Genomic DNA, 57,671 nt, shown 5'->3' with positions numbered 1-57,671 from the left:
AATTAAAATAAATGGCAGAAGATAGTTTGTTTTTCCGCCTTCAGTCGGCACTTCGTGTAGATCGCCTGTTTGGTTTGTTACTTGCATTAGATAGATAGTTTTTTTATTTTTATTTTCGAGGTGCTAAGGTTCTAAGGTGCTAAGATTCTAAGTTTTACTTTTTGACATCAAAGAGCCCTAAAGCACAATTTTTTTAAACCTTAGAATCTTAGCACCTTAGCATCTTAGTCCCTTTTCTTAACCAGTAATAAATGATCACATACCAAAACCACTTCACCTCTTTGGTTGATGATTTCGACGTGTTCTGTTACGGTTCCCATTTCTGGATTTTTTGCTTCACCTTTTTCAGAAATGGTAATCTCAGAATGGATCGTATCGCCAATGTGAACTGGTTTTACGAATCGCATTTTATCGTATCCTCTTGAAAAAGCTTCCGGGTTTATTTCAGAAGCAGTTAGTCCGATACCGATAGCAAAAACCATAGTTCCGTGCGCAATACGCTGCCCGAATGGCTGTGTTTTACACCATTCCTCATCCATGTGGTGCGGGAAAAAATCTCCCGTGTGTCCGGCATGAACTACAAAATCCGTTTCTGTAATTGTTCTGCCTAATGTAACTCTTTTATCGTTAAGGAGATAGTCTTCGAAAAATGTTGATTTGAAATACATAAATATTTAGTCGTAAAGTTGTAAAGTCCAAAGTCTAAAGTCAAAAATTGAAAGCTGTAAAGTTTAATAAACGAAACTTTAAGACTTTCGACTTTTGACTTTAAGACTTAAATTATAATTCCTCCGTTGTTATTGCTGATGTAACACGCTTCAACCACTTTCATGGTATCTAAAACATCCTGAACACTTGCCAGTAATTTAGAATCTGAACCTTCTTTAAAGCGCATTAGATTAGACATAGTTCCAATGAAAGCTTCTGGAAACCAAGAACCTTCTAAATCTATTTTTTTCCATTCGTATTGGCCTTTTTCATTCTCAATAGCGTATTCAAAAATGTCAGGAAGTCCATCAGGATAATTCATTAACAATCCCATTTTGGCTTTGATCGCTCCTTTTGTGCCTTCCCATTTAATATAACTTTCTTCGTGATTTGGACCAAAGTGATGATCGTGATTCGTATTGATGACCACATGCTTATCTTCGCCATAATCTAAAATGATAGTAGAACGGCTTGAGGATAATTTTTTAAGCGGATGTTTAGCTGTTTTCGCCATCACACTTTTCGGATTTCCCAGAAACGAGCGAATGCAATCGATATAGTGAACGCTGTGAAAAAGAATTTCTAATCTGGGATGTTCCTTAATCAGTGGAAACAATTCCCACGGCGTATTTACCGTAACTTTAAATTCAAAATCGTATAAATCGCCAAGTAATCCTTCATTAATTAAATATCTCGCAGCGCTGACAAAAGGTGAAAATCGAAGTTGGAAATTGATGGCAGCAACAAGGTTTTTTCTTTCGCAGACTTGTACAATTTCTCTGGCTTGAGCCAAATCATTTCCCATTGGTTTCTGAATCAAAACAGCAGCGCCGTCGGGTAATTGCTCTAAGATTTCGATATATTGATCGGGCAAAACCGTAATATCGTAAACGGCATTTGAAGGCGCATTTTTAACCGCATCGGCAACATTTTCAAAAACATGCTCAATCTTAAATTCTTTGGCTAAATCATGTGCTTTTGCAATCGTTCTGTTGGTAATACCAAAAACCGTAAAACCGGCCATTTTATAAGCGGGTAAGTGGGCATCTTTTACAATACCGCTTGCGCCAATGATGATAATGGGCTGTTTGGTTTCGGGCAGTAGAGGTTTATATGGAATATTCATTTTGTTAACTATTTTAAGGTCAATTCGTTATTTTTTCAATATTTTGCTGTGTTTCTTCTAAAAGTGTTTTCGACGAAATATCCGTTTCAATCGCTTTTAAAACCATTTTATCTATCAATTCTGTCACTTTCGGCCAAATGGGTGTTTGTGGTAAAGTCAAAGCATTTTCATGGAGGATTTCAAGTTTATGATAATACGGAATCGTTTTGTTGATTTCGGCATTATTCCAAGTTGATTTTCTGCATCCAATTCCGCCTTCAGTTGTCAATAATTTATCGCTTTCAGCTGTTACTGCAAATCGTAAAAAATCATAGGCAAGTGCTTTATTTTTACTTCCAATGCCAATTGTATAAAGCCAATACACATTTAATGAAGCCGTTTTGTGGTTTTCATCGTGCGGTAATTCGGTAATATCCACTTTGCCTTTTACTTTCGATTCTTCAATTACTTCACACATCGAGGCAAATCCAAACCAATTGATTGCCATTGCGGCTTGTCCTTCGGCGAAAGCCATTCCAGCTTCAACAGAACCAAAATTCTTCGAACCCGGATGAACCGCGTGTGTATTGTTAACGATTTTTCTATAATAATCTAAAGCTTCAATTGCTTGATTATGATTGATATTTATTTTGTTTTGAGGGTCTAAAAGAGATCCTCCGCGCGTCCATAACTGCAGACAGAAATCGAAAACCATATTATGACCGTCAGGATAATTGGCAAAAACACATCCAAATAAATTGCTTTCCGGCCGATTAAAAAATGCTGCAATTTGGGTGAATTGCTCCCAGGTTTTTGGAGGGAACAATTCGTAACCAAATTGTTTCTTAAAGTTTTCTTTTTCGGATAAATCTTCAAATAAATCTTTTCTGTAAATCAGACATTCCGGTCCGTCGTGAAATGGAAGTCCGTAAATGCCACCATTAATCTGCTGTAGATTTAATAGCGATTGATGCCAGCCTTCAGGATAATCCTGCGGCGGGTTTTGATTGATAAAAGAGCTTAAATCGAGAACCGCTTTTTCATTCGCAGCATCAAATATCCAATCGGTATTTAAGTGCGCAATATCCCATTTTCCGTTTTTTAAACCTTTATTGGTGATGGTTTCTTCATAAAGATCGTGCAGTTCCAGGGGTACCATTTCAACCTCAATCTGAATATTGTTTTTTAAACAAAATAGATCCCACAGCTTTTGCAGCGTACTTTCAAAAGGAGAAAATTTTCTAACAGCGATTCTAAATTTCTCCATATCTATGCTATAAATTCTTTTATAATTCGCTCGTTATCTTGTCCTAATTTTGGAGAACCTTTACCAGAGGTAAAATATTCGCCATCAATTTTTATTGGGCATCTTGTAGTTTTATACGAATAGCCGTCAAGCATTTCAACCTGCTGTGTAAATTCTAAAACTTTAAAACCCTCTTCTTTGAAAAGCTGTTCGTAGTTTAAAACTCCGGCGCACCAAATATCAGCCGGTTCTAAAATATCCAGCCAAAATTGTGTTTCCTGTGTTAATAAGTGTGAAGCCAGAATATTTTTTATTTCGTCTCGAAGTGTGAATTTATTTTCAGGAAATTGTAAAAGTGCATCACATTTCAGCAATGAAGCCAAAACCGGAATCGATCCCATTGCCAAAGCGAGATAACCGTTTTTAGTCTGGTAAATTCCGTACGGTGCGCCTAAGTATGCGTGAGCATTATTAGTTTTAGTTCGAACTGGCAATTCGCCGCCATCATTAAAGAAAGTTGTAATAGTTTCAAACTGAAAATCAAAAGCAGATTCCAGCATGCTCACCTGAACCGTTCCGCCAACATTTTGTGTTGCTTTTCGGTATAAAGCTGCTAAAATTCCTTGTGCTAAATGTGCGCCCGCAAGCATATCAACTATTGACAATCCCATTGGCACCGGACCGTCTCCCTGATTACCGCTCAGCCAGGTCAAAGCCGTTACAGATTGTAATAACAAGTCCTGTCCCGGTAAATCTTTAAGTTCAGGATGATTTCCAAAACCTGAAATCGAAGCATAAACCACAGTTGGGTTTATCGCTTTTACATCGTCATAACTTAAACCAATGCGTTCCATAACGCCTGGTCTGAAATTATGCATAACAACATCGGCTTTGGCTAATATTTTTTTTAATTTTTGAAGTTCTTCCGGCTGTTTAAAATCAATGGCAAATGATTCTTTATTTCTGTTTATGGTATGAAAAACAGACGATTCACCGTTCATGATTAAGTCAGAAGTATATAAGGTTCTACAAATATCGCCAGTTCCCGGTTTTTCAATTTTTATAACGCGTGCGCCTAAATCGGCCAAGCGAAGACTCGCTGACGGACCCGAAAGAAACTGACTAAAGTCTACTATTAAATAATCTTCTAAGGGTTTCATTCTACTCGTTTAAAAATTGTTCGTGTATTTCTAAATTATCTTCGCCCACTTTTGGAGCTGCTTTTGTACTGCTTAAAATTTGACCGTCAAGCTGAATCGGACTTCTGGTTGTAATTAAAGTTTTGCCGTCTGAATTTTTTACAGTTTGTTTTAATTGTAATTCATTTACAAAAGGCTGCTGGTCTAAAGTTTCGTAATTGAGAACTTTTCCAGCCCAAATACCTTGTTTTTGAAGTAATTCTAACCAGTAATCTGCTTTTTTTTCGGCTAATTTATCGGCTAAAAGGATTCTGATTTCGTCTCTTTTTTTAAACCAAAGATGTTTATCAGCATAATTTTTTAAGTCGACTCCAAGCGTATTTCCTATGAAAATTAAATCGCCCATTGCCAGCGAAATATAATCGTCTTGTGTTTTGTAAACTCCGTAAGGCGCACTCAAAAAGGCGTGTGCACTTCCTTTTATATCACCTCGTTCAGGCTGTTGTCCACCATCGTTTAAGAAAGAGGTAATCGCTTCAAACTGAACATCCAGAATCGATTCCAATAAACTTACTTCTACCAAAACGCCTTTTCCGGTTTTGGCCCTTTTCAGTAAAGCAGCTAAAATTCCCTGTACGAAATGATTCCCGCACATTAAATCGGCTACAGCCAGACCAAACGGAACGGGTCCCTGACTTTTTCTACCGCTCAGCCAGCTCAAACCCGAAAGTGACTGCAAAAGTAAATCCTGTCCCGGTTTTTTTGCCCAAGGGCCTTTATCACCGTAACCTGTTATGATTCCGTATATAATCTTCGGATTTATGGTAAGCGTTGCGTTATAATCTAACCCGATTTTTTCCATCACACCCGGTCTGAAATTATGTGTCATAATATCAGCCTTTTCGATTAGTTTTTTAATTAAGACCAGATCGTCAGGATTTTTTAAATCGGCTGCAAACGATTCTTTATTTCTGTTAATTGTATGGAACAAAAGACTACTGTCATCCACAAATAAATCTTTGATACTTAATTGTCTGCAGGCTTCACCTTTTACAGGACGCTCTATTTTAATAACTCTCGCACCTAAATCGGCTAACTTTAATCCGGCAGAAGGACCCGCCAAAAACTGGCAGAACTCTAATACAATTAGCCCTTCTAATGGTTTCATAAATTTTGCAATTTTAAAGATTTAGCATAAAGCCCATTCAATGCATCTAAAACCAGTTCTTCGTCGCCGCCATTTATTAGATAATCACGAACCACATCGCCTGCATGATCCTGAAAATACATATGTCCGGAATATCTGGGTCTTAAAAAAGCTCTTTCTAAAGCCGGTAAAGTATTTTTGAAATAATTGTTTGTTATAGCATTGATTCGGTCGTTTTTCCAGGCTTGTAAATGTCCCGGCTGCCCTCCGTTATCAGCAAAAATATTCTGCTGTACTTGAGACGATCCCGTGAATTCAGCATAACGAATCGCTTCCGGAATGTGTTTGCTGAAAGAAGAAACCGCTAATCCAGTGCCGCCCAGAGAGCTTATCATAGGCGAATTATTCAGTTTTACCAAATCATAAAAATGAAGTAGATTTTTGCTGTATCCTGCTCTTGAATAATTAGAATATCCGTAAGCAAAAGGGCAGTAGCCAATTTCACCTGAATTTACCATCGCTTCATACACCTGAATTGGATTTCTGTTAAAGTTGGCCGGATCAATTAATTGTGCCAATTCACGAAACATCTGTAGAGCTTTTTTTCCTGTTTCCACAGAAATAACTTTTTCTTCAGACTGAAACGGAGCTTCGCTTAAACTGCAGCAAAACATATAAAAGCTCATTAAAACATCAACCGGAATTCCGGCAAAGGCAACTAAACCTTTTTTGGCCAGAGCCAATAAATCGTCGTATGTCTGAGGTACTTCAAGTCCCTTTTTCTCTAAAATATCCAAACGTGCCGCAGCAACCGGAGTAGCAGCATCAATTGGCAAAGCCCATAATTTATTGCTGAAAACATAACTTCCGTATGATTTACCAACAGTATTTATTTCCTGATCTTTAATATAATCGGCAGACAGATAATCCGAAAGCGGGAGGATAGCATTAGTATGTGCTCCAAAACCTGTCCACGGATGGTCGATTACCAATAAATCAAATCGTTTTGCTAAATCTTCTATAGAAGCATCTGCAAATTCTTGTAAACTTCTTTTCTCCCAGGTAATTTCGATATCCGGATTTAACTCGGTAAAGCGTTGTGCCGTTGCAACCATTGGTAATAAACCTCTTGTATGATTCCACGTTATGCCTTTTAATACTGCCATTGGTATTGATTTATGTGTATGGAAAATAATAAATGTAAAAAATACAATTACAAAATTAGGAATAAGATTGAATTGAGCAAGAAAATGTAACTTTTTACATTGATTTTTTTATCAAAAGTTTTGAACAAGGCATATTTTTTTACAAAGCAAATAAAAAATGTTATAATTTATTAAAGAATGATCATTTTATTATATTCGTATAAAAATAAAATGCAAATTTATATTTAATCGATTACATTTGTAATTGTGTATTTTACATTTATAAAATTAGAAGTACTATTGGTTCAATTAATTAAGATTCTCAAATATTAAATTATAATAAAATGTTTTCATTACAAAGTAAAAAAGCAGTCATAACAGGAGGCGGCAGCGGGATTGGAAGAGCTATCGCAGTACTTTTTGCCAAACGAGGAGCAGAAGTTCATATTATTGATTTATCTATTGAAAGTGCACAGTATGCTGTTGACGAAATTAAAAATGCGGGAGGCAATGTGTTTTCGTATGCGTGTAATGTTTCCAGTCAGGCTGATGTAAAAGCGACTTTTGAAAAAATAGGAAACATTGATATTCTAATTAATAATGCAGGAATCGCTAATGTTGGAAAAGTAGACACTACTTCTGAAGCTGATTTTGACCGCGTGATGGACGTAAACGTAAAAGGAGTTTACAACTGTTTGTTTGCAGCGATTCCACAATTCCGACTTTCAAATGGTGGTGTAATTTTAAATATGGCATCAATTGCGGCATGGGTTGGTATCTCAGACAGATTTGCTTATTCTACAGCAAAAGGAGCTGTAATGGCTATGACTTTATCTGTAGCAAGAGATTATTTAAGTGAAAATATCAGATGTAATTCGATTTCTCCGGCAAGGGTTCACACGCCTTTTGTAGACGGATTCATCTCTAAAAATTATGCTGGAAAAGAAGAAGAAATGTTTGAAAAACTTTCGAAATCACAGCCAATCGGCCGTATGGGAAAACCGGACGAAATTGCCGCCCTGGCTTTATATTTATGCAGCGAAGAAGCCGGATTTATCACCGGATGCGATTACCCAATCGACGGGGGATTTATTAAGTTAAATAACTGAGAAAGGGGCTAAGGTTCTGAGAGGCTGAGATTCTAAGGTTTTTAGATTTTAGAAAAATATTTAGTAGTTCAATTCCGATGGCAATCAAGATCACAAACTCAAAAATTATAAATAAATTAGAAAAGTTACTAAAGTACTAAGGGACAAGAAAAAAACTTAGAACCTCAGAACCTTAGTAACTTAGAACCTTAAAAAAAAAGAAAAAAAAATGAAATTAATACGTTTTGGAGAAATCGGAAAAGAAAAACCAGGAGTTTTAATTAATGAAAAAAGATATGATGTTTCTTCTATCGTTTCAGACTTTAACGAAAGCTTTTTTGAAGAAAATGGCTTAGAAAAATTACAAAAAGCATTAGAAAGCAATCCGGTTTTACCAGAAGTTGATGCCAGTGTACGTCTAGGATCTCCGGTGGCGAGACCTTCAAAAATAATCTGCATTGGATTAAATTATGTGGATCACTGTAAAGAAACTGGCGCACCAATTCCAACGGAGCCAATCATCTTTTTTAAATCAACAACTTCTTTATGCGGTCCGGACGATGATGTAATTATTCCGAAAAACAGTGTAAAAACAGACTGGGAAGTGGAGTTAGCATTTGTTGTAGGTAAAAAAGCAAGTTATGTAGAAGAAGGAGAGGCTTTAGATTATGTTGCAGGTTATGCTTTATTGAATGATTACAGCGAAAGAGAATTTCAAATCGAGCGCGGCGGACAATGGGCAAAAGGAAAAGGCTGTGATACATTTGCGCCTCTTGGTCCATTTTTGGCAACGAAAGATGAAGTAAAAGATGTTGATAATTTATCGATGTGGCTGAGCGTAAACGGTAAAAAATACCAAGACAGCAACACGCTAAATTTAGTTTTCAAAATTCCTTATTTAGTACATTATTTAAGTCAGTTTATGACTTTGCTTCCTGGCGATATCATTAGTACAGGAACACCTCCGGGAGTTGGTCTGGGTATTAAACCAGATCCAATTTACTTAAAAGCGGGCGATGTTGTAGAACTTGGAATTGAGGGTTTAGGTACAAGCAAACAGACTGCAGTTGCATATCAAAAGTAATCTAAAACAAAACTGAAGATGAAATTTATTGTATGCGAAAAACCGCAGGAATTTAAATTAAAAGAAAAAGAAATTCCGGAACCAAAAGAAGGTGAAGTTCTTTTAAAAATTAAAAGAATCGGAATCTGCGGGACTGATATTCATGCTTTTGGCGGAACTCAGCCGTATTTTGAATATCCTAGAATTTTAGGGCACGAACTGGCTGCAGAATATGTAAAAGGAAATGCAGAAGGTTTTAAACCTGGTGATAAAGTAACTTTTATCCCGTATTTCAACTGCGGAACTTGTGTTGCGTGCCGAAACGGATTGACAAACTGCTGTGTAAATATTAAAGTTTTCGGAGTTCATATTGACGGCGGAATGGCTGAATATGTTTCGATTCCAGAACAGTATTTACTTCACGGTCAGGGATTAGATTATGATGAACTGGCTTTGGTTGAACCATTGGCTATTGCAGCGCACGGAGTAAGAAGAGCGGCTGTTAAATCAACTGATACGGTTTTGGTAATGGGAGCAGGGCCAATTGGAATTGGATTAATTCAGTTTGCTAAAATTGCAGGAGCTAAAGTTATCGTAATGGATATTAATGATTATCGATTAAACTTCTGTAAAACCGAACTAAATGCTGATGAAACGATCAATCCGTTAAACGATGATGTTGCTCAAAAATTAGCTGAATTGACAAATGGTGACATGGCAAATGTGGTTATTGATGCAACCGGAAACCAAAAAGTAATGAATAGTGCTTTTAACTATATTTCGCATGGCGGAAGATTTGTTTTGGTTGGGCTTCAAAAAGGGGAATTGAGTTTTAGTCACCCTGATTTCCACAAAAGAGAATCGACTTTAATGAGCAGCCGAAATGCCACTATCGAGGATTTTGAATATGTAATGAAATGTTTGAAAGAAGGCAAAATCGATCCTAAAAAATACATTACGCACAGAACAAGTTTCTCAGAAATGATTACTGATTTCGGACAATTAATTGATCCGAAAAATAATGTAATCAAAGCGTTAATAGAGATAGATTAAGAATGTATTAAATAAAAGTTTTACACCAAAGTTTGTCATTCCGAGGAACGAGGAATCTCCACGAGAACTCTACAAAGATTGGTGAATTTCTAGATGGAATTTCTTGCGAAGATCTTTTCTTCGTCAGGATGACAAAAATGAGAAAAACATAGCTATTGCTAAACCTTTAAATAACCACAAAAATGGATTTAAATTTAAAAAATAAGATTGTTGTCGTTTCCGGTTCGGCTGGAAAGGAAGGCAGTATCGGAGAAACAATCATTAACCGAATTGCAGATGAAGGTGCGATTCCGGTTTTAGTTGACAGAAATGCAAGAGGTTTCGCTTACGCGGAAAATCTTCAAAAGAAAGGAATAGATTCTTTATTTGTGCAGACTGATGTAACTGATCCTGTGGAAATCGAAAATGCTGTAAAAACAATCGTGGCAAAATACGGAAGAATCGATGCTGTTATCAACAATGTTGGTGTAAATGACGGTGCAGGTTTGGATGCTTCTTATGAAGAATTTATGGATTCTTTGAAACTAAATGTGGTAAGTTACTTTTTGTTAGTTAAATATGCGCTTCCGTATTTAAAAGAATCAAAAGGAAATATTTTAAATATTGGCTCAAAAGTAGCTTTAACAGGGCAGGGCGGTACTTCAGGTTACGCTGCTGCAAAAGGAGGGGTTCTTGGACTTACAAGAGAATGGGCAGTAGATTTAATTCAATTCGGAATTCGTTCGAACGCCATTATTATTGCTGAAAGTTATACTCCGGCATATGAAGACTGGATTAAAACATTAGCAGATGGAGAAACCGTTTTAAAGAAAATCAACAAAAGTATTCCGTTTGAAGGCAGAATGACTAAAACAGAAGAAATAGCAGATACGGCACTTTTTATTATTTCTGATCGTTCTTCGCACACGACAGGACAATTTGTTTTTGTGGATGGCGGTTACGTACACTTAGATCGTGCTTTAATTAACGATGTAAACTAATTTAGAATGAATAACCGTATAGATTCTCATCAGCATTTTTGGAAATTTGATCCCATTAGAGATAATTGGATTGATGAAACAATGTCTGTAATTCAAAGAGATTTCCTGCCGGAAGATTTATCACCTTTGCTTAAAGAAAATAAGTTTTCGGGTTGTGTAGCGGTTCAGGCAAGTCAGTCTGAAGAAGAAACCAATTTCCTTGTTGATTTAGCTTCTAAAAATGATTTTATAAAAGGAATCGTAGGCTGGGTTGATCTTCGGGATAAAAATATATCGGAACATTTACGTCATTTTTCTTCGAATAAAATAATTAAAGGATTCCGACATGTTGTGCAGGGAGAGGCTGATGATTTTATGTTTAGAGAAGATTTTCGCAACGGGATTTCGGCTTTAAAAGAGTTTGATTTTACGTATGATATTCTGATTTTTCATCGTCAATTACCGGCTGCGATAAGTTTGGTAAAAGATTTTCCAAACCAAAAGTTTGTGATCGATCATATTGCAAAACCTGATATTAAATCAGGAAGCATTGATTCTTGGAAAAAAGGGATCGAAGAAATTGCAAAATTCAGCAACGTATGGTGCAAAATCTCAGGAATGGTTACAGAAGCTGATTGGAAAAACTGGAAACCAGAAGATTTAAAACCGTACTTGGATGTTGTTTTCGAAAACTTTTCTACTGATAAACTGATGTACGGTTCAGATTGGCCGGTTTTAAATGTAGCTTCTGATTATCATGAAGTGGTAAAAACTTTAGAAGATTATATTTCAAAGTTTTCTATTGAAGAACAGAATAAGATTTGGTTTGAGAATGCGAATTCGTTTTATAAGCTAAACAGTTAGTTTTTTTTCTAAACCATATCAGTGATATAAGTTCATTTAATAAATACGAATAAAGAATCTCGCAAAGACGCCAAGTCGCTAAGAAAATAAAACTTTGCGACTTGGCGTCTTTGCGAGAACTATTTAAGAACCAGCTAAATTGAGCTTATATTACTTATAAGGTTCAATAAAAAATTAGAATTTAACCGCCTTCTTAGGAACATTTTTATCAATAATTGTCGTCTTAGAAAAATTTACCGAAGAACCACTCAAATCAATATTCTTGCTCGCTTCACCATTAATCGTAATTGCGCTAGAAGAACCAGAATTAAACTCTATATTTTTCAAAGAAAGGTTTTGCGCATTGTAAATTTCAAAAGCATTTTTAGCCTCAATATCCAATTTTGCATTGCTGATTTTAATTCCATTAGCATCAATTATAGAAAAACCTTTCTGAGCTTTGGCAATCAGATTTGTAATTTCAATATTCTCTAAATTCATTTCAGGAAGACCTTGTAAAAATACAGCCTGCTGCGCACCTTCAATCGTAATATTTTTGATCACGATATTTTTAAACTGAGGTGTTTCTTCGTTTACCGGAATCGCTTTTGTACTTACCGTATTTCCGCCTTCAGCTAAAGTTTCTGCGATTGATTTTCCTCCGTAATACAAATCAAAAGAAATCGCCTGAGACGGAATGTCAGTCATAAAAATATCAGAAATAAAAATATTTTCTACAACACCGCCGCGCCCACGCGTACTTTTAAAACGAAGACCAACATCAGTTCCCATGAAAGTACAGTTGGAAACATGCAGGTTTTTTACTCCTCCAGACATTTCACTTCCAACGGTAACACCGCCGTGACCATGATACACGATATTGTTTTTTACAATGATATTTTCGCAGGCAACACCTCTGTCACGTCCGTCTTTATCTTTTCCTGATTTGATACAGATCGCATCGTCACCAACATCAAAACTTGAATTTTCTATTACTACATTTTTGCAGGATTCTACATCAAGACCGTCACCGTTTTGAGAAAACCAAGGATTACGAACTGTTATATTTCGAACAATTAAATCCTCAATCATTAACGGATGAATATTCCAAGCAGGAGAATTTTGAAAAACAGGTCCGTCAAATAGTACTCTTTTGCTGTTTTGAATACTAACCAATACCGGACGTAGAAAATCATGAATAGCCTCAAAATCTTCTTTAGTTTTCAAATCATGACGCACATTTTGATCGGCACCTTTAGCACCTTTTAAATATTGTTCAGAAGGATACCAACTGTCTTTCTTTTCGTTAAGAACACCGCCAGAATCTACAAATTTCTTCCATTGTTCTTCTGTCAGTTTGCTTTTTTTAACTTGTCTCCAAGCTTCGCCTGAACCATCCCAAACACCATTTCCTGTAAAAGCTATATTTTCAAGGTTTTTACCATAAATAGGAGAAATGCAGCGCCAGGTATTTAAACCTTCAAAACTGGTTTCTATAATTGGATATAAAGTTTTATCTGTAGAGAATTTGATCAGTGCACCAGTTTGAGCGTGAAGCTCAATATTGCTTTTTAGAATGATTGGACCCGTAAGCCAAATCCCTGGCGGAATAATTAATTTTCCTCCGCCTTTTTTAGAAAGTGCATCAATAGCATCGGCGAAAGCCTTAGTATTTAGAACATAACCGCCATTTACAGCTCCAAAGTCTTTTAAATTCACGCTGTTCTGTGGAATAACAGGTTCTTTGACTTCAGCCATTTTAAATTCAATGTTTTTATAAGTATCAGCAGATTTCTGTGCAGAAACTGTATTGAAACTCAAAGCAAAAGAGGCAAGAGCTACACATAAAAGGGTATTTCGGTTAGTTTTCATTCTTATTGTATTATAGTTTACAGTCGGGAAACCGCTTCATTATCAAATTGAATTTTTTATTCATCAATTTTTTTCAATAAAATTACAGTTTTTTAATTTGAAACATTTAATGTAATCGATTACACAAATCTATTAAAAAAATAATAGGAAATGACAGTTTTGCCAGTTTATCACATCTTTTTTGTGAATTTAACTTTTTCTAATTATGAAATCAGAAGATAATGAAAAATTAAATTTTAAAGTATTCCGTGTTAAAGGCAATATTGCAGGAGGGTACAGGATGCTTGTCATTTTATATTCTTCTAAATTGTCCCAATTATTTTATAAAAGTGTTAAAAATACATTTATATGTAAATTTAATAGTACTTTAAATTAATGTCTTGTAATTTTATCTAAAGAAAAAAAATCAATACTATAAATAATGCGTTTAATTCCTTTCAACAAATTACTGGTTGTTTTTTTAATGGTATTCACACTTTCGGCAAGTGGAGCTGAAATTTGGGTTTCACCATCAGGAAAAGATTCGAACCTCGGAACAAAATCAAATCCGCTGGCAACAGTTAACATGGCAATGCGAAAAGCCAGAGAACTCCGTCGTTTAAAAGACCCATCGATAAAAGACGGAATTCGAATCATAGTAATGAATGGAACGTATTATTTAAACGAACCGTTGTTTGTTCGCCCTGAAGATTCAGGAACTGCCGACAGTCCAACAACAATCGAAGCCGATGTAAATGCAAGACCAATCATAAGTGGTGGAATCGAAATTAAAAACTGGACAAAATCGACAACCGTTATCAACGGACTTAAAAAAGGTGCTGTCTGGGTGGCTGATGCTCCTAAAAAAGCAGGAAGCCTGATTGATTACCGACAATTATGGGTAAATGGCAAAAAAGCCGTAAGAGCGAAAAATACTGCGGGAACTACGATGGAGCGTATTTTATCGTGGAATCATGAAGAACAAACTTGCTGGATTCCGTTCAAAGATAAATCGGTAAAGTTTGAGCCGGGAATGGAAATGTTTATTGTACAATGGTGGTCGAATGCTAATCTTCGAATCAAAAATATCGAAGTGCAGAAAGACAGCGCCAAACTTTCATTTGAAGAACCAGAAAGCCGTATTCAAAGCGAACATCCGTGGCCAGCGCCTTGGATTTCTAAAAACAACGGAAATTCGGCTTATTTCTTAAACAATGCTTTTTCGCTTTTAAATGAGCCTGGAGAATGGTATTTGGATAAGAAAAATGCTAAGATTTATTATGTTCCAAGAGCGGGAGAAGAAATTAATTCGGTTACCGTTACGGCTCCAGTTTTAGAAAATCTGGTTGAAGTAAAAGGAACAATCGATTCTCCGGTGCATCACTTTCAATTTAAAGGAATTTCGTTTCAGTACAGTAATTGGCTTCGTCCTTCACAGCAAGGTCATGTGCCGTTGCAGTCGGGTTTATATTTGTTAGATGCTTATAAACTGAAAGTTCCAGGTACGCCAAATCAGGCGAGTTTAGAAAATCAGGCTTGGGTGGGAAGACCTCGCGCCGCTGTTGAAGTAAATTACTCGAATAATATTCAGTTTGAATCGTGCCGTTTTGAGCATTTGGCTTCGACTGGTTTAGATTTAAATAAGGGAACGAATCACAATACCGTAAAAGGAAATTTATTTAAGGATATTGGCGGAAGTGCCATCAACGTTGGGATTTTCTCTGAAGAAGCTTTTGAAGCGCATTTACCTTTAATTATAAAAGATGAAAGAGAAATGTGTTCTGATGAAATGATTTCAGATAATTTAATTACCAATGTAACCAATGAAGATTGGGGAACTCTTGGAATCAGCGCTGGTTTTGTTAGAAATATTACCATTGAACACAACGAAATTTCGGATGTATCGTATTCCGGAATGGCAATGGGCTGGGGATGGACGCACACACCAAACGTGATGCAGAACAATAAAATTCTGGGAAATAAAATTCATCATTATGCGAAACATTTACATGATGTGGCAGGAATTTATACGCTTTCGGCACAGCCTGGCAGCAGAATTGAAGAAAACTATATCGACAAGGTTTATAATAGTCCATATGCGCACGATCCGTTTTTATGGCTGTATTTGTATACTGATGAAGGAAGTGAAGGTTTTACGATTAAAAACAACTGGATTGCCGAAAAGAAAATCCTAAAAAATCATAATGGTCCAAAAGGAAATATTTGGGAGCATAATGATCCGTATGTAAGTTCTAAAATTAAAGACAATGCTGGAATCAGAGCGCCTTACAAAGATTTAGAAAAGGAAGTCGTAATCGATGAAAAATGGGGGTTGCAGGAAATGCCAAAACCGTATGCAATTGAACTGATTGGTTCTAATTTCGATATCGAAAAAATCAAATCTACGCTGACTGGTTTTAGAATTGTAGGTCAGGAATTGTACCAATGGAAAAATCATTTGATAATTTATGGAAAAATGAATCAGCCGGAAAGAACAAAGCGAAAACTGACGGGCGCTTTCCCTTCTTTAGAAATTAAAATCTATGAAGATTTGGTGTATGATTTCCAAAATTTCGAAAGATGTAAAGATTCAAAACCAGCATCGGATTGGGAAAATATTGTGTTAACAGCGAATCTTCCTGCCGATGAAAAATTGCAAAAAGAATACGTAGAGTATCACAAAACGCAATTTGAAAAATGGCCAGAAGTTGCAAAAGGTTTCTGTAACGCCGATTTTCAGCAATTACAGGTTTTCAAAAAAGGCAGACAATTAATATTAGTGATCAGTATTCCGAATGGAGAAAATCTGGATAAACTAAATCCGAAAACAACTGAGAATAATCCAAAAGTAGATCAATGGAACGTCCTAATGAAAAAATACCAATCGGGAATTGAAGGTGCAAAACCAGACGAAACCTGGATTTTATTGAATAAAGTGAGTGTAGAAGAGAAGAAATAGAAGAAAGAGCGAAGAAGCAAGAAGCAAGAAGCAAGAAGAAAGAATGTATAGGAGAATTCAAGAAGAAAGAAAATCTGTTAGATCTGGTTAATCTGCGTGAAAAAACAAAACTAACCTCAAAGCAGGTTTCAGAAATAATCTAAAATCAACAATCTAAAATAACCACAACCCATGTTAAAAATAGCCATTCTGGGACTTGGAGAAGGACGAAGTACAATGTCAGCTGCTATAGAAAGTTCAAAACTAGAACTTGTGAAAATATGCGACCGAAACGAAGAACTGTGTAAACAGAGAGCAAAAGAATTCGATTTTCATTCTTATACAACCAATTACGAAGAAATCTTAAACGATGCTTCCATTGATATCATTGCAATTTATACGCCGGATCATTTGCACGCACAGCACGTAAAACAAGCTTTATTGCATGGAAAACATGTGGTTTGTACAAAACCTTTTATAGATGATCTTTCGGATGCTAAAGAATTATTAGAATTAAGCGCTAAAACAGGTAAGAAAGTTTTCATCGGACAAAGTTCTCGTTTTTTCGAACCAGCTAAAAGACAAAGAGCCGATTATGAAGCAGGTTTAATAGGAGATTTAATTACAATTGAAGCCCAATATCACGCAGATCACAGATGGTTTTTGAAGAAAGAATGGTCGCTTTTGCAATCATTTAAATGGTTGTATGGAGGTTTGAGTCATCCTGTGGATTTCATTAGATGGTATTTGCCAAATATTCAGGAAGTAATGGGTTACGGAATGATTAGCAGTAACGGACAATCAGCTGGTTTGAAGAATGAAGATACGATGCATTTTATCTTTAAAGCAGCCGATGGAAGAATTGCACGTGTAAGCGGTGTGTATACTTCGCCGACTCAGCCAGCACAGCGCGACAGTGGCATGAGTACAATTTTAAGAGCAACAGAAGGCGCAAGTCAGGCCGATTATCACGAATTACGTTATGCGGTTACAGACAAAACGGGAGAAGAAAAAGTAATTACGTGGGGCGACAGCACTTTAAAATATTATTTCCGTTTTGAAGGACAAAGTCATCATGGCGGGGAATATCAGAATTATTTAGAATATTTCGTAGATAGTATCGAGCAAGATTTTGAAGCTTATCCAAACATGGAAGAAGGAATTGGAACTGTGGCTTTACTTCAGGCAATGGATAAATCTTTGCAAACTGGAATGCCGGTTAAAATCGCCGATATTCTTAACGAATACGGACTATGAACAGTATCTACGACAAATTAACAACGCTTGATTTTATAATCGTTGCCGTGTATTTGGTGACTTTATTGATCATTGGTTATGTGGTAAGTGTAAAGCAGAGTAAGAAAAACGAAACGCTTTTTTTAGCGTCTAATTCGTTGAGCTGGTACAGCATTGGCTTTAATATGTGGGGAACCAATGTTGGGCCTTCGTCTTTATTGGCTTTTGCGAGTATTGGTTACGCAACCGGAATTGTTGCAGGAAATTTTGAATGGTACGCATTTGTATTTTTACTGCTTTTGGCGATGGTTTTTGCACCAAGATATATTGCGAGCAAAGTAAGCACCATGCCCGAATATATGGGAAAACGCTATGGCGATAGTACGCAGAATATTCTCGCTTGGTATGCTTTGGTGAAAATCTTAGTTAGCTGGTTGTCTTTAGGATTATTCAGCGGAGGCGTTTTAGTACGTCAGATTCTAGGAATTCCGATGTGGCAGAGTGTAACTGTTTTAGTGATTTTCTCTGGAATTTTTACCTTTGCTGGAGGATTAAAAGCTATTGCAAAAGTGAATGTTTTTCAGATGATTTTGCTGATTGTAGTTTCATTGACTTTGTCGTATTTAGGTTTGCAAAAACTTGGAGGAATCGATGTTTTAATTGCAAAAACACCTTCTAATTTTTGGAATTTAGTCCGCCCTTCAGACGATGCACATTATCCGTGGCCGGCTATTTTATTAGGATATCCTGTAGCAGCTGTTGCTTTTTTCTGTACCGATCAATCGATGGTGCAGAGTGTTTTAGGAGCTAAGAATTTGGAGCAGGGACAATTGGGCGTAAACTTTATTGGATGGTTAAAAGTTATGGCTTTGCCGTTGTTTATTCTTCCCGGAATTTTGTGTTATGCCTTATATCCAGAATTAGGAAGCAATTCCGATTTGGCTTATATGACAATGGTTACGAATCTTTTTCCAAGTGGAATGAACGGTTTGGTAATCTGTGTAATGATTGCCGTTTTGGTAGGAACAATTGGTTCTTCTCTTAATGCTTTAAGTACCGTTTTTACGAATGATATTTACGTAAAGAAAATCAATCCAAATGCTACTATCAAAGATCAAATTAAAATTGGACGTTTAACGATTGCCGCTGGATGTGTTTTTGCGATTTTGATTGCCGTTGCGATTGACAATATCAAAGGGCAGAATTTATTCAACATATTTCAGGCAGTTTTAGGTTTCTTGGCGCCTTCGTTATCTGTTGTTTTCCTTTTGAGTGTTTTCTGGAAACGCACTACAAAAAAAGCCGTAAATGCAACACTTTCTTGGGGTTCTGCGTTTAGTTTGTTTGTAGGGGTTTTGTATTTATGGATTTTCCCTGCCGATAAATATCCGGTTTGGCCTCACTTTTTATTGATTTCGTTTTACATTTTTGCTGTGCTTTTAATTGCAGCCTTTATTATTTCTTTAACCGATAAAAATCCTGAAGTTAATGTTTCAGATGAAAGGGATATTCCTAAAACCAGTAAAAAGGTGAAGCTTTTGTTTGGTTTGTTGGGGTTGGTGATTTTGGCTTTGTATTTGGTTTTTATTGGGAATTAATAAATTTAAAGAATTTAAAACATAACCCGTGGTTTCAACCATGGGAATCGTAATATGATAAACGTAATGTTATATATCTTGAGCCCCAGTGGTTGAAAACACTGGCTATGTTTTGAAGCTCCGATTGCAAAAAACGTTTTCTTAGTAAGAAAACGTTTTTTTGTTTCTGCCTTATTTTCAATAAATATCTAAGTGTTATATTTATAGGATAAATCTTAAAATTATATTTATTTTATGTAGCTTTTTTACTATATTTGTATCGTTTAGAAATTTTTAGAACAAGAAAAATATAGTTATGACAAGAAATCTATTATTAGTATTTGCGATTTTTATTTTGTTTAGTACGGAAAGAATGTCTTCCCAAAATCAAAAGGTCTTTGTTACACGTGTAAAGAATTTAGATAATAGCATAGTTTTCAATTACATTAAAGAAGAGGTTGGGTCTTATTTTGTTGAAATTGAATTAGAAAAAGTGCAAAATGTTGCAGATAGCACTACATTGAAAAGAAAGTACGCTTTTAATCTGAATGAAAAATCGGGTACTCTTTTTAAGTTACTTCCTGCCAATGAGAAAAAAGAAATTTTTTGTTCTTATACCTTTAGTTTTACGAAGGGAACTATAAATCCAAAAGTTGATTATTCAATTAATTATTTGCTTCCATTTCAAAAAAATAAAAGCATAAGAGTTCTGGAATCAAAGCGTTTTAATGTTAAGCCGGAAGTATGGAAAAATTACCTTGTATACTCCAAGACAAGAGATACCATTTTTGCCATGAGAAAAGGTATTGTAATCGACATTAGAAAATTTGCCATAACAAACGTTGCAGATGCAAATGGACAATCATTGCCAGATTATAGAACAGAAGTTATAGTTGAACATGCGGATGGAACTAATGCATCTTATTCTGGTTTGGATGAAAAATCATTATTTGTCAGTTTAAATCAAACAGTTTATCCACACTCTCGCTTAGGAATTATGGATGATATAACAACTAACGGCGAGTACAGTTTTAGGTTTAATGTTTATTATTTTACGAACGAAGATTCTGAAAGGCTTAGTAGTAATAATAAAATTATACAAAGATCTGTAATGCCATTTTTCTTGGCTCAAGATGGAATTCAAAAATTAAATAATGAAAACAACTTCATTGCCACATATAATGATCCTGCAATATCTCAGGAGATGACAGAAGAAGAAAAAGAGAAATATCTTTCTAAAAATAGTATCCATTTCTAGTGATAATAAAAAAGCTTCAAGAAAACTTGAAGCTTTTTTATTGCAAGTGTTTTACAAAACCAATTTCATAATCTGCAAATTATACTTGTTGTTTTGTAATGTATTTTTTATTACTAATTCTCAACTTTCTTTTTCCTTTCAAGATTTGGCAAGAACCCAGTAATTATTCCAATTAAAGGTAGAAACGCACAAATTTTAAATACATATTCGATACTTGTAGCATCGGCAATTTTTCCTAAAATTGCAGAACCTAAACCGCCCATTCCGAAAGCAAATCCGAAGAAAAGACCCGCAACAAGTCCGACTTTTCCAGGCATTAATTCAGTTGCATAGACTAGAATAGCTGAGAATGCTGAAGAGAGAATCAACCCGATAATTACAGATAAAGTTCCAACCCAGAACAAAGAAACATAAGGCAGCATCAAAGTAAACGGAGCAACTCCTAAAATTGAAACCCAGATTACATATTTTCTGCCATATCGATCTCCAATTGGCCCACCGATTAAAGTTCCTGCAGCTACAGCACCCGAGAACAAGAATAAATATACCTGAGATTGTTGAATTGTGATGTGGAATTTATCAATCAAAAAGAAAGTATAATAACTTGTAATACTACTCATATAGAAATATTTAGAGAAAATCAGCACCAATAAAATAATCAAGGAACCAATTACTCTGTTTTTAGACAAATGATGCGTCTCGATTTGGTGAGAAGCTTTATTCGCATTTCTTTCAGATAAATGTGCCGTATACCAAATCGCAATTTTATACAAGGCAAAAACACCAACTAATGCAATAATACAAAACCAAGCGATATAAGATTGTCCGTGCGGAATCACGATAAAAGCTGCTAATAAAGGTCCGATAGCACTTCCTGCATTTCCTCCCAATTGAAAAATAGATTGCGCCAAACCTCTTTTTCCGCCTGAAGCTAAGTGCGCCACACGTGAAGATTCAGGATGGAAAATCGAAGATCCAATTCCTATTAAACTTACCGATAATAATAGATAAGTAAAGCTTGAAGCAATCGAAACCAAGAAAAGGCCAGTCATTGTAAAACACATGCCGACAATCAGCGAATATGGTTTAGAGTTTTTATCGGTATACATTCCAACAAAAGGCTGTAAAATTGAAGCCACGATTTGGTAAGTAAAAGTGATAATTCCGATTTGAGAAAAACTTAGATTAAAATTTTCCTTTAGCAGCGGATAAATAGAAGGCACAACTGCCTGTAAAAGATCATTAATTAAATGCGAAAAACTTATGATAAATAAGATCGAATAAGTGGTTTTTTTAAGTATTTCAGGATTTGCTTTAATAGTGTCCATGAGATATTTTTTGATTTTTAAATTAGGTTAAAAAACAACAGCTGTATTATTTTTTGCAAAGATTAAAAGAATTGTTATGTCAGAATTGCTATATTTGGACAATGAATAACCAAATTCGGACATATCGAATGGCGCAGGAACATGGATACAAAGTAGATCCATCGATTCCTGTTATTGGCTATACCGAAATGGTAACCAACGAGATGTGTATTTCGCATTCGCATCCAAGAGGGCAGCTAATTTATGCAACTCGCGGCGTAATGAACGTTGTGGTGGGCAATCATATTTGGGTGGTAAATCCGTTGCAGGGCTTGTGGCTTCCAGGCGGTGTGGAACATCAGGTTACTTTTCAGAAAGACGTCAATTATTACAGCGTTTTTATTGATCCGTCTGCAATGGAAGGATTGCCAGTAAACAGTTTTTCATTTGATATTCCGATGTTTTTAAAGCAGTTGGTTTTCAAAATCATCACTTTTGGAGTAGATGGAAATTTAACTCCGCCACAAAAAAGAATCATTTCTGTTTTCTTGGACGAATTAGCTTTAATCGAACCAAGCGCAACATTTCTCCCAACAACCAATCACGAAAGACTTCAAAAAGTAGTTGAGATTTTAATGAACGATGTTGCGAGTAAAAATACAATCGAATATTACGCCGAACTTTCATTTATGAGCACAAGAACTTTATCTCGATTGTTTATTAAAGAATTGGGAATGAATTTTAGCGACTGGCGAACACGCTTAAAATTGTTAGAAGCCATAAAACGTTTGGGTGAAAAACAATCCATCAAAGAAATTGCCTTTAATTTAGGTTACGAAACCACAAGCGCTTTTATTTATATGTTTAAAAAGCATTTAGGCAAAACACCTTCTAACTATATTCTAGAAGACGAAAACGAATCTGAAAGGATGATTGCTTAAATCATAATCCTAAATCTGGACGCTGATAAAACGGATTTACTTCGTAAAGACGCTGATAGAAACGGATTTATATTTATAGAATAAAAAAATCCGCATTAATCAGCGTCTTCGTGATAGCGAATCCGTCTCATCAGCGTCCCATAAAATTCTAACATCATTTTTTTTAGTACTAAAAAAGTGATACCCATAATTTTTCCCTTAAAAAATTATCAAAAAGTGCTATTTTTTGCGAAATAGCAGGATAGTACAGGTTGTCAAATGTGTAGAGAACACTTATCTTTAGCTCCAAAATAAATTATCTATGCTAAACCGCTTTTCCATTTTTAAGACTCTATTTCTTTTTGTTGCACTTTTTTCTTGTTCGCTATCATCAGCACAGGAAAAATCAAAAGAAGCGACATGGATCTGGTACCCAGGAGATTTTGAAGTTTGGTTAAGCAATAAAATGCAGGTAAGACGTACGGAACGCGAAGCAGTATTTCCACCGCTTTGGCAATATTATAGTCCTTATGCCTTAGTCACTTTTCAAACAGAAGTAGAGATTCCAAAGCCAGACGAGGTGAAAATCTTCTCAGAAGGACCTTTTCAATTACTTTTAGATGGCGTTCAAATTTATGGACAGCCAAAATCAATTACAGTTCCTGCCGGAAAACACAAAATTTCCTTTAAAGTTTACAATCAGGAAGTGTTGCCGGCTATTTATATTGCTGGTAAATATGTAAAATCTGATGCCTCTTGGAAAGTAACCAATGAAGATAAACTTTGGATTGATGAAACTGGAAAAGCACAACAATCGGGTACACCTTGGGTTCCAGTTGGTTCTTGGAATTTTAATTCGCCAGAAAACAAGCCTTCTGAGTTTAAACTAACAACCAAACCTTTGAGTGCAAAGAAAACAGAAAAAATAGGAGTTGGTGAACTAGTAGATTTTGGTAAAGAAACTTTTGGTTATATTAAAATTCACGGTTTAAAAGGAAAAGGTAAAGTAGCACTTTATTATGGAGAATCTCGCGAGGAAGCGCTGGATTCTGCTAAATGTGAAACCTTAGATCATTTATCTTTTGACGGAAAACAACCTGAAACTTACACTCACAATGGATCGAAAGCATTTCGCTATGTTCAGGTACAAGCAGATGCAACAGTAAAATACGATTCTATTTCGATGCTTTATGAATATCTGCCATTAGACTATCGTGGTGCTTTCAAATCTTCGGATGAACAATTGAATAAAATTTGGGATGTGTCGGCATATACGATGCATTTAACTTCCCGTGAATTTTTTATAGACGGAATCAAACGTGACCGCTGGGTTTGGTCTGGCGACGCTTATCAAAGTTATTTAATGAATTATTATTTATTCTTTGATTCGGCTTCTGTAGAACGAACGCTTTTAGCCCTTCGTGGAAAAGATCCTGTAACAGCTCACGTAAATATTATAATGGATTATTCGCTTTATTGGTTTGTAGGTGTTTACGATTACTACTTACATACAGGCGATACAAAATTTATTAAAACTTTTTATCCAAGAATGAAATCACTTATGGATTTTTGTTTGGAAAGAAGAAATAAAAACGGATTCTTGGAACCATTAGAAGGCGACTGGGTTTTTATTGACTGGGCAGACGGATTACCAAAAACGGGCGAGGTTAGTTTTGAGCAAATGCTTTTAGCTAGAAGTTTAGAAGCAATGGCTGTGAGTGCTGAAATTGCGGGTAAAAGTGAAGACCAAAAACAATATCAAAAATTAGGGGATGATCTAAAAACAAAATTATTTGATGTGTTTTGGGACAAAAAAGAAAACGTCATGAAGCACCAGCGTATTGACGGTAAAATGCAAAATATTGTAACCAGATATGCTAATATGTTCGGTATTTTCTTTAACTATTTTAATGAAGAACAAAAACAAAGCGTAAAAAATAAAGTGTTGCTTAATAAAGATGTTCTTCAAATCACAACTCCATATATGCGTTTTTACGAGTTAGAAGCATTGTGTGCGATGGGTGAACAGGATTATGTTTTAAAGGAAATGAAAGATTATTGGGGAGGAATGCTGAATGAAGGCGCTACATCTTTCTGGGAAGAATACAATCCAAACAAAAAAGGAACAGAGCATTTAACGATGTATGGACGCCCTTACGGGAAAAGCCTTTGTCACGCTTGGGGAGCAAGTCCGATCTATTTATTAGGAAAATATTATTTAGGTGTAAAACCAACCGCTCCGGGCTATTCAGAATATGAAATCAAACCAAATTTAGGTGGTTTAAAATGGATGGAAGGAAAAGTCCCAACTCCAAACGGTGAAGTAGCATTGTATTGCAATACCAAAGAAATTAAGGTAAAAGCAAGTGAAGGAGAAGGAAAATTAATTTTTGAAAGTGCAAGCAAACCAAAAACAAATTCAGGAACAATTACAGAGTTATCGAAGAATAAATATCAGTTGATTGTACAACCGAATGTGGAGTATAAAGTGAGTTATAAAGCTCTATAATTTTTACATTTCGTTTGTCCATTGCGAGGAACGAAGCAACCTCACTAGAATAAGTAACAATGATGGATATAGCAAATGTGATTGCTTCGTTCCTCGCAATGACAAGATAGAACTTAAGTTTTAAAAATAAAAAACCAATGTTTTCAAAAAATAAAAAATACAATTTCAAATTAAAAACCGCTTTTCTAATGTTATTGGCTGTCTGCATTCAAGCAACAGCACAAAACACCGCATGGAAACCAGCATCCTTTGAAATTGTAAAATCCAATTACAAAACATTCAAAACCACGCAATATGCCCATGTATTTTCAGGAAGCAAACATAATATTGTTCGTTTAGCTCAGGAATTACAAGGTTTAACAGGTATTGAACTTCCTTTAGAGAAATTTAAAAACGGAACTAACGCTTCGTTGCAGTTAAAGTTTAAAGAACAAGTTCAGGTTTTAATTGGTGTTTTTCAGGATAAAAATGCGGAATATCTTCAAGCAGATAAACTTCAAAATGCCAAATTAATTTTAGAAAATGGATTGACCATTACAGGTTTACCTCCTGTAAATGTATATGTTATTTCTTTCTCAAAAGGAACACAAACTTTAAATCTTGGAAAAGGATTATTTGCTGTTTTAGGAGTTGTAAAAGCTTCTGAAAAACTAGAACCAAGAAATGCCAAATTACCAGACGGAAAACTTTGGAATCCTACTTTTATTGTTGAAGGATTTTCAGATGAAAAACCGCTTTTCGAAGTTATTGGCGGAGAAAACAAACCGGTTATAGATGAGGGAATGTCTGGAACAGAAGGAATTCAGGGAGGTTTTGAAGGCGGACGTGTTGTAAAAGTTGGCGATACGTATCATATGTTTCCAACTGAAAGAGCAGGAGAAAAAGGCGTTGATTACTATTACGATCGTGTGAAAACCAAAATAGGACACTGGACAAGTAAAGATGCCATCACTTGGAAAAGAGAATCAACAATTTATCAAGCCAGCGGAACTTATGCTATAACCGAAGATGATAACCCTATGAATGATCGTCGTGCCGCAATTTGGTCGTATATGCCTGTTTTTAATGAAAAGGCAAATAAATGGTACGGTTATTATTTGGCTTATACGGTAAGCAAAGAAATAGAACCAAATCACTCTTTTGGAAGAATCTGGAGATGCGAATCTACCATTGAAGGAATTAACGGAATTGGCGGACCTTATAAAGATATGGGAATTATTATGGAACCAGGATTAGATTCTCAACCTTGGGAAGGACGTCAGGGTGTTGCCTCGTTTTTTCCGTATCAGGTTGGCGATAAATATTTCGGATTTTACAGCGGTGCTTATCCTTTTAATTCGTGGGCAGATTATCCGAAGAAATCAGGAAAAGGCTGGTTTGTAGCTTTAGCCGAGTCAAAAAGTTTAGAAGGACCATGGCAGAGAATGAATAAAGGTTTGGAACCAATTAAGACAATGCATCCGCAGTTTGTAGAAAATCCAATCGTTAGCCAATTACCAAATGGTCTGTACATCGCGATTTTCGATGGAGGCCCAGATGGCTGGGGACATCATTTACCAAATATGATTGCCTATTCTTTATCAGCAGACGGAGTAAATTGGGCAGAAGCGCATTATTTGCCAATAGAAACCAAAGTTAATAAATGGTGGGATATTATGAGAACGCCATTATGCCTAATCCCGGAAGGAAACGATGTTTACACAATAGTCTATAATGCCATTGATTTAAAAAGAAGATTTCATCCAACAGGAATGGTAAAAGTAAAACTGAACAAAGATGTGATGGAGTTACGTTTAAAGGAATTGAAGAAATAGAATAGAGTGGTGAAGAAGAAGAAGAAAGATGCAAGAAGCAAGATTTTAGAATATAGAAAATAGAGTATAGAAAATAGAGTATAGAAAATAGAACTTTGCTCCCGAAGCCTCGGGACTGTGACTTTGCGAGATTAAATCGCTCCAAAACAAAAAAAACTTAGAGCCTTAGCGCCTTCGTGGCAAAAAACATAAAAATGAAAATTAAATACCTAATCCTAACCATTTCAGCACTTGTCTTAACCAGCTGTGCAACTAAATACAAAAAACGAGACATCACCGAAAATGTAATGCAGGAGATTTATGAAGAAATCAAAACGCCTTTTAAATACGGTTTGGTAATGGTTCCGACCGACAACTCGTACAAAATGGACTGTCCAAGTGTATTTATAAAAGACGGAAAATGGTTTATGACCTATTTAATTTATGACGGAAGAGGTTATGAAACCTGGCTTGCGGAAAGTGACAATCTTCTAGATTGGAAACATCTAGGTAAAGTAATGTCCTTCTCAGAAAACGAAAAACATTGGGATGTAAACCAAAAAGCGGGATATATTTCGCTACAAGATCTAACTTGGGGTGGAAGCTACGAATGGGAAAAATACGATGATAAATACTGGATGAGTTATTTTGGTGGAGACAGTAAAGGTTATGAAGCAGGCGTTTTGTCAATCGGAATGGCGTATACCAAAGAAGCGCCGACAAAACCACACGAATTTCAAAGATTAGAAAATCCGGTTTTAACACCAAAAGACAAAGATGCCAGATGGTGGGATAATAGTACGATGTACAAAAACAGTGTAATTCGTGATAAAGATAAATTGACGGGACACAATTTCATCATGTATTATAATGCACGTGGCGATAGTATCAATCCGGCTAAAGGCGCTGAGCGTATTGCAATGGCAGTATCAAACGATATGAAAACATGGAAGCGTTATGGCGATAAACCATTAATCAATCATCATAAAGGAATTTCGGGAGATGCTTATATTCAGCGAATTAATGATACCTGGGTGATGTTTTATTTTGGGGCTTTTTGGACGGGTTGGAATCAAGGTGCATTTAATCGTTTTGCTGTTTCGAATGATTTAGTAAACTGGACGGACTGGAAAGGGGAAGATTTAGTTAAATCATCAGAACCATACGACGATTTGTTTGCTCATAAATCATTTGTGGTAAAACACGATGGCGTGGTTTATCATTTTTATTGCGCTGTTAACAAAGCAGAACAAAGAGGAATCGCCATTGCAACGTCTAAAGATTTAGGAAAAAGCAAATTGAATTTTGTGGCACCGCCGGAGAAAAAGACGAAGAATTAAGTACAAAGTACAAAGAATTAAGATACAGTACATTTTAAACCTGACAGGTTTTTAAAATCTGTCAGGTTTAATTACACAAAATAAATAAAGACCCAGTTTTGTCATTTCGACGAAGGAGAAATCTCCACAAGTAGCTCCACACAGGATAGTTACCAATCTTTGTAGAATATCGCGCGAAGATTTCTCGTTCCTCGAAATGACAAAAAAACTAAAAATAAAAGAATGTTTAAACCAAATCATATTCAGCAATTTTTCAACTTTCGACTTTCGACGTTCGACTTTTTGACTGTAATTTTACTATTCACAACTTACACACAGGCACAATCCGTAACAGGAGAACCAGCAGGAATTCCAGAATTGCATAAAAAGTACGAATTCGCACCTTGGGAAGACCCAACGATAACAAGCATCAATAGACAGCCATCAAGAGCAACAGCATACTCGTACACAAGTGTTGAAGATGCTTTAAAAGGCGACAGAACCAAAAGCCGAATCCAAATACTAAACGGCGATTGGGATTTTAAATATGCTGTAAATTTAAAAGAAGCTTCAAAAGATTTCTATAAAAATACGGTTTCAGGCTGGGATAAAATTGAAGTACCTTCAAACTGGGAAATGAAAGGATACGATAATCCAATTTACAAAAGTGCCGTTTATCCGTTTCGACCAATAAATCCGCCTTATATTCCTAAAGATTATAACGGAGTTGGTTCTTACCAAAGAAGTTTTTCTGTTCCAGAAAATTGGAAAGATATGACTGTGACTTTACATTTTGGGGCCGTAAGTTCAGGTTTTGAAGTTTGGCTTAATGGAGAATTTTTAGGTTACGGAGAAGACAGTTTTCTGCCATCAGAATTTGATATTTCGCCTTATTTAAAAGCGGGAGAAAATGTAGTTTCTGTTCGTGTAATCCGTTGGACAGATGGTTCTTATTTAGAAGATCAGGATCACTGGCGTATGAGCGGCATCCAGCGTGAAGTTTTCATTATGGCAGAACCGAAATTACGTATTCAGGATTTCTTCGTTCAAACTAAATTAGATAAACAATACACAGATGCTATTTTTAAACTGCGTCCAAAAGTGGAGAATCTAACTGGAGAAAAAGTCAAAGATTATACTATGAATGTTCAATTGTATGATGCGAATAATACGGCAATGTTCAAAGAACCGCTTCAAAGACCTGTGATTGATTTGATTAATGAAAGTTATCCTCGTTTGGATAATGTTCGTTTTGGGTTCTTTCAGGAAACCATTAAAAATCCAAAAAAATGGAGTTCTGAAGAACCGAATTTATACACGATGGTTATTTCCATAAAAGATAAAAACGGAAATATTACCGAAGCCAAAAGCTGTAAAATTGGTTTCCGTTCAATTGAATTTTCGAAAGAGAATGGAAAAATGCTCATCAACGGGAAAGAAACTTATGTATATGGCGTAAACCGTCACGATCATCATCCAACAAGAGGAAAAGCCGTTACAAGGGACGATATCAAACAAGATATTACCACGATTAAAAAGTTCAATTTTAACTTTATAAGAACAAGCCATTATCCAAACGATCCTTATTTTTACGAATTATGCGATCAATACGGAATCATGGTGATGGACGAAGCCAATCAGGAAACACACGGAATTGGCGGAAAATTAAGCAATGATCCGCTTTGGACAAATGCTTATTTGGAAAGAATGATCAGAATGGTCGAAAGAGATAAAAACCATCCATCGGTGGTAATGTGGAGTTTAGGTAACGAAGGCGGAAAAGGACCAAATCATGCTGCAATGTCGGGTTGGGTTCACGATTTCGATATTACGCGTCCCGTACATTATGAACCAGCGCAGGGAAATGCAAAATTAGACGATTACATCGATCCGCTTGATCCGGGATATCCTAAAACAATTGATCACGCTTACCGATTCGAAAATCCGCAGGACGATTCGTATGTAGATATGGTCAGCCGTTTTTATCCGGGCGTTTTCACTCCGAAATTTTTAGTCGATCAAAAGAAAGATACACGACCAATTATTTTTGTTGAATATTCTCATGCGATGGGAAATTCAGTCGGAAATTTAAAAGAATTATGGGATGAATTCCGTTCGCTTCCAAGAGTTATCGGAGGCTGTATTTGGGAATTTAAAGATCAGGGATTAGTAAAATTTGATTCAAGATCAGGTCAGAATTATTTTGCTCATGGAGGAGATTTTGGAGAAAAATATCATGATGGAAACTTCAACACCAAAGGAATTGTAGATTCTAACGGAAAACCAAAAGGTTCCATTTTTGAAAATAAATGGGTATATCAGCCAGCGATTTCGACTTTAAACGGAAATCAGTTAGAAATCAAAAATCGTCAGGCGGTTAAATCATTAGAAAGTTATACACCTGTTTTGAAAGTGTTGGAAAACGGAAACGTAATCAAAACTCAGATTTTAAAACCATTCAAAGTAGAAGCAGGACAATCAACAACTTTGGATATCAGTTCTTATCTGCCAAAAATGAAAACTGATGCCGAGTATATTATTAATATAGAATTCCAGCTTTCTAAAGACGAACTTTGGGCTTCAAAAGGTTACGCTGTTGCGGAAGATCAGTTTCTATTGAAAAAGAAAGAAGCTGTTTCGTCTGAATCGAAAAAAGAAATTGTAAACGTTTCCGAATCAGATTCGGATTTCAAAATCAAAGGAAAAACTTTTGATATTACAATTGGAAAAACAAACGGAGCTTTGAGTTCTTATATTTTTAACGGAGAAGAGCAAGTTTTTGCGCCGCTATTACCAAACTTCGTAAGACCGCTTACAGACAATGATAAACGTGGCTGGAAATCGCAAAAATTATTGAAACAATGGTATAAAGCAAAACCAAAATTGGTAAACATTAAAATTGATAAATCGGCTTCAGAAATCAAAATTACAAGCGATTACGAAATAATAAAAGACAGTGCAAGTGTAAACGTAGTATACAACATCAAACCAGACGGAGTGATAAAAGTAGATTACAGTTTAAAAGCTTCAAACAAACTGCCAAACATTCCAAAAATCGGAATGCAGATGGGTGTTCAGAGAAAATTTGATCAGATTTCTTGGTACGGAAAAGGAGAACTCGAAAATTACAGCGACAGAAGTTTTGGTTCGTTTGTAGGCAAATATTCGCTTCCAATTAATGACTTTATCGAACATTACCCAAAACCTCAGGAAAACGGAAACAGATGCGATGTAAGATGGATGGCGTTGAGTACTCCGCAGAAAAATAATGGATTTTTAGTAGTAAACAATACCAAACTACTGAGCATGAGTGCATGGCCGTATACACAGGAAAATTTAAGTTCAGCAGGCCATACATATGACTTGAAAGATCCAGGGTTTTTGACTGTAAACATCGATTTAATTCAAATGGGAGTGGGAGGAAATGACAGCTGGACACTGGTTGCACAGCCATTAGAGCAGTATCAAATTAAATCTGGAAACTATGAGTATAGTTTTTATTTGACACCTTTCAGCGGTTCAAAAAATCAGTTGGAAAGTAGTTTGAAGAAGTTTAAGTATTAATTGATAATTAAAAATTAAAAATTAAGAATTAAAAAGTACAGTTTGTCATTTCGACGAAGGAGAAATCTTCGTAAGAAACTCCACAAGGATTGGACTTTCGTTACGGAGCTACTTGTGGAGATTTATCCTTCGTCGAAATGACAAAAAAATGCGATATATCAAACCCGACAGGTTTTTAAAACCTGTCGGGTTACAAACGAAATAAAACAAAGAATAATGTTTCAAAAAAAACACCTCTTTTTTATCCTCCTTTTGACGAGCTTTGTCTCTGCACAGGAAGTCCATAAAAAAGAAACCTCTTTTCAGCCAACATTAGAATCTTCAAGACCTTGGGTGTATTGGTATTGGATGAAATCGGCCTATTCTAAAGCAGGAATCACAGCCGATTTAGAAGCTATGAAACAAGCGGGAATTGCAGGAGCTTATTTAATGACCATTAAAGGGCCGGCAAATCCACCATTGATTGATCCGCCGGTTTTACAGCTGAGTCCTGAATTTTGGGATATGATTCATTGGGCTTTTAAAGAGGCAGATCGTTTAGGATTGAAACTTGCTTTTCACGGAGCTGATGGATTTGCAGTTGCAGGCGGGCCGTGGATTAAGCCAGAAATGTCGATGCAGAAAGTAGTCTGGTCAACAATCGAAATTTTAGGAGGCAAAAAAGTGGCTTCAAAACTTGCTGTTCCAGAACATTACAAAGACTATTATAAAGACATTGCAGTTTTTGCTTTTCCAATTAAAGAATACCAAATTACTTCGGAGACTCAACTGCCAAAAGTAACGACATCAAATAATACAGATGCTTCGTTTTTGGCGGATCCAAAAAAAGACGAAAACTTCAAATTTGCCGATGCAGGCTGGATTCAGTACGAATTTGCACAGCCTTTTACCTGCAAATCAATTGTCATTGAAACCAAAGGAAGAGATTTTCAGGCGCAGCGTCTAATTGTGGAAGTGAGCGATGATGGAGTTCATTTTAGATTCCACGAAAGAATGATTGCACCACGCCACGGCTGGCAGGATATGGATTTTCCTAATACACATACCATTACACCCGTTACCGCAAAATATTTTAGATTTGTTTATGATCCAAAGGGAACAGAACTAGGTGCAGAAGATTTGGATTTTGCGAAATGGAAACAAAACCTGAAAGTGAGTAAAATTACACTTTCAAATCAGTCGTTGATTAATAATTTCGAAGGAAAATCAGGAGCAATTTGGCGTTTGACTCCGCAGACTACCGACAAACAAATTCCAAATTCTGATGCATTCAAAAAATCAGAAATTATCAATATTTCCAATTTTGTTGATGCCGATGGAAATCTGAATTGGAAAGCACCAAAAGGGAAATGGAAAATTATCCGAATGGGACATACTTCTACAGGACATGAAAATGCCACTGGCGGAGCAGGAAAAGGATTGGAAGTAGATAAATTTAATCCGGAATTAATCCGTTTTCAGCTGGATCATTGGTTTGGAGAAGCCGTTCGTTCAGCTGGCCCTGAATTGGCTTCAAAAGTTCTGGAAATCCTTCATTTTGACAGCTGGGAATGCGGAAGCCAAAACTGGTCTTCGGTTTTTCAGGCCGAATTTAAAAAGAGACGTGGTTATGATATTGTAGAATATTTACCTGTAATGGCTGGAGTTCCGATAGAAAGCGCTGATTTTTCAGAGAAAGTTTTATACGATGTTCGTAAAACAATAGCCGATTTAGTTGCCGATAATTTCTACGGAACCGTAGCTCAGATTGCAAAAGAATATAACGTTAAGTTAAGTTCAGAAAACGTTGCGCCAACAATGATGAGTGATGCTTTGCTGCATTATAAATATGTGGATTATCCAGGGGGTGAATTTTGGCTGAAAAGCCCAACGCACGACAAACCTTTTGATATGATCGATGCCATTTCTGGCGGACATATTTATGGAAAAGATATTATTCAGGCGGAATCTTTTACGGCTTTACGAATGGATTGGGACGAACATCCGGGGAATCTAAAAACGACTGCAGACCGCAATTACGCCTTAGGAATCAACCGTTTATTCTATCATGTTTTTGTTCATAATCCGTGGACGAACAGAAAACCGGGAATGACTTTAGACGATATCGGGACTTTTTTCCAGAGAGACCAAACTTGGTGGAAACCCGGAAAAGCATGGTTTGATTATTGCCAAAGAGTGCAGTTTCAGTTGCAAAAAGGAAAACCTGTAATCGATTTGGCGGTTTTTATTGGAGAAGATTTTCCTTCCCGTTCTTTTGTTCCAGATCGTTTGGTGCCGTTTATTCCAAATGTGTTTGGTGCAGCAAGACTCGAAAGCGAGAAAATCCGTTTAGAAAATGAAGGTCAGCCAACGGCAAAAATGCCAAAAGAGGTTACCTATTCTAAAAATATCACCGATTTATCAAAATGGATTAATCCGCTAAACGGTTATCAATATGATTCTTTCAATACCGATGTTTTAATCAACCGTGCGAAAGTGGTAAACGGAAAAATTTCGTTTGATGGCGGAATTGAGTACGGTGCTTTATTCTTTCCGGGAAGTCATAAAATGGGACCGAATAAGATGCTTTCTTTGGCTTCCGCCGAAAAAATATTGCAGTTGGTAAAAGACGGAGCGACAATTTTTGTGGATGAAAAACCAAACCTTCAACCGGGAATGCATTCAGAAACCGATCAAAAAAAATGGCAGGATGTAATGGATGAAATCTGGAATAATGCCAATTCATCTTCATGGAAAATCGGAAAAGGAACAGTTGTCAAATTACCTTATTTAGGAAATGATTTTGCTTCAATAGGAATTACCCAAGACGTTTATTTTCCAAATTTAAACCGAGTTGATGCAGAAACATTGGCGTGGGCGCATCGCAAATCAGATACGGAAGATGTTTATTTCATTTCCAATCAAAAAGAAGAAAAACGTTTTTTTGAAGCGTCTTTCAGAATTTCAGGAAAAGTTCCACAATGGTATAATCCAGTAACAGATCAAACATCGGCTTTAGTCAATTGGAAAATAGAAAATGGAAGAACTATCGTTTCGGTAATTTTAGATGCAAACGAATCTGGTTTTGTGATTTTTAAAGAAGAAACTAAAGAGGTTTTAGCAAATGGAAAATTATCTGAATTTGAAAAGGTACAGACTTTAGATGAAAATTGGGAATTACAGTTTGATCCTGAATTTAAAGGCCCGAAAGAAGTGGTGAAAACAAACAAACTTTTCGACTGGAGCACTTCTGAAAATGATGAGATTAAGTATTATTCGGGAACTGTAATCTATAAGAAAGATTTTGTCTGGAAAGGAAAAACCAACGATAAATTCTGGCTTGATTTAGGCACAATTGCCAATCTTGCCGAGGTAACCATAAACGGAAAAGACTGTGGAACAATCTGGACATTTCCATATAAAACAGAAATTTCTGAAGCCTTAAAAAAAGGAAAAAACACGATAGAAATTAAAATAACAAATACCTGGGCAAACCGATTAATTGGTGATGAAAAATTACCAAAAGAAGAAAGATTAACCTGGACAACAGCGCCGTTTAGATTGCAGGAAGGAATATTATTAAAAGCTGGATTGTTAGGTCCGGTTAGGATTGTGAAAGAAAAAAATAGATGTTTTAAAAAAAATGAATAGCGTCCAGCTTTAGCTGGATGGAAACAATAAATAATGAGGGTGATGGCTTTAGCCAAAATGCATGGATTTTGGCTAAAGCCAATGCTAGATCAACTTTTATTCCTCCAGCTAAAGCTGGAGGCAATTCAAAAAACATTAAATATTTACAGATTAAAATCTATAAAATCATTTAATCTATGGCAAAAAATATATAAACTAATGAAAAATATAAATCAAATTCTTGTTGCTATTGTAATGCTTTTAGCAAGCTTCCAAATCAATGCAAAAATCAAATTGCCTGCATTGTTTTCAGACAATATGATGTTGCAGCAAAAGTCAAACGCACCCATTTGGGGTTGGGCAGAAAAAAACGGAAACCTGACGATAAAAACGTCATGGAATTCTAAAACCTATAAAGTAAAAGCTGATAATTCAGGAAAATGGAAAACGGAATTACAAACGCCATCATTTGGCGGACCATTTACAATCGAAGTTACAGAAGGAACTGAAAAAGTAACTGTAAAAAATGTATTAATTGGAGAAGTCTGGCTTTGTTCCGGACAGTCGAATATGGAAATGCCGTTAAAAGGCTTTCAAGGACAGCCCGTTAAAAACGGAAACGAAGTCATAGTAAAATCAAGCAATAATAACATTCGATTGATTACAATTCCGCGTGCTACGGTTTTAGAACCTTTACAAGATTTTGAAGGAAAATGGGAAATTGCTTCGCCAAAATCAACATCAAATTTTAGTGCAACGGCTTGGTATTTTGGTTCTCTTTTACAGGAAGTTTTAGATGTTCCTGTTGGTTTAATTCATGTTTCGTACGGTGGTTCAAGCATGGAAGCGTGGATGAACAAAGAAATGCTGAAAGATTTCGCAAGCGCTAAAATTCCGACTACGAAAGAAGAATTGGCAAAAGATCCTAATCGTGTTCCGACGACTTTATTTAACGGAATGCTTTCGCCTGTAATTGGTTACGGAATCAAAGGCTGTATTTGGTATCAGGGAGAATCGAATTATGAAAGAGCATCTGAATATACCGCCTTGATGAAAAAAATGGTTTCAAGCTGGAGAGCTTTATGGAAACAAGGAGATTTTCCATTTTATTACGCTCAGATTGCACCGTTTAATTACGCTTCATTTCATCCAAAAGATTATTTAGAAAAATACAATTCAGCTTATTTGAGAGAAGCACAGTTTAAGGCTTCAAATGAAATTCCGAATTCAGGAATGGCGGTTTTAATGGATGTTGGTGAAGAAAATAATATTCATCCAATGGACAAGGAAAAAGGCGGGAATAGACTGGCTTTTCAGGCTTTAGCAAGAACCTACGGAATTGAAGGTTTCGAATTCGAGAGTCCGAAATACAAATCGATGGAAATTAAAGACGGTTCGGTTACGGTTTCTTTTGATGATGTAGCCAACGGAATTACGTCTTACGATAAAGAAGTTACCGGTTTTGAATTGGCAGGAGAAGACAAAGTTTTTTATCCGGCTAAAACTGTAGTAAGAAGAAAATCAGTGGTTCTGACTTCGGATAAAGTAAAGAAACCAGTTGCTGTTCGCTATTTATGGAAAGATTTCGCTAAAGCGGAATTGTTTAGTGCAGGAGGTTTGCCGGTTTCATCTTTTCGAACAGATGAATGGTAATCGATTAAACCTTTTATGATATTTTAAGTCTAATAAGTTCATTTAAGTTATTGCTTGATTGGTTAAAAGATTTTTGGGTTTTAACGTGCTGACTATTTTGTAGTTGGCAGGCCTTCCTAAAATAAATAAAAAGAATTAACATATTCGATTAAGATATTAATATATAAAGTGGCTTTCCATTTTTAAGTAATTTTACGTCTAAATAAATAAGTGTGAAAAATACAATAATTTTATTTTTTTTCTTTTCAACGCTTTTAATTGAAGCGCAAATTCCTGTGCTTGAAAACTATAATCAGGTTTGGAAAACGCAGAGCCAAAATTCATCTGAATCAATGCCTCTGGGAGGCGGCGATATTGGTATGAATGTCTGGGTAGAAAAGGGCGATTTGTATTTTTATTTTTCACGAAGCGGGACTTTCGATGAACATAATACTTTATTGAAATTAGGTCGGGTAAAAATTGCTTTAATGCCAAATCCATTTGAAGGGGCAGCAGGTTTTCATCAGGAATTAAAACTCAAAGACGGATATGTTTTAGTGGGGCAGAATGATACTAAAATTAAGCTTTGGGTTGATGTTTTTAGACCAATTATTCATGTTGATTTAGAAAGTAAAAATCCGCTGAAAATGACAGCTTCTTATGAAAGCTGGCGTTATCAAAATCATCATTCAAAAGGAAAAGAAAATAATGCGAATTCTTATAAGTGGACGCCTCAGGGAGATATTATTATTTATAAAGATTCGATTGCTTTTGAAAATAGCGGAATTAAATTTCACCATAGAAACAGAGAAAATACTGTTTTTGACGTAGCTGTTAAACAACAGAAAATGGAATCGGTAAAAGACCAATTGCTGAACCCAATTGCGAATTTAACTTTTGGCGGATTCATGAAAGGCGATAACTTAAAACCGAACGGAACATATCTAGGAAAATATCAGGATACTGATTTTAAGGGTTTTAATTTATCAAGCATAAAACCATCCAAAAAACATTCTTTGCAGCTTTATTTAAATACCAGTCAATCGGATTTAAATAATTGGAATAATGATTTGAAAAAACAAATTTCATCTAATAAAAACACTTCAAAACAAGCAGAAAAAAACACTATGAAATGGTGGAATAATTTCTGGGAACGCAGTTTTATTTTTACCCAAAAAAATCAATCGATTGAGAAGGATTCGGTGTATCAAATCGGGCAGAATTATCAATTGTTCCGATATATGCTCGGATGCAATGCATATGGGAAATATCCAACCAAATTCAACGGCGGACTTTTTACAGTTGATCCTGTTTTTACAAATCCCGATTTAGATTTTACACCCGATTTTAGAAATTGGGGAGGAGGAACCATGACAGCTCAAAACCAGCGATTGGTTTATTTTCCAATGATAAAAAGCGGTGATTTTGACATGATGAAATCGCAATTGGATTATTATTTGAGTCTTCAAAAAAATGCGGAATTAAGAAGCAAAGTCTATTGGAACCATAATGGCGCTTCTTTTACAGAACAATTGGAAAATTTCGGCTTGCCAAATCCCGCAGAATACGAATGGAAACGTCCCGCAGATTACGATCCGGGAATGGAATACAATGCGTGGCTGGAATATGAATGGGACACGGTTTTGGAATTCTGCCAGATGATGCTGCAACAAAAAGAATATGCTGGAGAGGACATTCAGAAATACAATCAATTTATTATAAGCTGTCTTCGATTTTTTGATGAACATTATCAATATTTAGCAAAACAGAGAGGAAAAAAAGCATTAGACGGAAACGGAAAACTAATTCTCTTTCCAGGCTCAGGAGCTGAAACATATAAAATGGCGAACAATGCCAATAGTACAATTTCGGCTTTGCGAGTTATTACAGAAAACCTTTTAAACCTTTCAGGAAATCAGTTATCCAAAGAAGATTCAGCATATTTAAAAGCATTTCAAACGAGAATTCCGCCTTTAAATTTCGGACAAATCGAAAATCACAAAATTTTACTTCCTGCAAAAACATGGGAACGAGTCAATAATTCAGAAGTTCCTCAATTATATCCTGTTTATCCGTGGGGAATTTACGGCATTGGAAAACCTGATTTAGAAACGGCTTTAAATACCTGGAAATACGATCCTGATGCTTTAAAATTTAGAAGTCATATTGGATGGAAACAGGATAATATTTTCTCAGCTCGTTTGGGTTTAACCGAAGAAGCAGCAAAATATAATACAATGAAAATGGCGAATTCAGAGCGTCGTTTCCCTGCCTTTTGGGGTCCGGGCTTTGACTGGGTTCCAGATCATAATTGGGGAGGTTCAGGAATGATTGGCATGCAGGAAATGCTTTTGCAGGAAAGTGATGGAAAAATTTATCTTTTTCCGGCTTGGCCAAAAGACTGGAATGTTCATTTTAAATTACATGCAAAACAAAATACGACCGTTGAAGCAGAATTGGTAAACGGCGAATTGAAAGTTTTAAAAGTAATTCCGGAAGAAAGAAAAAAAGACATTATAAATCTGTTAGGGAAATCTGAAGCAGAGAAAACGAAATTAAACTAACTATTACCAACAAAAATGATAAAGAAATTACTAAGTACTGCGGTTTTGTCTATGCTTTTGACAGCAAACGGACAAGCACAATCAGTTCAAAATACTGATAGACAAATTGTAAAAGTTGACTTTGATTTTTTTCAAAGAAGACTAGAAGAAGTTCATGATGTAAATTATGATTCCTGGATTGTCAGCGATCAAAAAGAAGCCGAAAAAACATTTAATAATGTGGCATTTAAACTAAAAGGAAACTTTACCTCAAAATGGTATAAAGTTGGAATGAATGCTCCATTTTATAATAAATTAGGAAGCGACGGTTTGGTTACGGCTGAAAATTTAGAATTGAAAATCAGCGGATTGAAAGCGGGAAAACATACGCTTTTGACTTTCCATAATGCTTTTGATGTTATTACGGGAAAAACTTTTTCTCCAATTAAAATCTACGTAAACGGAAAACTGGAGCAAACAGTAAATGCTAGCCAGAGAGCCAATGCTAAAATTGATGCTTCGATGGCGTATATTGCTTTTGATGCTGAAAAAGGCAAAGATGTAATTGTTCGTTTTGAAATTGATCCAACTTCAAATCCTGATGTTATAAAACAGATTGTGATTAATGGTTTTGAAATTGATACGCCAAACCTGATGAATCAGGCGCGTACTCCAGAACCAAAAAATAGAGACGAGCATGTTGAAGTGGGTAAAACTTTAACCTTAAAATGGGATGCTGTAAAAAATGTAGCCTTTCATAAATTATATTTTGGTGAAGATAAAAACGCTGTAGAAAATGCAACAGAAGCTTCGAAAGAATTTAAAGGAAAATTGACTGATAAATCTTTTTCAGTTTCTGATTTATATTCAGGGACAACTTACTACTGGAGAGTGGATGAAGTGGATACTAAAGGCGAAGTAACTTTAGGAAATGTATGGTCGTTTAAACCTGCTCAATTGGCGTTTCCGGGAGCTGAAGGTTACGGACGATATGCTGTTGGGGGACGTGGCGGAAAAGTGATTGAAGTAACCAATTTAAATGACGATGGACCAGGAAGTTTACGTGATGCTGTAAATCAGGAAATTGGACCAAGAACAATTGTTTTTAATGTTTCAGGAAATATAAAATTAGCTTCGAGATTAGTAGCAAATCAGCCTTATATCACTATTGCGGGACAAACAGCGCCCGGTGAAGGAATCACAATTAGCAGAGCGCCAATTGGATTGACAGGAAATGATGGAGTGATCCGTTTTCTAAAAGTGAGAATCGGAGGCGGAACTACTTATGACGGAATGGGATTAACTGGCGCCGATTATAGTATTATTGATCACTGCTCGATTAGCTGGACTATTGATGAATCGTTTAGTTCACGCGGTGCTCATCACATTTCTTTACAGCGAACTTTAATTTCAGAAGCTTTAAATGTGGCTGGACATGATAAATATCCAGCTGGAAAAATGCACGGCTTCGCTGCAACGATTGGTGGGGATATTGGTAGTTTTCATCATAATTTATTGGCACATAACCAAGGCCGTAACTGGAGCATTGGCGGTGGTCTAAACGGCGACGGTTATTACACAGGAAGATTGGATATCACAAACAATGTGGTTTACAACTGGGGAGGAAGAACAACTGACGGCGGAGCAAACGAAGTGAATTTTGTAAACAATTTTTATAAACCGGGCGCTTCAACTACAATATTTGTGGCATTAAATGCACAGCATGAAGGCGTTGGAAAAGGAATGCAGCGCTATTATTTTAACGGAAATATTATGCCAGGTTACTTTGATGAGAAATCTCAGGATAAAGGCAGAAAATCTACTATAAGTAATAATGAGAAAGTAGAATATGAAACTTTTGTAGATAAACCATTTTTTCCTTCGTACGTAGAAACGCAATCAGCGAAAGCAGCTTATAAAAATGTGCTTTCAGATGTAGGAGCCAATCAGCCGTTTTTTGATAAACATGATAATAGAATTGTAGATGAAACGTTAAAAGGAACTTTTACTTTTAAAGGAAGTAAAAGTGGTTTAGGCGGTATGATCGATAACGAACAGGATGCAGGAGGATGGCCGAATTTTGCGTCAGAAACGCGTCCGTCAGATTGGGATACAGATCATGACGGATTGCCAAACTGGTGGGAAAAAGCTTTTGGTTTAAATGAAAATTCATCAGCTGGAGATTTCTCAGATGCAAATCAGGATACAGATAAAGACGGATTTACGCAGTTGGATAATTATTTAGACTGGCTGGCACAGCCTCATTATTTTGTGAATTCTGGAGAGAAAAAGACTTTAAGCGCTGCAGATTATTTCAAAGGATATGAAAACAAACCCGTTTATACGTTCTCTGATCTTAAAAATGGAAAAGTGGTTTTAAAAGGAAAAGAAATTCAGTTTGCAACGGTTGAAAAAGGATTTGCTTCTTTCGTTCTAACCGTAAAAGATGCAGACGGAGATTCAATGAGCAGAACTATTAATTTCTTTGTAAAATAAAAAGGTTTCACGCAGATTTGCTTCGCCAGTTCGCTGTCGCTCGGGTGTCTGATTTAGGCAGATCTGCGCAGATTTTTAATTTAGAAATAGTAAATCAAAAATAAATCTGCTCAATCTGCAAAATCTGCGTGAAAAATTTACCTCCCGCAGATTTTGCAGATCAAGCAGATTTTAGATTAAAAAATATTCAAAATGAAAAAGAACATCATTATATCCTCTTTATTTCTTTCAACTGTAATCTTTGCACAAAACAAAGGTTTGGTTGCTAATTCAGAAAGTCCGTATTCGAAACTGCAAAGTGTAGGTTTGCAAGATGTAAAATGGACAAACGGTTTCTGGAAAGAACAATTTGATGTAGAAACCAAAAATACGCTGCCGTATATGTGGGATTTGTATCATAACGATTCGATTTCGCATGCTTATAAAAACTTCGAAATAGCAGCGGGTTTAAGCAAAGGTGCTTTTAAAGGGCCTTCGTTTCATGATGGTGATTTCTATAAGATTTTTGAAGGAATGGCTGCCACTTATGCTGTTACAAAAGATAAAAAACTAGATGCCGAAATGGATAAAGCCATTGCGCTTTTTGCAAAAGTACAGCGCAAAGACGGATATATTCATACGCCAGTTTTAATTGACGAACGCTGGGGAACTTTAGGTCCGGAAGAAGTAAAAAAACAATTAGGTTTTGAGAAATACAATATGGGACATTTAATGACTGCGGCCTGTATTCATTATCGTGCGACAGGAAAAACAAATTTCCTGAATATCGCAAAAGGCGTTGCCGATTTCTTGTATGATTTCTACAAAAAAGCGTCACCAGAATTGGCTCGAAATGCCATTTGTCCGTCACATTATATGGGAATTGTTGAAATGTACCGAACGACTAAAAATCCGAAATACTTAGAATTAGCTAATAATCTAATTGACATTCGCGGAACTACAAATGACGGAACCGATGACAATCAGGATAGAATTCCGTTTAGACAACAGAAAACTGCAATGGGTCATGCCGTAAGAGCGAACTACCTATATGCCGGAGTTGCCGATTTATATGCCGAAACTGGAGAAAAGAAATTATTAGACAATTTAGAATCTATTTGGGATGATGTAACGTATCGTAAAATGTACATTACAGGAGGCTGTGGTTCTTTGTACGATGGCGTTTCACCAGACGGAACTTCTTATGATCCGACAGTTGTTCAAAAAATACACCAAGCGTATGGGCGCCCTTTTCAATTGCCAAACGCAACGGCGCATACCGAAACTTGTGCCAATATTGGAAATGTTCTATGGAATTGGAGAATGCTTCAAATTACAGGCGATGCCAAATATGCTGATGTTGTGGAGTTAGCACTTTACAATAGTGTGCTTTCGGGAATGGATTTGGAAGGAGAAAAATTCCTATACAATAATCCACTGAATGTTTCTAATGATCTGCCATTTCACCAAAGATGGGGAAATGAGCGTGAAGGCTACATTGCTCTGTCAAACTGCTGTGCGCCAAACGTAACCAGAACAGTTGCCGAAGTTGGAAATTATGCTTATAATCTTTCAAAAGAAGGTTTGTATGTGAATTTATATGGAAGCAATCAGTTGAGAACAAAATCTTTAAATGGAGAAGAAATTGAAATTGAACAGCAGACCAATTATCCTTGGGACGGAAAAATAACGTTGAAAATTATAAAAGCACCAAAAGATTTACAGAATTTCTTTTTAAGAATCCCAGGCTGGAGTCAGAATGCTGAAGTTTCGGTGAATAATGTAAATATTAGTGATAAAATCGTTTCTGGAACTTATCTAAAACTAAATCAAAAATGGAAAAAAGGAGATATGATTGAATTGAATCTCCCAATGCCAGTTGAGTTGATGGAAGCGAATCCGTTGGTTGAAGAAGTTAAAAATCAGGTTGCTGTAAAAAGAGGACCTTTAGTTTATTGCTTAGAATCAGATCAGCTTCCTGCGAAAACAAGTGTAAATGATGTGGCTTTAAATGTGAATTCGAAATTTAAAACTAACAATTTTATATTAAATAATAGAAACTTAGTCAGCATTGATGCAGAAGCCGTAATAAATCCTAATAATTCATGGGGTAAAACTTTATACAAATCTATTTCTTCTAAAGATGGAACTGTAGTACCTGTAAAATTGATTCCGTATTTTGCATGGGGAAATAAAGAAAAAGTTGAAATGACGGTTTGGATGTCGCATTAAATTTTGTAAGCTGATGAAACGGATTTACTTCGTAAAGACGCGGATTAAAAACTGATTTTAACCCCACAGCTTGTCATTTCGACAAAGGAGAAATCTTCGTAAGTAACTCCTCAAAGTGAATCGCCAATCTTTGTCGAGCTACTTACGAAGATTTCTCCCTATAGTCGGATGACAAATACAAGAAGAATAAATAACTCAAAAGATATGAAATACATTCTAGCTTTATTTTTAATAACCACACTTTCAATATCAGCACAAACTCTCGACAATAAACTGGCATTAACCGTTGCCCAAGACGGTTCAGGAGATTTCAAAACCATTCAGGAAGCGATAAACAATGTTAAAGACAATTCAGAAAAACGAGTTGTAATAACAATAAAGCCAGGGAAATACGTAGAAAAATTAGAGATTCAGGCTTCTAAAACATTCATTACCTTAAAAGGATCAGACAGAAATAAAACCATAATTTCATTTGATGATTATTCGGGAAAACCGCTGAGAGAAATTGATCCATCTGGAAAAAAGTTTTTTGGAACATCTACATCATATTCTTTTTTAATTAAAGGGAATGACTGCACACTCGAAAATCTTACTGTTGAAAATACAGCAGGAAGAGTAGGGCAGGCAGTTGCACTGCATATAAAAAGTGATCGGGTTATTGTAAAGAACTGTAATATCTCAGGAAATCAGGATACGTTATTTTTATCAGAAGAAAATACCCGAACTTATTTTGAAAGCTGTTTTATCAACGGTACAACCGATTTTATTTTTGGTGCAGCGACAGCTTATTTTTATAAATGTACAATTGAAAGTTTAGCGAATTCCTATATTACAGCAGCTTCAACTCCACAAGGTCAAGCATATGGATTTGTTTTTATAGATTGTAAACTTACGGCTAAAGACAAATCAGTCGATAAAGTATTTTTAGGAAGACCCTGGAGACCCTATGCACAAACTGTTTTTATAAATACTGATATCGGTTCACATATTATACCGGAAGGCTGGAACGCATGGATTGATACCAGATTTCCTGATAAAGATAAAACAGCCTATTACGCAGAATTTGGAAGTAAAGGCTCAAGTGCAAAAGATTTGTCACAAAGAGTATCCTGGTCGTATCAATTAAAAAAAGCTGATATTAAGAAATACAATAGAGATTGGGTTTTAAATGGATGGAATCCTAATAAATAATTATAAGATTAGATTTTGTATCAAAAAAAGAATTTCTATTTTTTATTGGTCAGATTTTACGTTTAAAAAAAATATTTTTTTGGCAAAAAATTAAGGAATGTTTTGTAAAGCGAAAACGTTTTCATGTTGTAAGATTTCTACTTTAAAAAATGGCTCTTCTTTTTAGAGAAGAGCCATTTTTTGGTTTAATAGTACTAAACTTAACGCATTAAAATACAGGGTTTCAGTAACCTATTTTGCAGAAAAAACAGCTATTTTTTGTTTTTAATGCTAATTCTTCTGTATTTGTTTTAAAAGCAGTTGTTCTATTTGATTATATGTAAACTTATTGCTTGTTTTTTCTGTTTTGTCTATTTTTTCCTTCTTTTTTTTATTAATATTGTTTTTTTGAGTTAGTTTTTTTTAGATAATACCAGTAAAGCAGGATAGAACAGGACGGTTCTAATTCGTCATCGTTATATTTTTGGTATATAAAATAAATGTGTTTTTAACATTTAATTAAAGTGTATTAAACTTTTTTTAAATTTTAATATCTTTAAGTGAAACACATTTAACATGACTAACTAACACTAAATAAAACCTAACCAAAAAACAAAAACATTTATGAAACAAGCACTTTTAAAGAGATGTAGTTTTCTTTTGTTTACACTGATGAGTGTGATGAGTTATGCTCAAAACTCAAATCAAGTAACAGTAACAGGAACTGTGACTGATCATGTATCTGGTCTGCTTCCAGGGGTAAACGTAACAGAAAAATCTACAAAGAATACTGTTACGACAGATTTTAATGGTCAATTTCAAATTAAGGTTAAGCCAAATGCAACTTTAGTTTTTTCTTTTATCGGAATGAGAAAACAAGAAGTGCCGATTGGAACACGTACAACTGTAAATGTTAAACTAACAGAAGATTCGAATGAATTACAAAACATTGTTGTAGTAGGATATGGTTCTCAGAAAAAAGAGAAACTAACCGGAGCTATTGCAACAATAAACGCATCAGATATTCAGGAACTTCCAGTTTCAAACTTATCTGAAGCCTTGAGAGGTCAGGTTCCTGGTTTGAGTGTAATTGATGGAGGAGGTCGCCCGGGTGATGCATCTTCATTAGAAATTCGTCAAACTTATGGTTTCTCAAAAGATGGAAGTTCAAAAACACCTTTGATTATTATTGACGACATGATTCAGGTTGATCCTGTTAATGGTAGACCGTCTTTAGATGCATTTAATAGATTGGATCCGTCAGAGATAGAAAGTATGACTGTCTTAAAGGATGCTTCGGCTGCGATCTATGGTTCTCGTGCATCTCAGGGAGCAATTGTAATTAAAACTAAAAGAGGAAAAAGCGGTGTACCAACATTTTCATATTTTAGTCAGTTTGCAGTAAATGATGCTGTAAGCCATAGTAAAACAATGTCTGCTTATGATTATGGTGTTTTTTCTAATAGGTTTTTTAGAGGATCAAACAATATTGGTCCTAATGGACAATATCTTTTCAATGATGCAGAATTAGAAGAAATGAAAGATTTGAACTATGACTGGCTTAAAGAAGCATGGAAACCTGCTATACAGCAAAAACATACTTTAAGTGTAAGCGGAGGAACTGAAAAAGCGACTTATTTCGCTGGTATTAACTACTTTACACAAGGAGCAAACTTAGGAAGACAAGATTATAACAAATGGAACTTCCGTACTGGTATGACGGCTAAAATCAATAACTCTTTAGATTTCTCTGCAGCCGTTTCTGGAAATTCTGGAGATATTGAAAAATCTTTTACAAAAGCTTCTGCTAATATTAATGATAGCAGTTATGGTTCTGCTGCAGGTGGTGAACAGGCTGATTACGGATTTTTGCTACATATGCCAAAATATATTCCATGGGAAACTACTGTAAATGGACAAGAATATTATATGTCGCCGTTTCCACGTACCGATCGTACTTTAGGATCTGCCAACGCAAATAATACAATTGCTGGATGGAATTATTTTGCTGGGATAAATAATGGTTCAAAACAAACAACAAACGATTTCTCGTATAATGTAAACATGTCGTTAAATTATAAAGTGCCATTTATAAAAGGATTATCACTTAAAGGAACATACTCAAGAAGCCAGACTTCTGTAAGTACAGAACAAGTTCAGCTGCCATATGATTTAGCCAGAATTATAGGATATGAGAAACTGGACAGCCACTTAGCAAGTTCAGCACTTCCAACTACTCAAAATAATGGAGTTGATAATTACTATGTAATCGAAACTAATGCTCGTAATTCAAGAGTTTATTATGATAGTAATTTCTCTAAATCAATTCAGGCCAACTTCTTTGCAGATTACAACAGAACATTTGATAACCATGAAGTTGGAGCGATGTTTTCTGTAGAACGTTCAGAATCAGAATTTAAAAGTACACGTTTAGCGTTTGAAAATACAGGTAAAGACTATGGAGGATCTTACCAAACTGCTGGTACTTTAAGTACAAACTCAACGGCATTAAAAGGAGAGCAGGGAACTTTATCTTATTTAGGACGTGTTAATTACAGTTATAAATCAAGATATATGCTTCAGTTTCTTTTTAGAAGTGATGCATCTACAAAATTTGCACCAGAAAACTATTGGGGATTCTTTCCTTCTGTTCAGGCAGGATGGATCGTATCTAAAGAAAATTGGTTTACTGATAATGTATCTTTCATAGATTTCTTTAAAATACGTTACTCGATTGGTAAAACAGGTAATGATAATATCAATGCTTGGAGATGGATGAAACTTTATGATGTAATTGCAGATAAAGGATTCCAATTTGGGTCTAACGGAGGAGTTTTAGGAGGTGGTATAACACCAAGAGTAGAGCCAAATAGAAATGTAGGCTGGGATACAACAATTAAAAACAATTTAGGTTTTGATTTAACTTTACTAAAAAACAGATTGTCTATAACAACTGATTTTTATTATGATAAATCTAAAGAAATGCTTACAGGTATGGCTGGGGCAGTTGGTGTGCCAATCTCTGTAGGTGGTGGTTTTGCTGAAGAAAATTATGCAGCAGTAGACTCTTGGGGAACAGAAGTTAGTGTAACATGGAAAGATAATATCAATAAAGATTTTAGCTATAATGTTAATGTAAACTTTGGTCTTTCGGATAACGAAGTTAAAAAATACCCAGAACCAGCTTTAATGCATCCATCAAACAATTTAACAGAAGCAGGTCGTTCTCTGTTTTTTCCACAATGGGGATTCAGAACCTGGAAAGGTACTTCATCAGGAGACGGTATTTTGCGTACAGATGATGATGTTGCAAATTACTGGTCATATTTAACAGAACGTGCTACCGCTGCAGGTGTTAGTCCAAACTATATGGGTATTTCTAATGTTTCAAATATGAGAAAAGGAATGCTTGCTTATGAAGATGCAGCAGGGCAGTTTAATAGTACAGATGGTACTCAGGCAGGTCCTAATGGTCAGATTACTAAGAACGAAGATTATGTGAAATTAGTTAACAGAAACAGAACATACGGCTTTACTACTAATTTAGGAGCAAGATATAAGTCATTTTTCTTCAAGACACAAATTGGAACTTCTTGGGGGGGGTACCGCGCGATTGATGTTGTAAAACAAGGAACTTCATCATCTCACAATATGTGGGGACGCGAAACTTTCTGGAATGATATGTACTCAGATGATAATGTAGATGGTAGATATCCTAACTTGGCAAATCAGGATTATATTGCAGTGCCATCAGATTTCTGGCAGCTAGATACTTTCCGTTGTACAGTAAGAAACTTAACTTTAGGATTTGATATGCCAAAAGAGCTTTTGGAAAAAATTAAAATTTCAAAATGGTCAGTTGGTGTAACGGGTAATAACCTTTGGGATTTATATAATCCTTACCCAGATCATTACCGCAATATGTACGATAGTTCTTCTGAGAATTATCCAACACTTAGAACATGGGCTGTTACTTTAAACATTACATTCTAAATTTAATTCAATAAGAAGATGAAACTAAAAATTAATAAATATATAACTATAGCATTTCTTACAGTGCTTAGTACTTCTTGCAGCGATAGTTTTTTGGAAGAAAAGAAAAATTATGGAAGTGTTGACGATTCGTTTTACGAAAGTCAGGAACGAGCTACAGCGTATATCAATAACGTTTATTTTGATTATTATTCTGCTTTTAAATCTCCAGGACAAATCCTCGTTGGATCTTATACAGATGTATATTCAAAAATGACAGAGGAAATAGGAGGAATTCAGCCTCTTATTAACCCAACAATTACTTATACAAATGCTGCAGATGGATCTGCATATTATGGAGGTAAGCTTGAAGATAAGATCAATAACTATCCTTACAACAGAATTAGAGACTGTAATGCTTTTATAACAGACATCGATGTTAAAGGAGCGACCTTAGACAAAACATTTCGTGATCAGGCAAAAGGACAAATGTATTATTTGCGTGCTGTTCAGTATTTTGATTTAATGCGTGTTTACGGTGGAGTTCCTATCGTTACAGAAATTCAGACTCCAAGTACAGATGATCAATCCATAAAATTACCAAGAGCTACAGTAACTCAGGTAGTAGAGCAGATTGTAAAAGATTTAGATATGGCGGCAAGTTTATTGCCAAGAAACTGGACAACAGAATATGGTCGTGTTACGAAAGGAGCTGCATTAGCAGTAAAATCGAGAGTTTTGTTAACCTATGCCAGTCCATTATTTAATAAAAACTGGGACACATCTACGGAGCGTTGGAATGCAGCATTGCAAGCAGGTTTAGCAGCAGAAACAGAATTATCAGGAGCTGGATACGGATTGTATGGAAATTCAGCAAAAGACTGGCAGAATATGTTTGCCCTTGGTAACAATGCATTTTGTTCTGAAGCGATTACAACACAGCTTTTATCAACAAACAATACCAATCTTGGAGTGAATAACTCTTGGGAAAAAGGAATTCGTTTAATTAGCCAGGGAGGAACAGGTGCACTGGAAGCTCCTAAAGAAATGATTGATTTATTTCCAATGGACAATGGTGCAAGACCAACAACTGCAAATGGTTATAATTCATTTCTATTCTTTATCAAACGTGACCCAAGATTTTACAGAACATTTGCTTTTTCAGGTGTTAAATGGGATTATAAAGAAAGTGCAAAACCAGTTGTTTGGGCTTACCGTTGGTTAGATGGCTCAAATAAACCTTACTATAGTGATTCAAATAATGAAACAAGTCCAGCCTTAGTAAGAAAAATGACAGATGTAACTGCAACAAATGCTAGTAGTTTTCAATATTCAGGAAATGATATATTAGAATATCGTTATGCAGAATTATTATTAAACATTGCAGAAAGTTATGCAGCTCTAGGTCAAACAGGAAATGCAGTAGCTTATTTAGGAAGAATTAGAAACCGTGTAGGTATTTCTTCGGCAAATAATTACGGAATAGGAACATTAAGTGATAAATATGCTGCGATTGAAGCAGTATTATATGAGCGTAGAGTTGAGCTGGCATACGAAGGAAAACGCTATTGGGACGTACAACGATGGATGCTTTATGATAACGCAGGACTTCCTGGTACTACTGGAGGAACGGTAACTAAATTAGGTTTAACACCAATTAACGGAACACAGCGTACTGGAAACTATTTGCAATATAAAAATACAGCAACAAATGCAGATCCTTTAGCAGCGGCTCGTGCAAGTATTTCAGCAGATCCGGATTCAGCTAATTTCCAAACACAGTTAACAGCTTTAGCAACATTCTATACTGATAATTTCATATTTGTTGCTCCACCAACCCCAATGGATAATGTTAATAATGCAGCGGTTAAAATTAAATTTAACCCAAACTATTACATAATGGGATTACAGAATACTGTTTTATCTCAAAACCCATGGTTAAAACAAACAATTGGTTGGAAAGATGCTTCTGGTGGTGATGGAGATTACAACTATCAAGAATAGATATCACAATGAATTACCCTAAATCATTAAGCATATCTAATAATAAAAAACAAAATTAAACATGACAAATCTTCACCTGTATTCTACTTAGATGCAGGTGATTTGTTTAAAAAGAATTACCAAAAGAAAGAATTAACATGAAAAACTCCGCATTATTTATCGCAACTCTGTTTTTTTTGGGAAGTGCAAAGTGTTTTGCCCAATATCCTAAAATTACTCCCGAAGTTCAGGCGCAATCCAAAGTTATTATGGATGAAGCTGAAAAACGTTCAGATGAAGCTTGGGAAAAAGCCCTTGTAATTATTGAGGAAGAAGCCAAACATGGCAAACCTTATATTCCGTGGGCATCAAGACCAAACGATTTACCTCAGGCAGAAATCCCTTCTTTCCCTGGTGCTGAAGGTGGAGGAATGTACACTTTTGGTGGTCGTGGCGGAAACGTTTATACGGTTACAAGTTTAGAAGACAGCGGACCTGGAACTTTAAGAGAAGCGTGCGAAAAAGGTGGAGCCAGAATTATTGTTTTCAATGTTTCCGGAATTATCAGAATCAAAAGTCCCTTGATTATCCGTGCACCTTATATTACTATTGCAGGACAAACTGCTCCAGGAGATGGTATTTGCGTAGCAGGAGAATCTGTTTGGATCAATACACATGATGTTGTAATCAGACACATGCGTTTTCGTAGAGGAGAAACTTTCGTAGGTCGTCGTGATGATGCTATTGGAGGAAATCCTGTTGGAAATATTATGATCGACCACGTTTCTGCAACTTGGGGATTAGATGAAAACATGTCTATGTACAGACACATTTACAGCCCTGGAGCTGGTTATGCAGACCAAAAAGTAGGGACTGTAAATATTACAATCCAAAATAGTTTATTCGGAGAAGCTTTAGATACTTATAATCACGCTTTCGGAAGTACTTTAGGTGGAGAAAATTGTGCATTTATCAGAAATATGTGGGCTAACAATGGAGGAAGAAATCCTTCAATAGGATGGAATGGTATTTTCAATTTTGCAAACAATGTGGTTTTTAATTGGTACAACAGATCTACAGATGGTGGCGATTATACGGCTATCTACAACATTATGAATAACTATTATAAGCCAGGACCGGTAACGGATTTGACTCAGCCAATTAGCTATAGAATATTAAAACCGGAATCTGGAAGAAGCAAATTGCCTTATCAGGTTTTTGGTAGAGCTTATGTAAGCGGAAACATTGTTGCTGGCAACGATAAAGTATCAAAAGACAACTGGGATGGTGGTGTGCAGGTTGAAAATAAAAAAGGAGAATTAATGACATTTGATGAGGCTAAAGTGTTTTTCGATAAAATGAAAGCCGACAAACCTTATCCAATGCCTTGGTTCCGTCCATTTATGAAAGCGGATGAAGCTTATGAATATGTATTGAAAAATGTTGGAGCAACTTTACCAATTAGAGATAAGGTTGATGAGAGAATCGTAAGAACAGTAAAAACAGGAGTTCCTGAATATGCAAAAGGATTAGAGAAAAAAGAGTTCTATCAATTCGAACACAGACGTTTACCAATGGATTCTTATAAAAAAGGAATTATTACTGATATTTCTCAAGTTGGAGGATATCCGGAATACAAAGGAAAACCTTATGTAGATACAGACAAAGACGGTATGCCGGATGCATGGGAGAAAAAATACGGTTTAAATCCAAATGATGCATCTGATGCAAAAGGAGATTTAAACGGAGACGGGTATACTAATATTGAAGATTACATTAACGGTGTAAATCCTGCAATAAAAGTAGACTGGAAAGATTTAGCTAATAATAAAGAAACATTAGTTAGACCTTTATTAGATTTAAAATAAGGAACATTTTGAAAACATTCTTGTTTCGCAATGAAATGAGAATGTTTTTAAATATTAAAATATCACGAAAGATGGCATTAAGAAAATTTAATATTAGTTTTTTATCATTGGTTTTTGCATTTTCAGCATTAAATGCACAGCAGCATTTAGACCCTGAATATATCAAAGTTACCAATGAAAGAGCAGCAAAAATCGTTGCAAAATTAGACTTAAAAGATGCTAAAAAAGAAACATCAGTTTCAAATATTGTAGCGCAGCAATTCAGGGATTTAAGTGAAATTCAGGACGGAAGAGACACTGAAATCAAAAAGTTAAAAGAGGATACAAGTTTAGGAAAAGAAAAGCAAAACGAAAAGATTGATAAACTGAAATCAAAAGCAGACGAATCAATTGAAAAACTACATAAATCTTACCTAAAAAAATTAGGCAAAGAATTGTCAGAGGAAAAAATTACTGAAGTTAAGGATGGAATGACCTATGGTGTACTTCCAATCACAGTTGCAGGTTATAACGATATGCTGCCAAATTTAACTGCAGAGCAAAAAGACTATATCTACAAAGCTTTAGTAGAAGCCAGAGAACATGCGATGGACGGTGGCTCATCTAAAGAAAAACACGGATGGTTTGGTAAATACAAAGGAAGAATCAATAACTATTTATCAAAACAAGGTTACGATCTCAACAAGGAAAGTGCTGACTGGCACAAACGTATTGAAGAAAGAGAGAAAACCAAAGCAGGTCAATAAGAACTTATTAGCCCTTAGTAATTAGTGAAGAGTGATTAGTTTTTTAATGACTGAAAAAACAATTTATTACTAAATACTAAGAATTAAGTACTAATCACAAAAAGCTAATTACTAAGAACCAATCACTAAGTACTAAGAACTAAACAAATGCAGACTATCTTCCCAATAACCACATTAAAAAGAACCATGATGATTTTTTCATTTTGTTCTTTTTTTACTTCAGCATATGCACAATATCCCGAAATTCCGAAACCGCTTCAAGACAAAGCCGATGCAATTTTGGCTGATGAAGAAAAAAGGTTAGCCGAAATTTGGACAAATAACTACAGTACCATTCAGGCAGAAGCAAAACAAGGAAAACCTTATTTACCTTGGGCCTCTTACCCTAAAGATTTTGTTCAGGCAGATATTCCTGCTTTTCCGGGAGCCGAAGGCGGAGGTGCATTTACACAAGGCGGCCGCGGTGGAAAAATATTTGTTGTAACCAGCTTAGAAGACAGCGGAAAAGGAACTTTTCGTGAAGCCTGCGAAGCCGTTGGAGCCAGAACAATCGTATTTAATGTTTCTGGAATAATTCAATTGAAAAAAAGAATCAGCATGCGTGCGCCGTACGTTACAATCGCAGGACAAACTGCTCCGGGCGACGGAATTTGCATTGCAGGAGAAACGCTGGAAATCGATACACACGACGTAATTATCAGACACATGCGTTTCAGACGTGGTGCAACAGAAGTTACAAGAAGAGATGACGCTCTTGGCGGAAATCCAATTGGAAATATAATCGTAGACCACTGCTCTGTAAGCTGGGGATTAGACGAAAATATTTCATTATACAGACATCAGTTTCAGGCTAATGATAAATCAAAATTAGAAAAACTGCCAGCTTGTAATATTACCATTCAAAATACCATTTCCTCAGAAGGTTTAGATACTTATAATCACGCTTTCGGGAGTACAATCGGCGGGTTAAATAGTACTTTTATGCGTAATTTATGGGCCGATAATATTTCAAGAAATGCTTCTATTGGAATGTATGGCGATTTTAATTTTGTAAACAATGTGATTTTCAATTGGTGGAATCGTTCTCTTGACGGAGGAGATTATCGTTCGATGTTTAACATCATCAATAATTATTTTAAACCAGGACCAATTACACCGGCAGATCAGCCAATTCGTTATAGAATTCTAAAACCGGAATCAGGATATATGAAGCCAAAAACATACGGAAGAGCTTATGTTTCCGGGAATTTTATTGTTGGTTCTCCTGAAGTTACAGCCGATAACTGGAATGGCGGCGTGCAGCTAGAAGATCTTCCGGAAGCAGAAGTAAAATCATATTTAGAATTTATCAAACAGCCAAAAGCTTTTACAATGCCTCATATTACGATTATGAAAGCAGAAGAAGCTTATGAATTTGTTTTGAATAATGTTGGAGCAACAATTCCGAAAAGAGATGCTGTTGACGAAAGAATTATCAAGCAAGTCCGCACAGGAAAAATTGAAGTTAAAGACGGTTTAGAAAATGCCATTGGAAAAGATTTTATTAAAAGAAGATTACCAGCAGACTCTTATAAAAAAGGAATTATAACACATCCTGACCAAGTTGGCGGATATCCAACTTATAAAGGAAAAGCTTATAAAGATTCTGATAATGACGGAATTCCGGATAATTGGGAAAAGAAAAACGGCTTAAACCCAAATGATGCTTCAGATGCTAATAAAGATGCAAACGGTGACGGATACACCAATATCGAGAAATATTTTAACGGAATCGATCCAAGCAGTAAAATAGACTGGACAAAAACCGAAAATAACATGGATACATTGGCGAAATTAAAGGCATTATTGCAATAAAATATCAAGACCTAACAGGTTTTTAAAATCTGTTAGGTCTCTTAACATAATACATCAATCTAGTTTTGTCATTTCGACATAAGGAGACTCGAGCGATAGCGAACTGGTGAAGCAAATCTTCGCAAGAAACTCCTCAAAGTATATCAATCTTTGTCGATTTAGCAACGAAGATTTCTCCTTCGTCGAAATGACAAGATTGGAGAAAATAGGATTTTATAAATTTATTGTTCCTTAAAAGATTAATTTTAAGAATCTAAACTCTGAAATTTAAATTAAGAAAAAAAGTGAATTTCGATCAATTAAAAAATATAGTTTCTTCTTTCAAAAACACATTTTCTTTAATGTGTATTACTATGTTTATTAGCGGAAACATTACAGCCCAAAACAATTTTCCAGACATTATCAAAACCAAAGAAGGAAAACTTTCTTTTACAGCAGATAATAAAGGAAACCAAATTCCTGATTTTTCTTATGCAGGATATATGGCCTCTGAAAAAGCAATTCCGAACGTGGAGAATAAAATTTTTGTTCCGAAGCAAGAAGAAGATGCCACTCAAAGAATTCAGGCAGCGATTGATTATGTAAGTAATTTGAAACCAAACAAATCTGGTTTTCGAGGTGCAATACTTTTAGATAAAGGAACTTTTAAAATCAACGGAACTTTATTCATCAAAAAAACCGGAGTTATCTTACGCGGAAGCGGCAACAATGAAAACGGAACTATTCTTTTAGGAACCGGATTAAACAGAGAAGCCATAATTAGAATTTTAGGCGTTGATGATAAAAAATTGGACGAAACTTTCGAATTCAACACAACCTATACACCACTTGGTACAAAAGCAATTCAGTTAAAAAACGCTTCAAAACTAAAAGTATCTGACGAAATCATCATCACAAAACCTTTAACCGATAATTGGATTAAAGAGTTAAAAATGGATGATTTTGGTGCAGAAACAGGCTGGGTTGGCTGGAAAAAAAACGATTGGGATATTACTTGGAACAGAGTCGTTGTGAAAATCAATGGCAATGAAGTTACATTAAACGCTCCATTAACGATGACTTTAGATGATGTTTACGGAACTGCAAAAATTACAGCGTATACTTGGCCGGGAAGAATCGAGCAAATCGGAATTGAAAATATTTTATTGAAATCAGCTTATGATACGTCAAAACCAAAAGACGAAGAACATAGATGGTTAGGAATCAGCATCGAAAACACAAAAAATGCGTGGGTAAAACAAGTTAGTTTCAAGCATTTTGCAGGCGGTGCCGTTTCGGTATTAAAATCAGCACAGCAAATTACAGTTGAAGATTGTATTGCAACAGAACCAGTTTCTGAAATTGCAGGTTTTAGACGCCACACTTTTTACACAGAAGGGCAGCAGACTTTATTTCAGCGTTGTTACTCTGAACATGGTTACCACGATTTTGCGGTAGGTGGTTTCGGAACAACGGGGCCAAATGTGTTTATTCAATGCGAATCATTTTTACCTTTTAATAACAGCGGTGCGATCGGAAGCTGGGCTACAGGAATATTATTTGAAATTTCTTATGTAGACGGTCACGCTTTAAGCTACAACAACAGAGAACAGAACGGAAGAGGAGCAGGATGGACGGCTGCAAATAGTGTTATCTGGGAAACATCAGCATCTAAAATTGAATGTTATAGTCCGCCAACAGCACAAAACTGGGCTTTCGGAACTTGGGGCGGCATCATGGCCGGTGACGGACATTGGAAAGACGTAAATAACCACATTTCTCCGAGAAGTTTGTTTTACGCACAATTAGAAAACAGATTAGAAAAACTTCCAGTAAACCC

At 35.8% G+C, this 57,671-nt stretch carries 36 protein-coding genes (2 of these 36 only partly in view); 27 read left to right on the top strand and 9 right to left on the bottom strand.

What is annotated here, in order from left to right; translation table 11 throughout:
- The 7 genes from fucP to ASD98_RS00995 all read right to left on the bottom strand — a co-directional run.
- Positions 1–87 carry the beginning of an L-fucose:H+ symporter permease gene (gene fucP / locus ASD98_RS01025; RefSeq protein WP_056198863.1) on the bottom strand. 1,212 nt of this gene lie to the left of the window's left edge, so the window shows 87 of its 1,299 coding nt (coding positions 1–87); its start codon is at positions 85–87; its stop codon lies beyond the left edge, outside the window.
- A 137-nt stretch (positions 88–224) separates the two neighbouring features.
- Positions 225–668, bottom strand: a complete 444-nt coding sequence (locus tag ASD98_RS01020; RefSeq protein ID WP_056198860.1) for a MaoC/PaaZ C-terminal domain-containing protein — start codon at positions 666–668, stop codon at positions 225–227.
- Between the two features lie 107 nt (positions 669–775).
- Positions 776–1,834, bottom strand: a complete 1,059-nt coding sequence (locus tag ASD98_RS01015) for a Gfo/Idh/MocA family protein (RefSeq protein ID WP_056198857.1) — start codon at positions 1,832–1,834, stop codon at positions 776–778.
- Between the two features lie 19 nt (positions 1,835–1,853).
- Positions 1,854–3,080: a sugar ABC transporter substrate-binding protein gene (locus ASD98_RS01010; protein ID WP_056198852.1), complete on the bottom strand. Its 1,227-nt coding sequence runs from the start codon at positions 3,078–3,080 to the stop codon at positions 1,854–1,856.
- Positions 3,081–3,082: 2 nt separating this feature from the next.
- Entirely contained in the window at positions 3,083–4,219 is a 1,137-nt protein-coding gene (locus tag ASD98_RS01005; RefSeq protein WP_056198849.1) for a CaiB/BaiF CoA-transferase family protein, read from the bottom strand.
- A gap of 1 nt (position 4,220) precedes the next feature.
- Positions 4,221–5,366: a CaiB/BaiF CoA-transferase family protein gene (locus tag ASD98_RS01000; RefSeq protein ID WP_056198846.1), complete on the bottom strand. Its 1,146-nt coding sequence runs from the start codon at positions 5,364–5,366 to the stop codon at positions 4,221–4,223.
- Positions 5,363–6,511, bottom strand: coding sequence for an ABC transporter substrate-binding protein (locus ASD98_RS00995; protein ID WP_056198842.1), 1,149 nt, complete (start codon positions 6,509–6,511; stop codon positions 5,363–5,365). Before ASD98_RS00995 ends, ASD98_RS01000 begins: the two co-directional genes overlap by 4 nt.
- Before the next feature lie 323 nt (positions 6,512–6,834).
- Here ASD98_RS00995 and ASD98_RS00990 point away from each other — a divergent pair, with 323 nt between their 5' ends.
- From ASD98_RS00990 to ASD98_RS00970, 5 genes are all read left to right on the top strand, one after another.
- Positions 6,835–7,599, top strand: coding sequence for an SDR family NAD(P)-dependent oxidoreductase (locus ASD98_RS00990; RefSeq protein WP_056198839.1), 765 nt, complete (start codon positions 6,835–6,837; stop codon positions 7,597–7,599).
- 208 nt (positions 7,600–7,807) lie between these two features.
- On the top strand, positions 7,808–8,662 hold the full coding sequence (locus tag ASD98_RS00985) for a fumarylacetoacetate hydrolase family protein (protein WP_056198837.1): 855 nt from the start codon (positions 7,808–7,810) through the stop codon (positions 8,660–8,662).
- Positions 8,663–8,680: 18 nt separating this feature from the next.
- Positions 8,681–9,694 carry a zinc-binding alcohol dehydrogenase family protein gene (locus ASD98_RS00980; protein WP_056198835.1) on the top strand — a complete coding sequence of 338 codons (1,014 nt, stop codon included), beginning with the start codon at positions 8,681–8,683 and terminating at the stop codon, positions 9,692–9,694.
- Positions 9,695–9,876: 182 nt separating this feature from the next.
- Complete coding sequence (locus ASD98_RS00975) at positions 9,877–10,674, top strand: SDR family oxidoreductase (RefSeq protein WP_056198831.1); 798 nt, start codon at positions 9,877–9,879, stop codon at positions 10,672–10,674.
- A 6-nt stretch (positions 10,675–10,680) separates the two neighbouring features.
- On the top strand, positions 10,681–11,517 hold the full coding sequence (locus ASD98_RS00970; RefSeq protein ID WP_056198828.1) for an amidohydrolase: 837 nt from the start codon (positions 10,681–10,683) through the stop codon (positions 11,515–11,517).
- 174 nt (positions 11,518–11,691) lie between these two features.
- Here the strand turns inward: ASD98_RS00970 and ASD98_RS00965 are convergent, their stop codons facing one another.
- Positions 11,692–13,368 carry a glycoside hydrolase family 28 protein gene (locus ASD98_RS00965; protein ID WP_056198826.1) on the bottom strand — a complete coding sequence of 559 codons (1,677 nt, stop codon included), beginning with the start codon at positions 13,366–13,368 and terminating at the stop codon, positions 11,692–11,694.
- 421 nt (positions 13,369–13,789) lie between these two features.
- On the opposite strand from ASD98_RS00965, the gene ASD98_RS00960 reads away from it, so the two are divergent.
- The 4 genes from ASD98_RS00960 to ASD98_RS00945 all read left to right on the top strand — a co-directional run bounded on the left by ASD98_RS00960 (position 13,790) and on the right by ASD98_RS00945 (position 20,356).
- Positions 13,790–16,306, top strand: a complete 2,517-nt coding sequence (locus ASD98_RS00960) for a right-handed parallel beta-helix repeat-containing protein (protein ID WP_056198824.1) — start codon at positions 13,790–13,792, stop codon at positions 16,304–16,306.
- A gap of 171 nt (positions 16,307–16,477) precedes the next feature.
- Complete coding sequence (locus tag ASD98_RS00955) at positions 16,478–17,542, top strand: Gfo/Idh/MocA family protein (RefSeq protein WP_056198821.1); 1,065 nt, start codon at positions 16,478–16,480, stop codon at positions 17,540–17,542.
- The gene (locus ASD98_RS00950) at positions 17,539–19,119 is read left to right on the top strand and encodes a sodium:solute symporter (RefSeq protein ID WP_056198818.1); all 1,581 of its coding nucleotides are present in this window, start codon (positions 17,539–17,541) and stop codon (positions 19,117–19,119) included. Before ASD98_RS00955 ends, ASD98_RS00950 begins: the two co-directional genes overlap by 4 nt.
- Positions 19,120–19,414: 295 nt before the next feature.
- Positions 19,415–20,356, top strand: a complete 942-nt coding sequence (locus ASD98_RS00945) for a hypothetical protein (protein ID WP_128414761.1) — start codon at positions 19,415–19,417, stop codon at positions 20,354–20,356.
- Positions 20,357–20,469: 113 nt separating this feature from the next.
- Here ASD98_RS00945 and ASD98_RS00940 read toward each other — a convergent pair whose 3' ends face one another.
- The gene (locus ASD98_RS00940) at positions 20,470–21,684 is read right to left on the bottom strand and encodes an MFS transporter (protein WP_056198812.1); all 1,215 of its coding nucleotides are present in this window, start codon (positions 21,682–21,684) and stop codon (positions 20,470–20,472) included.
- A gap of 101 nt (positions 21,685–21,785) precedes the next feature.
- Between ASD98_RS00940 and ASD98_RS00935 the strand changes: the two genes are divergently transcribed.
- The 18 genes from ASD98_RS00935 to ASD98_RS00855 form a co-directional block, all read left to right on the top strand.
- Positions 21,786–22,604, top strand: coding sequence for a helix-turn-helix domain-containing protein (locus ASD98_RS00935; protein ID WP_056198809.1), 819 nt, complete (start codon positions 21,786–21,788; stop codon positions 22,602–22,604).
- A 301-nt stretch (positions 22,605–22,905) separates the two neighbouring features.
- Entirely contained in the window at positions 22,906–25,092 is a 2,187-nt protein-coding gene (locus ASD98_RS00930; protein ID WP_056198806.1) for a family 78 glycoside hydrolase catalytic domain, read from the top strand.
- A gap of 137 nt (positions 25,093–25,229) precedes the next feature.
- Positions 25,230–26,906, top strand: a complete 1,677-nt coding sequence (locus ASD98_RS00925; RefSeq protein WP_056198802.1) for a hypothetical protein — start codon at positions 25,230–25,232, stop codon at positions 26,904–26,906.
- A 194-nt stretch (positions 26,907–27,100) separates the two neighbouring features.
- A complete protein-coding gene (locus ASD98_RS00920) occupies positions 27,101–28,225 on the top strand; it encodes a hypothetical protein (protein ID WP_056198799.1) in 1,125 nt (374 codons plus the stop codon).
- Positions 28,226–28,447: 222 nt separating this feature from the next.
- Positions 28,448–31,768 (top strand): glycoside hydrolase family 2 TIM barrel-domain containing protein, encoded by a 3,321-nt coding sequence (locus ASD98_RS00915; protein ID WP_056198796.1) that lies wholly within the window; start codon positions 28,448–28,450, stop codon positions 31,766–31,768.
- A 216-nt stretch (positions 31,769–31,984) separates the two neighbouring features.
- Positions 31,985–35,398 carry a glycosyl hydrolase gene (locus tag ASD98_RS00910; protein WP_056198793.1) on the top strand — a complete coding sequence of 1,138 codons (3,414 nt, stop codon included), beginning with the start codon at positions 31,985–31,987 and terminating at the stop codon, positions 35,396–35,398.
- Positions 35,399–35,415: 17 nt separating this feature from the next.
- Positions 35,416–35,571, top strand: coding sequence for a hypothetical protein (locus ASD98_RS23915; RefSeq protein WP_157849130.1), 156 nt, complete (start codon positions 35,416–35,418; stop codon positions 35,569–35,571).
- Between the two features lie 25 nt (positions 35,572–35,596).
- Positions 35,597–37,030: a sialate O-acetylesterase gene (locus tag ASD98_RS00905; RefSeq protein WP_242412052.1), complete on the top strand. Its 1,434-nt coding sequence runs from the start codon at positions 35,597–35,599 to the stop codon at positions 37,028–37,030.
- Between the two features lie 212 nt (positions 37,031–37,242).
- Entirely contained in the window at positions 37,243–39,573 is a 2,331-nt protein-coding gene (locus ASD98_RS00900; RefSeq protein ID WP_056198789.1) for a DUF5703 domain-containing protein, read from the top strand.
- 15 nt (positions 39,574–39,588) lie between these two features.
- Positions 39,589–42,048 (top strand): polysaccharide lyase family 1 protein, encoded by a 2,460-nt coding sequence (locus tag ASD98_RS00895; protein ID WP_056198786.1) that lies wholly within the window; start codon positions 39,589–39,591, stop codon positions 42,046–42,048.
- A 192-nt stretch (positions 42,049–42,240) separates the two neighbouring features.
- Entirely contained in the window at positions 42,241–44,259 is a 2,019-nt protein-coding gene (locus ASD98_RS00890; protein ID WP_056198783.1) for a glycoside hydrolase family 127 protein, read from the top strand.
- A gap of 204 nt (positions 44,260–44,463) precedes the next feature.
- The gene (locus ASD98_RS00885) at positions 44,464–45,450 is read left to right on the top strand and encodes a pectinesterase family protein (protein WP_056199610.1); all 987 of its coding nucleotides are present in this window, start codon (positions 44,464–44,466) and stop codon (positions 45,448–45,450) included.
- A 603-nt stretch (positions 45,451–46,053) separates the two neighbouring features.
- Positions 46,054–49,422 (top strand): SusC/RagA family TonB-linked outer membrane protein, encoded by a 3,369-nt coding sequence (locus ASD98_RS00880; protein ID WP_056198782.1) that lies wholly within the window; start codon positions 46,054–46,056, stop codon positions 49,420–49,422.
- Positions 49,423–49,440: 18 nt separating this feature from the next.
- Positions 49,441–51,405, top strand: a complete 1,965-nt coding sequence (locus ASD98_RS00875; protein ID WP_056198779.1) for a RagB/SusD family nutrient uptake outer membrane protein — start codon at positions 49,441–49,443, stop codon at positions 51,403–51,405.
- Positions 51,406–51,542: 137 nt separating this feature from the next.
- The gene (locus ASD98_RS00870) at positions 51,543–53,252 is read left to right on the top strand and encodes a hypothetical protein (RefSeq protein WP_056198777.1); all 1,710 of its coding nucleotides are present in this window, start codon (positions 51,543–51,545) and stop codon (positions 53,250–53,252) included.
- A gap of 71 nt (positions 53,253–53,323) precedes the next feature.
- Positions 53,324–53,998, top strand: coding sequence for a DUF3826 domain-containing protein (locus tag ASD98_RS00865; protein ID WP_056199607.1), 675 nt, complete (start codon positions 53,324–53,326; stop codon positions 53,996–53,998).
- 147 nt (positions 53,999–54,145) lie between these two features.
- A complete protein-coding gene (locus ASD98_RS00860; protein WP_056198774.1) occupies positions 54,146–55,852 on the top strand; it encodes a hypothetical protein in 1,707 nt (568 codons plus the stop codon).
- A gap of 353 nt (positions 55,853–56,205) precedes the next feature.
- Positions 56,206–57,671: the 5' portion of a DUF6298 domain-containing protein gene (locus ASD98_RS00855; RefSeq protein WP_242412051.1), read on the top strand. Its footprint extends 1,621 nt past the window's final position; only the first 1,466 of its 3,087 coding nucleotides appear in the window; its start codon is at positions 56,206–56,208; its stop codon lies beyond the right edge, outside the window.

This window comes from Flavobacterium sp. Root186, from assembly GCF_001428525.1.
In the GTDB taxonomy this organism is placed as follows: Bacteria; Bacteroidota; Bacteroidia; order Flavobacteriales; family Flavobacteriaceae; genus Flavobacterium.
The sequence above is the reverse complement of the archived record's forward strand: the minus strand, read 5'-3'. Positions and strand labels throughout refer to the sequence as shown.

What these genes read in the sequence shown, in the direction of transcription:
- ASD98_RS01020 (WP_056198860.1), bottom strand. Translation starts at nt 668, where the DNA reads ATGTATTTCAAATCAACATTTTTCGAAGACTATCTCCTTAACGATAAA.
- ASD98_RS01015 (WP_056198857.1), bottom strand. Translation starts at nt 1,834, where the DNA reads ATGAATATTCCATATAAACCTCTACTGCCCGAAACCAAACAGCCCATT.
- ASD98_RS01010 (WP_056198852.1), bottom strand. Translation starts at nt 3,080, where the DNA reads ATGGAGAAATTTAGAATCGCTGTTAGAAAATTTTCTCCTTTTGAAAGT.
- ASD98_RS01005 (WP_056198849.1), bottom strand. Translation starts at nt 4,219, where the DNA reads ATGAAACCCTTAGAAGATTATTTAATAGTAGACTTTAGTCAGTTTCTT.
- ASD98_RS01000 (WP_056198846.1), bottom strand. Translation starts at nt 5,366, where the DNA reads ATGAAACCATTAGAAGGGCTAATTGTATTAGAGTTCTGCCAGTTTTTG.
- ASD98_RS00995 (WP_056198842.1), bottom strand. Translation starts at nt 6,511, where the DNA reads ATGGCAGTATTAAAAGGCATAACGTGGAATCATACAAGAGGTTTATTA.
- ASD98_RS00990 (WP_056198839.1), top strand. Translation starts at nt 6,835, where the DNA reads ATGTTTTCATTACAAAGTAAAAAAGCAGTCATAACAGGAGGCGGCAGC.
- ASD98_RS00985 (WP_056198837.1), top strand. Translation starts at nt 7,808, where the DNA reads ATGAAATTAATACGTTTTGGAGAAATCGGAAAAGAAAAACCAGGAGTT.
- ASD98_RS00980 (WP_056198835.1), top strand. Translation starts at nt 8,681, where the DNA reads ATGAAATTTATTGTATGCGAAAAACCGCAGGAATTTAAATTAAAAGAA.
- ASD98_RS00975 (WP_056198831.1), top strand. Translation starts at nt 9,877, where the DNA reads ATGGATTTAAATTTAAAAAATAAGATTGTTGTCGTTTCCGGTTCGGCT.
- ASD98_RS00970 (WP_056198828.1), top strand. Translation starts at nt 10,681, where the DNA reads ATGAATAACCGTATAGATTCTCATCAGCATTTTTGGAAATTTGATCCC.
- ASD98_RS00965 (WP_056198826.1), bottom strand. Translation starts at nt 13,368, where the DNA reads ATGAAAACTAACCGAAATACCCTTTTATGTGTAGCTCTTGCCTCTTTT.
- ASD98_RS00960 (WP_056198824.1), top strand. Translation starts at nt 13,790, where the DNA reads ATGCGTTTAATTCCTTTCAACAAATTACTGGTTGTTTTTTTAATGGTA.
- ASD98_RS00955 (WP_056198821.1), top strand. Translation starts at nt 16,478, where the DNA reads ATGTTAAAAATAGCCATTCTGGGACTTGGAGAAGGACGAAGTACAATG.
- ASD98_RS00950 (WP_056198818.1), top strand. Translation starts at nt 17,539, where the DNA reads ATGAACAGTATCTACGACAAATTAACAACGCTTGATTTTATAATCGTT.
- ASD98_RS00945 (WP_128414761.1), top strand. Translation starts at nt 19,415, where the DNA reads ATGACAAGAAATCTATTATTAGTATTTGCGATTTTTATTTTGTTTAGT.
- ASD98_RS00940 (WP_056198812.1), bottom strand. Translation starts at nt 21,684, where the DNA reads ATGGACACTATTAAAGCAAATCCTGAAATACTTAAAAAAACCACTTAT.
- ASD98_RS00935 (WP_056198809.1), top strand. Translation starts at nt 21,786, where the DNA reads ATGAATAACCAAATTCGGACATATCGAATGGCGCAGGAACATGGATAC.
- ASD98_RS00930 (WP_056198806.1), top strand. Translation starts at nt 22,906, where the DNA reads ATGCTAAACCGCTTTTCCATTTTTAAGACTCTATTTCTTTTTGTTGCA.
- ASD98_RS00925 (WP_056198802.1), top strand. Translation starts at nt 25,230, where the DNA reads ATGTTTTCAAAAAATAAAAAATACAATTTCAAATTAAAAACCGCTTTT.
- ASD98_RS00920 (WP_056198799.1), top strand. Translation starts at nt 27,101, where the DNA reads ATGAAAATTAAATACCTAATCCTAACCATTTCAGCACTTGTCTTAACC.
- ASD98_RS00915 (WP_056198796.1), top strand. Translation starts at nt 28,448, where the DNA reads ATGTTTAAACCAAATCATATTCAGCAATTTTTCAACTTTCGACTTTCG.
- ASD98_RS00910 (WP_056198793.1), top strand. Translation starts at nt 31,985, where the DNA reads ATGTTTCAAAAAAAACACCTCTTTTTTATCCTCCTTTTGACGAGCTTT.
- ASD98_RS23915 (WP_157849130.1), top strand. Translation starts at nt 35,416, where the DNA reads ATGGAAACAATAAATAATGAGGGTGATGGCTTTAGCCAAAATGCATGG.
- ASD98_RS00905 (WP_242412052.1), top strand. Translation starts at nt 35,597, where the DNA reads ATGAAAAATATAAATCAAATTCTTGTTGCTATTGTAATGCTTTTAGCA.
- ASD98_RS00895 (WP_056198786.1), top strand. Translation starts at nt 39,589, where the DNA reads ATGATAAAGAAATTACTAAGTACTGCGGTTTTGTCTATGCTTTTGACA.
- ASD98_RS00890 (WP_056198783.1), top strand. Translation starts at nt 42,241, where the DNA reads ATGAAAAAGAACATCATTATATCCTCTTTATTTCTTTCAACTGTAATC.
- ASD98_RS00885 (WP_056199610.1), top strand. Translation starts at nt 44,464, where the DNA reads ATGAAATACATTCTAGCTTTATTTTTAATAACCACACTTTCAATATCA.
- ASD98_RS00880 (WP_056198782.1), top strand. Translation starts at nt 46,054, where the DNA reads ATGAAACAAGCACTTTTAAAGAGATGTAGTTTTCTTTTGTTTACACTG.
- ASD98_RS00875 (WP_056198779.1), top strand. Translation starts at nt 49,441, where the DNA reads ATGAAACTAAAAATTAATAAATATATAACTATAGCATTTCTTACAGTG.
- ASD98_RS00870 (WP_056198777.1), top strand. Translation starts at nt 51,543, where the DNA reads ATGAAAAACTCCGCATTATTTATCGCAACTCTGTTTTTTTTGGGAAGT.
- ASD98_RS00865 (WP_056199607.1), top strand. Translation starts at nt 53,324, where the DNA reads ATGGCATTAAGAAAATTTAATATTAGTTTTTTATCATTGGTTTTTGCA.
- ASD98_RS00860 (WP_056198774.1), top strand. Translation starts at nt 54,146, where the DNA reads ATGCAGACTATCTTCCCAATAACCACATTAAAAAGAACCATGATGATT.